58 protein-coding genes (2 of these 58 running past the window's edge) are annotated in these 55,035 nt (G+C 67.8%); 25 read left to right on the top strand and 33 right to left on the bottom strand.

The genetic code is table 11. The annotated features are described in order from the left end of the window. Both CFB47_RS17655 and argB read right to left on the bottom strand, forming a co-directional pair. Positions 1-365 carry the beginning of a pyrimidine 5'-nucleotidase gene (locus CFB47_RS17655; RefSeq protein ID WP_089461772.1) on the bottom strand. It extends 427 nt beyond the left edge of the window, so only the first 365 of its 792 coding nucleotides appear in the window; it begins with the start codon at positions 363-365; the stop codon falls past the left edge of the window. After that, complete coding sequence (gene argB, locus CFB47_RS17650; RefSeq protein ID WP_006490510.1) at positions 362-1,261, bottom strand: acetylglutamate kinase; 900 nt, start codon at positions 1,259-1,261, stop codon at positions 362-364. The genes CFB47_RS17655 and argB overlap by 4 nt, the downstream gene beginning before the upstream one ends. 303 nt (positions 1,262-1,564) lie before the next feature. On the opposite strand from argB, the gene CFB47_RS17640 reads away from it, so the two are divergent. The 3 genes from CFB47_RS17640 (at position 1,565) to CFB47_RS17630 (ending at position 3,854) form a co-directional block, all read left to right on the top strand. Then, positions 1,565-1,789 carry a cysteine-rich CWC family protein gene (locus CFB47_RS17640; protein ID WP_089426574.1) on the top strand — a complete coding sequence of 75 codons (225 nt, stop codon included), beginning with the start codon at positions 1,565-1,567 and terminating at the stop codon, positions 1,787-1,789. Between the two features lie 90 nt (positions 1,790-1,879). Next, a complete protein-coding gene (locus CFB47_RS17635) occupies positions 1,880-3,298 on the top strand; it encodes an ATP-binding protein (protein WP_089461771.1) in 1,419 nt (472 codons plus the stop codon). A 13-nt stretch (positions 3,299-3,311) separates the two neighbouring features. Next, a complete protein-coding gene (locus CFB47_RS17630) occupies positions 3,312-3,854 on the top strand; it encodes a response regulator transcription factor (RefSeq protein ID WP_021156278.1) in 543 nt (180 codons plus the stop codon). Positions 3,855-3,925: 71 nt separating this feature from the next. Here CFB47_RS17630 and hslU read toward each other — a convergent pair whose 3' ends face one another. From hslU to dapF, 8 genes are all read right to left on the bottom strand, one after another. After that, positions 3,926-5,269 (bottom strand): ATP-dependent protease ATPase subunit HslU, encoded by a 1,344-nt coding sequence (gene hslU / locus CFB47_RS17625; RefSeq protein WP_039353843.1) that lies wholly within the window; start codon positions 5,267-5,269, stop codon positions 3,926-3,928. A gap of 10 nt (positions 5,270-5,279) precedes the next feature. Next, on the bottom strand, positions 5,280-5,816 hold the full coding sequence (hslV, locus tag CFB47_RS17620; RefSeq protein ID WP_021156275.1) for an ATP-dependent protease subunit HslV: 537 nt from the start codon (positions 5,814-5,816) through the stop codon (positions 5,280-5,282). Positions 5,817-6,055: 239 nt separating this feature from the next. Further along, the gene (gene dksA / locus CFB47_RS17615; RefSeq protein WP_006477498.1) at positions 6,056-6,472 is read right to left on the bottom strand and encodes an RNA polymerase-binding protein DksA; all 417 of its coding nucleotides are present in this window, start codon (positions 6,470-6,472) and stop codon (positions 6,056-6,058) included. A 496-nt stretch (positions 6,473-6,968) separates the two neighbouring features. Continuing rightward, positions 6,969-8,048 (bottom strand): GTP-binding protein, encoded by a 1,080-nt coding sequence (locus tag CFB47_RS17605; protein WP_039353847.1) that lies wholly within the window; start codon positions 8,046-8,048, stop codon positions 6,969-6,971. A 200-nt stretch (positions 8,049-8,248) separates the two neighbouring features. Beyond that, complete coding sequence (locus tag CFB47_RS17600) at positions 8,249-9,463, bottom strand: class I SAM-dependent rRNA methyltransferase (protein ID WP_069249126.1); 1,215 nt, start codon at positions 9,461-9,463, stop codon at positions 8,249-8,251. Positions 9,464-9,539: 76 nt separating this feature from the next. Further along, the gene (gene xerC, locus CFB47_RS17595; protein ID WP_089441254.1) at positions 9,540-10,460 is read right to left on the bottom strand and encodes a tyrosine recombinase XerC; all 921 of its coding nucleotides are present in this window, start codon (positions 10,458-10,460) and stop codon (positions 9,540-9,542) included. Between the two features lie 14 nt (positions 10,461-10,474). After that, complete coding sequence (locus CFB47_RS17590; RefSeq protein ID WP_089441253.1) at positions 10,475-11,203, bottom strand: DUF484 family protein; 729 nt, start codon at positions 11,201-11,203, stop codon at positions 10,475-10,477. Between the two features lie 37 nt (positions 11,204-11,240). Beyond that, positions 11,241-12,110 (bottom strand): diaminopimelate epimerase, encoded by an 870-nt coding sequence (dapF, locus tag CFB47_RS17585; RefSeq protein ID WP_089457103.1) that lies wholly within the window; start codon positions 12,108-12,110, stop codon positions 11,241-11,243. A gap of 384 nt (positions 12,111-12,494) precedes the next feature. Here dapF and CFB47_RS17580 point away from each other — a divergent pair, with 384 nt between their 5' ends. Beyond that, a complete protein-coding gene (locus tag CFB47_RS17580; RefSeq protein ID WP_089461770.1) occupies positions 12,495-12,773 on the top strand; it encodes a type II toxin-antitoxin system RelE/ParE family toxin in 279 nt (92 codons plus the stop codon). Positions 12,774-12,786: 13 nt separating this feature from the next. Beyond that, positions 12,787-13,089, top strand: coding sequence for a HigA family addiction module antitoxin (locus tag CFB47_RS17575; protein WP_089461769.1), 303 nt, complete (start codon positions 12,787-12,789; stop codon positions 13,087-13,089). A gap of 21 nt (positions 13,090-13,110) precedes the next feature. Here the strand turns inward: CFB47_RS17575 and lpxL are convergent, their stop codons facing one another. Further along, on the bottom strand, positions 13,111-13,995 hold the full coding sequence (lpxL, locus tag CFB47_RS17570; protein ID WP_089426564.1) for a lauroyl acyltransferase LpxL: 885 nt from the start codon (positions 13,993-13,995) through the stop codon (positions 13,111-13,113). Between the two features lie 265 nt (positions 13,996-14,260). Here lpxL and metK point away from each other — a divergent pair, with 265 nt between their 5' ends. Next, positions 14,261-15,448: a methionine adenosyltransferase gene (gene metK, locus CFB47_RS17565; protein ID WP_039353866.1), complete on the top strand. Its 1,188-nt coding sequence runs from the start codon at positions 14,261-14,263 to the stop codon at positions 15,446-15,448. A gap of 133 nt (positions 15,449-15,581) precedes the next feature. On the opposite strand, the gene CFB47_RS17560 is transcribed toward metK, so the two are convergent. Next, positions 15,582-15,923, bottom strand: a complete 342-nt coding sequence (locus CFB47_RS17560) for a hypothetical protein (protein ID WP_089426563.1) — start codon at positions 15,921-15,923, stop codon at positions 15,582-15,584. A 352-nt stretch (positions 15,924-16,275) separates the two neighbouring features. On the opposite strand from CFB47_RS17560, the gene CFB47_RS17555 reads away from it, so the two are divergent. Further along, complete coding sequence (locus CFB47_RS17555; RefSeq protein WP_089461768.1) at positions 16,276-17,049, top strand: phytanoyl-CoA dioxygenase family protein; 774 nt, start codon at positions 16,276-16,278, stop codon at positions 17,047-17,049. Between the two features lie 148 nt (positions 17,050-17,197). On the opposite strand, the gene CFB47_RS17550 is transcribed toward CFB47_RS17555, so the two are convergent. Further along, positions 17,198-17,404 (bottom strand): DUF3185 family protein, encoded by a 207-nt coding sequence (locus CFB47_RS17550; RefSeq protein ID WP_011353528.1) that lies wholly within the window; start codon positions 17,402-17,404, stop codon positions 17,198-17,200. Positions 17,405-17,597: 193 nt separating this feature from the next. Between CFB47_RS17550 and mgrA the strand changes: the two genes are divergently transcribed. Beyond that, positions 17,598-18,641, top strand: a complete 1,044-nt coding sequence (mgrA, locus tag CFB47_RS17545; RefSeq protein WP_089457099.1) for an L-glyceraldehyde 3-phosphate reductase — start codon at positions 17,598-17,600, stop codon at positions 18,639-18,641. Between the two features lie 108 nt (positions 18,642-18,749). On the opposite strand, the gene CFB47_RS17540 is transcribed toward mgrA, so the two are convergent. The 3 genes from CFB47_RS17540 to CFB47_RS17530 form a co-directional block, all read right to left on the bottom strand. Next, positions 18,750-18,935: a hypothetical protein gene (locus tag CFB47_RS17540; RefSeq protein WP_011353526.1), complete on the bottom strand. Its 186-nt coding sequence runs from the start codon at positions 18,933-18,935 to the stop codon at positions 18,750-18,752. 65 nt (positions 18,936-19,000) lie between these two features. Beyond that, complete coding sequence (locus CFB47_RS17535; protein WP_089441248.1) at positions 19,001-19,240, bottom strand: hypothetical protein; 240 nt, start codon at positions 19,238-19,240, stop codon at positions 19,001-19,003. Continuing rightward, positions 19,237-20,118, bottom strand: a complete 882-nt coding sequence (locus tag CFB47_RS17530) for a DMT family transporter (protein WP_089461842.1) — start codon at positions 20,116-20,118, stop codon at positions 19,237-19,239. Before CFB47_RS17530 ends, CFB47_RS17535 begins: the two co-directional genes overlap by 4 nt. A gap of 794 nt (positions 20,119-20,912) precedes the next feature. On the opposite strand from CFB47_RS17530, the gene CFB47_RS17520 reads away from it, so the two are divergent. Continuing rightward, positions 20,913-21,125, top strand: a complete 213-nt coding sequence (locus CFB47_RS17520; RefSeq protein ID WP_011353523.1) for a hypothetical protein — start codon at positions 20,913-20,915, stop codon at positions 21,123-21,125. 43 nt (positions 21,126-21,168) lie between these two features. Next, positions 21,169-22,191, top strand: a complete 1,023-nt coding sequence (locus CFB47_RS17515; protein WP_373453143.1) for a serine/threonine protein kinase — start codon at positions 21,169-21,171, stop codon at positions 22,189-22,191. A gap of 79 nt (positions 22,192-22,270) precedes the next feature. Here the strand turns inward: CFB47_RS17515 and CFB47_RS17510 are convergent, their stop codons facing one another. Together CFB47_RS17510 and CFB47_RS41215 are read right to left on the bottom strand one after the other, a co-directional pair. Then, positions 22,271-23,713, bottom strand: a complete 1,443-nt coding sequence (locus tag CFB47_RS17510; RefSeq protein WP_089461767.1) for a coniferyl aldehyde dehydrogenase — start codon at positions 23,711-23,713, stop codon at positions 22,271-22,273. 39 nt (positions 23,714-23,752) lie between these two features. Then, positions 23,753-24,226: a hypothetical protein gene (locus tag CFB47_RS41215; RefSeq protein WP_179258956.1), complete on the bottom strand. Its 474-nt coding sequence runs from the start codon at positions 24,224-24,226 to the stop codon at positions 23,753-23,755. Positions 24,227-24,433: 207 nt separating this feature from the next. Here CFB47_RS41215 and CFB47_RS17500 point away from each other — a divergent pair, with 207 nt between their 5' ends. After that, positions 24,434-26,074 (top strand): GMC family oxidoreductase, encoded by a 1,641-nt coding sequence (locus CFB47_RS17500; RefSeq protein WP_089461766.1) that lies wholly within the window; start codon positions 24,434-24,436, stop codon positions 26,072-26,074. A 27-nt stretch (positions 26,075-26,101) separates the two neighbouring features. On the opposite strand, the gene CFB47_RS17495 is transcribed toward CFB47_RS17500, so the two are convergent. From CFB47_RS17495 to fliF, 6 genes are read right to left on the bottom strand one after another with little or no spacing between them, the layout of a single operon-like run. Then, the gene (locus CFB47_RS17495; protein ID WP_089461765.1) at positions 26,102-27,460 is read right to left on the bottom strand and encodes a flagellar hook-length control protein FliK; all 1,359 of its coding nucleotides are present in this window, start codon (positions 27,458-27,460) and stop codon (positions 26,102-26,104) included. A 31-nt stretch (positions 27,461-27,491) separates the two neighbouring features. Beyond that, positions 27,492-27,950, bottom strand: coding sequence for a flagellar export protein FliJ (gene fliJ, locus CFB47_RS17490; protein WP_089461764.1), 459 nt, complete (start codon positions 27,948-27,950; stop codon positions 27,492-27,494). A 5-nt stretch (positions 27,951-27,955) separates the two neighbouring features. After that, the gene (gene fliI, locus CFB47_RS17485) at positions 27,956-29,476 is read right to left on the bottom strand and encodes a flagellar protein export ATPase FliI (RefSeq protein ID WP_373453146.1); all 1,521 of its coding nucleotides are present in this window, start codon (positions 29,474-29,476) and stop codon (positions 27,956-27,958) included. A 32-nt stretch (positions 29,477-29,508) separates the two neighbouring features. Further along, positions 29,509-30,192, bottom strand: coding sequence for a flagellar assembly protein FliH (gene fliH / locus CFB47_RS17480; RefSeq protein WP_089441241.1), 684 nt, complete (start codon positions 30,190-30,192; stop codon positions 29,509-29,511). Further along, a complete protein-coding gene (fliG, locus tag CFB47_RS17475; RefSeq protein ID WP_089441240.1) occupies positions 30,185-31,180 on the bottom strand; it encodes a flagellar motor switch protein FliG in 996 nt (331 codons plus the stop codon). The genes fliH and fliG overlap by 8 nt, the downstream gene beginning before the upstream one ends. Beyond that, the gene (gene fliF / locus CFB47_RS17470; RefSeq protein ID WP_089457093.1) at positions 31,170-32,933 is read right to left on the bottom strand and encodes a flagellar basal-body MS-ring/collar protein FliF; all 1,764 of its coding nucleotides are present in this window, start codon (positions 32,931-32,933) and stop codon (positions 31,170-31,172) included. The genes fliG and fliF overlap by 11 nt, the downstream gene beginning before the upstream one ends. A 248-nt stretch (positions 32,934-33,181) precedes the next feature. Between fliF and fliE the strand changes: the two genes are divergently transcribed. The 5 genes from fliE to CFB47_RS17440 all read left to right on the top strand — a co-directional run bounded on the left by fliE (position 33,182) and on the right by CFB47_RS17440 (position 36,313). Then, positions 33,182-33,526, top strand: a complete 345-nt coding sequence (gene fliE, locus CFB47_RS17460; RefSeq protein WP_046544213.1) for a flagellar hook-basal body complex protein FliE — start codon at positions 33,182-33,184, stop codon at positions 33,524-33,526. 194 nt (positions 33,527-33,720) lie between these two features. After that, positions 33,721-34,155, top strand: a complete 435-nt coding sequence (fliS, locus tag CFB47_RS17455; protein ID WP_089457092.1) for a flagellar export chaperone FliS — start codon at positions 33,721-33,723, stop codon at positions 34,153-34,155. Then, positions 34,152-34,484, top strand: coding sequence for a flagellar protein FliT (locus tag CFB47_RS17450; RefSeq protein WP_089426550.1), 333 nt, complete (start codon positions 34,152-34,154; stop codon positions 34,482-34,484). Before fliS ends, CFB47_RS17450 begins: the two co-directional genes overlap by 4 nt. Positions 34,485-34,613: 129 nt before the next feature. Continuing rightward, on the top strand, positions 34,614-35,999 hold the full coding sequence (locus CFB47_RS17445) for a flagellar hook-length control protein FliK (protein ID WP_089461762.1): 1,386 nt from the start codon (positions 34,614-34,616) through the stop codon (positions 35,997-35,999). After that, positions 35,996-36,313: an EscU/YscU/HrcU family type III secretion system export apparatus switch protein gene (locus tag CFB47_RS17440; RefSeq protein ID WP_069249104.1), complete on the top strand. Its 318-nt coding sequence runs from the start codon at positions 35,996-35,998 to the stop codon at positions 36,311-36,313. Before CFB47_RS17445 ends, CFB47_RS17440 begins: the two co-directional genes overlap by 4 nt. Positions 36,314-36,365: 52 nt before the next feature. Here CFB47_RS17440 and CFB47_RS41210 read toward each other — a convergent pair whose 3' ends face one another. Further along, positions 36,366-36,506 carry a hypothetical protein gene (locus tag CFB47_RS41210; protein WP_179258955.1) on the bottom strand — a complete coding sequence of 47 codons (141 nt, stop codon included), beginning with the start codon at positions 36,504-36,506 and terminating at the stop codon, positions 36,366-36,368. Positions 36,507-36,582: 76 nt separating this feature from the next. Here CFB47_RS41210 and CFB47_RS17435 point away from each other — a divergent pair, with 76 nt between their 5' ends. Then, positions 36,583-37,317 carry a PepSY-associated TM helix domain-containing protein gene (locus CFB47_RS17435; protein ID WP_089457090.1) on the top strand — a complete coding sequence of 245 codons (735 nt, stop codon included), beginning with the start codon at positions 36,583-36,585 and terminating at the stop codon, positions 37,315-37,317. 109 nt (positions 37,318-37,426) lie between these two features. Here the strand turns inward: CFB47_RS17435 and CFB47_RS17430 are convergent, their stop codons facing one another. The 8 genes from CFB47_RS17430 to CFB47_RS17395 form a co-directional block, all read right to left on the bottom strand. After that, the gene (locus CFB47_RS17430) at positions 37,427-38,452 is read right to left on the bottom strand and encodes an XdhC family protein (protein WP_089441234.1); all 1,026 of its coding nucleotides are present in this window, start codon (positions 38,450-38,452) and stop codon (positions 37,427-37,429) included. Between the two features lie 259 nt (positions 38,453-38,711). Next, positions 38,712-40,118: an amino acid permease gene (locus tag CFB47_RS17425; protein WP_089457088.1), complete on the bottom strand. Its 1,407-nt coding sequence runs from the start codon at positions 40,116-40,118 to the stop codon at positions 38,712-38,714. A gap of 216 nt (positions 40,119-40,334) precedes the next feature. After that, the gene (gene rqpR / locus CFB47_RS17420) at positions 40,335-40,991 is read right to left on the bottom strand and encodes a response regulator transcription factor RqpR (protein ID WP_059232953.1); all 657 of its coding nucleotides are present in this window, start codon (positions 40,989-40,991) and stop codon (positions 40,335-40,337) included. 7 nt (positions 40,992-40,998) lie between these two features. Further along, on the bottom strand, positions 40,999-41,814 hold the full coding sequence (rqpS, locus tag CFB47_RS17415; protein WP_089441232.1) for a quorum system sensor histidine kinase RqpS: 816 nt from the start codon (positions 41,812-41,814) through the stop codon (positions 40,999-41,001). A gap of 730 nt (positions 41,815-42,544) precedes the next feature. Beyond that, a complete protein-coding gene (locus tag CFB47_RS17410) occupies positions 42,545-43,315 on the bottom strand; it encodes a ferredoxin--NADP reductase (RefSeq protein WP_089426542.1) in 771 nt (256 codons plus the stop codon). Positions 43,316-43,589: 274 nt separating this feature from the next. Next, the gene (locus CFB47_RS17405; RefSeq protein WP_039354781.1) at positions 43,590-44,405 is read right to left on the bottom strand and encodes an endonuclease/exonuclease/phosphatase family protein; all 816 of its coding nucleotides are present in this window, start codon (positions 44,403-44,405) and stop codon (positions 43,590-43,592) included. Positions 44,406-44,410: 5 nt separating this feature from the next. Next, the gene (locus CFB47_RS17400) at positions 44,411-44,899 is read right to left on the bottom strand and encodes a hypothetical protein (RefSeq protein ID WP_089457086.1); all 489 of its coding nucleotides are present in this window, start codon (positions 44,897-44,899) and stop codon (positions 44,411-44,413) included. 146 nt (positions 44,900-45,045) lie between these two features. Next, on the bottom strand, positions 45,046-45,765 hold the full coding sequence (locus tag CFB47_RS17395; RefSeq protein WP_089426672.1) for a nitroreductase: 720 nt from the start codon (positions 45,763-45,765) through the stop codon (positions 45,046-45,048). Positions 45,766-45,996: 231 nt separating this feature from the next. Between CFB47_RS17395 and CFB47_RS17390 the strand changes: the two genes are divergently transcribed. From CFB47_RS17390 to CFB47_RS17355, 8 genes are all read left to right on the top strand, one after another. Then, on the top strand, positions 45,997-46,977 hold the full coding sequence (locus CFB47_RS17390; protein WP_089441230.1) for an AAA family ATPase: 981 nt from the start codon (positions 45,997-45,999) through the stop codon (positions 46,975-46,977). Positions 46,978-47,161: 184 nt separating this feature from the next. Further along, positions 47,162-48,271, top strand: coding sequence for an NAD(P)/FAD-dependent oxidoreductase (locus tag CFB47_RS17385; RefSeq protein WP_089457084.1), 1,110 nt, complete (start codon positions 47,162-47,164; stop codon positions 48,269-48,271). Between the two features lie 137 nt (positions 48,272-48,408). Further along, positions 48,409-48,720: a high-potential iron-sulfur protein gene (locus CFB47_RS17380; RefSeq protein ID WP_039354792.1), complete on the top strand. Its 312-nt coding sequence runs from the start codon at positions 48,409-48,411 to the stop codon at positions 48,718-48,720. A 191-nt stretch (positions 48,721-48,911) separates the two neighbouring features. Beyond that, positions 48,912-50,219 carry an MFS transporter gene (locus tag CFB47_RS17375; RefSeq protein WP_089441228.1) on the top strand — a complete coding sequence of 436 codons (1,308 nt, stop codon included), beginning with the start codon at positions 48,912-48,914 and terminating at the stop codon, positions 50,217-50,219. A 343-nt stretch (positions 50,220-50,562) separates the two neighbouring features. After that, positions 50,563-52,191, top strand: coding sequence for an ABC transporter substrate-binding protein (locus CFB47_RS17370; RefSeq protein ID WP_046544223.1), 1,629 nt, complete (start codon positions 50,563-50,565; stop codon positions 52,189-52,191). Between the two features lie 117 nt (positions 52,192-52,308). Then, positions 52,309-53,319, top strand: coding sequence for an ABC transporter permease subunit (locus CFB47_RS17365; protein ID WP_089461761.1), 1,011 nt, complete (start codon positions 52,309-52,311; stop codon positions 53,317-53,319). A gap of 4 nt (positions 53,320-53,323) precedes the next feature. Then, positions 53,324-54,241, top strand: a complete 918-nt coding sequence (locus CFB47_RS17360; RefSeq protein ID WP_089461760.1) for an ABC transporter permease subunit — start codon at positions 53,324-53,326, stop codon at positions 54,239-54,241. 2 nt (positions 54,242-54,243) lie between these two features. Continuing rightward, positions 54,244-55,035, top strand: the 5' portion of a protein-coding gene (locus tag CFB47_RS17355) for an ABC transporter ATP-binding protein (protein ID WP_089441226.1). 204 nt of this gene lie beyond the right edge of the window; the window shows 792 of its 996 coding nt (coding positions 1-792); it begins with the start codon at positions 54,244-54,246; the stop codon falls past the right edge of the window.

The raw sequence follows: 55,035 nt of genomic DNA, 5'->3' as shown, positions 1-55,035 counted from the left end.
CGCGCGAGGCCGCGCTCGGCGCGCACCATCGCCGGCAGGTCGGAAAACGTGTGGACGACGCGCAGGAAGTCGTGCGGGTCGATCGGATGATGGCGCGTGAGGCCGAGGAGCGCGGCGCCGTAGCGCTCGGTGTAGCCGGTGCGCAGGCGGTCGGCTTCGGCGCGCTCGACCTGCAGCGCGTCGATGATGTACTGCGTCATCGCGCGGTTGATCTCGGGAAAGATCGCGTGCGATGCGTGGTGAAGGGTGTTGTCGAGATCGAACAGCCACACCGGCGCGCCGGCGCGGGGCCGGCTGCGCGACACGCGCCGGCGCCGCAGCGGGGCCGGCAAGTTGGGTGTGGCGGTCTTGCTGCGCTTGCTCAATGCGAGCGGATCATCGTGCCGAACGGCTGCTCGGTCAGGATTTCCAGCAGTACCGAGTGCTCGATCCGGCCGTCGACGATGTGCACCGACTTCACGCCGCTCTTCGCGGCGTCGAGCGCCGACGAGATCTTCGGCAGCATGCCGCCGGAGATCGTGCCGTCTTCGAACAGCGCATCGATCTCGCGTGCGGAGAGATCGGTCAGCAGGTTGCCGTCCTTGTCCATCACGCCCGGGATGTTCGTCATCATCAGCAGCTTCTCGGCGTTCAGCACGGTGGCGAGCTTGCCTGCGACGAGGTCGGCGTTGATGTTGTAGGAGAGGCCATCCTCACCGAAGCCGATCGGCGAGATCACCGGGATGAACGCGTCGTCCTGCAGCGCCTTCACGACCGCCGGGTTGATCGCCTCGACTTCGCCGACCTGGCCGATGTCGATGTACTGGCCCGGGTTGTCGCGGTCCGGCATCAGCAGCTTGCGCGCATGGATCAGGCCGCCGTCCTTGCCCGTCAGGCCCACCGCGTGGCCGCCGAAGTGGTTGATCAGCATCACGATGTCCTGCTGCACTTCGCCGCCCAGCACCCATTCGACGACTTCCATCGTCTCTTCGTCGGTGACGCGCATGCCCTGGATGAAGGTGCCGGCCTTGCCGATCTTCTTCAGTGCGTGATCGATCTGCGGACCGCCGCCGTGGACGATCACCGGATTGATGCCGACCAGTTTCAGCAGGATCACGTCGCGCGCGAAGCCTTGCTTGAGCCGCTCTTCCGTCATCGCGTTGCCGCCGTATTTGATGACCACGGTCTTGCCGTGGTAACGGCGAATGTACGGCAGTGCCTCGGCGAGGATTTCTGCTTTCAGCGTGGGGGCGATCTGCGAGAGGTCGATGGGCTCGGACATGGCGGCGGCTCTGGCTGGGAACGGTTGAAACACGGCGAATTGTACAGGAGTGGCGCAGCGCAGCATCGGGTTTTTGGACGGGCCGGAACACCGGTGGCGCGGCCCGGGCGCCGCGCGCGGCGGCCCGCCGGCTATGGCGCGGCGCGATGTGGGCCACGCTGCGGGCAGCGCTGTGCGGGCGGTGGCGGCGAGGGGGCGCGAGCATTGGAAATGGCCCTCGGCCGAACGGCCGGCGTGCAAAATCCGTTCGCCGCGCTATGCTTGTCGCGTAGGGCGGCTTCCCGCCCGCTCGAGCGCTCCGCCATGACCGATTCCGCCGCCGACGCCCGTTCCGCCCCGCGCCGCGCGCGCTGCCCGCACTGCGGGCGCAGCTTCGACTGCGGCGCCCGCACGCAGCCGTTCGAATGCTGGTGCGCGTCGATGCCGGTCTTGCCCGGCGGTACGCCGCCCGCGGCCGGCGCCCGCTGCCGCTGCCCCGAGTGCCTGGCCGACGAGATCGCGCAGCGGATGGCCGGCGCGGCCGGCTGACGGCATCGGCTGCACACGCGGCTTCCCGTTCAATGCGCCCCGATCCGGCCCCGCTAGAGGCGCCGCCCGCTAAACGGGTAAACTGCTCGGATGCAACGAATCACCACCACCGGGCGCGTCAACCTCAGTCACCTGTTCTGGCTCCGCAATCTCGCGATCATCGGCCAGCTCGTGACGATCGGCGTCGTGCAGACCTATTTCGGCGTGCATCTGCCGTTGCCGGCGATGCTGATGGTCATTGCGCTCGAAATCGTTTTCAACGCGCTGACCTGGGTGCGCGTGCTGCGCGCGCGGCCCGAGACCAACTTCGAGCTGCTCGGCCAATTGTGGGTCGACCTCGGTGCACTGTCCGCGCTGCTGTTCCTGTCGGGCGGCACGACCAATCCGTTCGTGTCGCTGTACCTGCCTTCGCTCGCGATCGCGGCGGCCGTGCTGCCGTGGCACCTGATGATCTGGCTCGCGGCGTTCGCGGTCGCGTGCTACGCGGCGCTCGGTTTCGACTCGGTGCCGCTCAACATGGACAATCCCGCGAACCTGTTCGACTACTACCGTACCGGGATGTGGGCGAACTTCATGGTCAGCGTCGGGCTGATCGCGTGGTTCGTCGCGCGCATGTCGAATGCGCTGCGCCAGCGCGATGCGGCGCTCGGCGAGGCGCAGCAGCACCTGCTGCGCGACGAGCGGGCGGTCGCGCTCGGCGTGCAGGCCGCCACCGTCGCGCACGAGATGGGCACGCCGCTGTCGACGATCGCGATGCTCGCCGAAGAGCTGCGCGACGCGGCCCGCGACGACCCGGGGCTGGCCCGCTACGAGGCCGACCTGAAGGTGCTCGAGGAACAGATGACGCTCTGCACGTCGGCGCTCGCGCGCCTGCGCAGCCGCGCGAGCGCGCCCGCGAGCCGCCAGCCGGTGGACGACTGGCTCGACACGTTCGTCGAGCACTGGCGCCTGCGGCATCCGCACGTGCAGTTCGAATTGCTCGGCGCGCGCCCGGCGGGCGTCGCGCTCGACGACACGGTCGCGGCCGGCCAGATCCTGACGATCCTGCTCGACAACGCCGCGCGCGCGAGCCCGCAGCGCGTGACGCTGGCCGCGAAGGTCGCGCACGCCGGCACGGCCGACCAGATCGAATTCGAGGTATGCGACGACGGGCCCGGCATTCCGGCCTCGCTGCGCGAGTCGCTTGGCGCGATGCCGGTCGACAGCACGCAGGGCGGGCACGGGGTCGGCCTGTATCTCGCGTTCAGCGCGGCCGCGCGGCTCGGCGGCGAGATCGAACTGTCCGATGTCGTGCCGCGCGCGGCGGGCGGCAACGGGCGGGCGGGCAGTGCGGCGAATGGTCACGCCGCAGCGGGATCGGCGCAGCGCGCGGGCCAGCGCGCCGCCGAGCGGACGACCGGCACGCCGGACAGCCGCCCGGCCGGTGCGGCCGCCGCGCGCGGCACGCGGGCCGTACTGCGGCTGCCGGTCGTGCGCGTCGCGGCATCGGCCGCCTCAACCAACACGTAGACGGAGAAACCACATGAGCGAGAACAATTTCCTGGTGATCGACGACAACGAGGTGTTCGCGGGCACGCTCGCGCGCGGCCTCGAGCGGCGCGGTTACGCGGTCCAGCAGGCCCACGACAAGGAGGCGGCGCTGCGGCTCGCCGCGGGCGGCAAGTTCCAGTTCATCACCGTCGACCTGCATCTCGGCGAGGATTCGGGCCTGAGCCTGATCGCGCCGCTGTGCGACCTGCAGCCCGACGCGCGGATCCTGGTGCTGACCGGCTACGCGAGCATCGCGACTGCCGTGCAGGCGGTGAAGGAAGGCGCCGACAACTATCTCGCGAAGCCCGCGAACGTCGAGTCGATCCTGGCCGCGTTGCAGACCAACGCGACCGAAGTGCAGGCCGACGAAGCGCTCGAGAATCCGGTCGTGCTGTCGGTCGACCGGCTCGAATGGGAGCACATCCAGCGCGTGCTGGCCGAGAACAACAACAATATTTCGGCGACCGCGCGTGCGCTGAACATGCACCGCCGCACGCTGCAGCGCAAGCTCGCGAAGAAGCCGGTGCGGCAGTAAGCGGCGCACCAACGAAAACGGGCGGCCCCCGACAAAAGGGGCCGCCCGTTTTTCGTCCGCCGCCGCGCGCGTTACAGCACGTAGCGCGACAGGTCTTCGTCCTGCGACACTTCGCCGAGTGCGCGGTCGACATACTTCGCGTCGATCGTCACGCGCTCGCCGGCGTGGTTGCCGGCCGAGAACGACACTTCCTCGAGCAGCTTCTCGATCACCGTATACAGCCGGCGCGCACCGATGTTCTCGGTCTTCTCGTTGACCGAATAGGCAATCTCCGCAAGGCGGCGGATGCCGTCGTCGGCGAATTCGAGCTGCACGTCTTCGGTCGCGAGCAGCGCCTGGTACTGCTTGACGAGGCTTGCGTCGGTCGCGACGAGGATCGCTTCGAAATCGTTCACCGACAGCGAGTCGAGCTCGACGCGGATCGGGAAGCGGCCCTGCAGTTCGGGAATCAGGTCGCTCGGCTTCGCGAGGTGGAACGCGCCGCTCGCGATGAACAGGATGTGATCGGTCTTCACCATCCCGTACTTCGTGTTGACCGTCGTGCCTTCGACGAGCGGCAGCAGGTCGCGCTGCACGCCCTGGCGCGACACTTCACCGCCGCTGCCTTCGTTGTTGCGCGACGTGATCTTGTCGATCTCGTCGAGGAACACGATGCCGTTCTGCTCGACGTTCTGCACGGCCTTCGTCTTCACTTCCTCGTCGTTGAGCATCTTCGCCGCTTCCTCGTCGGTCAGCAGCTTCAGCGCTTCCTTGATCTTCACCTTGCGGCGCTGCTTCTTGCCGCTGCCGAGGTTCGAGAACATCGAGCGGATCTGCTCGGTCATCTCTTCCATCCCCGGCGGCGCCATGATGTCCATGCCGGCCGACGGCTGCTCGAGGTCGAGCTCGACTTCCTTGTCGTCGAGCTGGCCTTCGCGCAGGCGCTTGCGGAACGTCTGGCGCGTCGCGTTGTTGTCGTCGTTCGCGTGTTCGGCGTTGCCGCCGAAGCCCACCGCGCGCGGTTGCGGCAGCAGGATGTCGAGGATGCGGTCTTCCGCCTGGTCGGTCGCCTTGCTGCGCACCTTGCGCATTTCGGATTCGCGCGTCTGCTTGACCGAGATCTCGATCAGGTCGCGCACGATGCTGTCGACGTCGCGGCCGACGTAGCCGACTTCGGTGAACTTGGTCGCTTCGATCTTGATGAACGGTGCATCCGCGAGCTTCGCGAGGCGGCGTGCGATTTCGGTCTTGCCGACACCCGTCGGCCCGATCATCAGGATGTTCTTCGGCGTGATTTCCTGGCGCAGCGGGTCGGCGACCTGCTGGCGGCGCCAGCGGTTGCGCAGCGCGACCGCGACGGCCTTCTTCGCCTTCGCCTGGCCGATGATGTGCTTGTCGAGTTCCGAGACGATCTCGGCAGGGGTCATGGTGCTCATGGTGCGGTCCTTACTCGATCGTTTCGATGATGCGGTTGTGGTTCGTGTAGATGCACATGTCGCCGGCGATCTTGAGCGACTTCTCGACGATCTCGCGCGGCGACAGCTCGGTGTTCTCCGCGAGCGCGCGGGCTGCCGCCTGCGCATACGCACCCCCCGAGCCGATCGCGCAGATGCCTTCCTCGGGGTCGAGCACGTCGCCGTTGCCGGTGATGACGAGCGTGGTGGTGGCGTCGGCCGTGATCAGCATCGCCTCGAGGCGGCGCAGCATCCGGTCGGTGCGCCAGTCCTTCGCGAGCTCGACGGCCGCACGGGTCAGGTTGCCCTGGTGCTTCTCGAGCTTCGCCTCGAAGCGGTCGAGCAGCGAGAACGCATCGGCGGTGCCGCCCGCGAATCCGACCAGTACCTGGTTGTTGTAGATCCGCCGCACTTTCCGCGCGCCACCCTTCATGACGATGTTGCCGAGGGTTACCTGGCCGTCGCCGCCGAGCGCGACCTTGTCGCCGCGCCGGACCGAAACGATGGTCGTGCCGTGAAATTGCTCCATCTGCGTTCCTTGAGAAAAACGGGGAAGAGTCGGGGGGCGCGAGGCGCCGCCGCGTAACTCGCAGTGCGCCGGGAAGCGGCCCGGCGCGCGTCCGTTTCATTTTAGGGCGGGCGCCGGGATATCAAGAGGCGGGGTGGGCAAATCGGCGGCCGGCGGGGAACCGGTGCCGGAAAAACAAAAAGCGCGCGGCAGGCCGCGCGCTTTCGGGAAGCAGCGTGTCTGAGCGGAACGCCGCTCGATCAGTCGCCGAACAGCTTCTGGCGCAGCTCGCGGCGCTCTTGCGCCTCGAGCGACAGCGTGGCGGTCGGGCGCGCGAGCAGGCGAGGAATGCCGATCGGCTCGCCGGTTTCCTCACACCAGCCGTAATCGCCGGAATCGATGCGGGCGAGCGACTGCTGAACCTTCTTGAGGAGCTTGCGTTCGCGATCGCGCGTACGCAGTTCGAGCGCGTGCTCTTCCTCGATCGTCGCGCGATCGGCGGGATCGGGCACGATCACCGTCTCGCGCAGGTTCTCGGTCGTCTGGCCTGCATTCTTGAGGATGTCCGCCTGCAACTGTTCGAGCCGATTTTTGAAGAAGGCGAGCTGATCCTCATTCATGTAATCCTTGTCGCTCATCTTCAGGATTTCGGCTTCGGTCAAGAGTTTCTTCGTCATCTGCTTGCTTCTTCAATGTGCGGCAAATCGATAGATATTGCCTGCACTTTGGGATTACCCGCAACCGCCCTTGCAATCATTTGCGATTTGCCGCCGCGGGGCCGAAAGCCTCTGGAAAACCGGTTCTCAAATACCAGGATAGGCCTGGCGCGGAGTTGCGCGCGCTGCGAACCGGTGTGCTGCGCGGCACATCGCATCGGCCGCGGCCGGGAGGCGGATTGGCGATCCGGCGCGGTTGCGATGCCCGGAAAACTGGTTCAGCAAGAACCGGGCCTGTTTGTTGCCGTACTCCAGCGGGCACGTATTGTAACTGAATCGCAAGCGGGCGCCGTATCGGGTCGATCCCCGTCGGCTGCGCCAATATCTAGAAAATATAACGCGCAAATCGCGAAAAAGCGATGACGGCGAAACCCTGCCCGGAAACGGCGCCCCGTGGCCGCCGCAGCCGCCTGCGAGGCGGCCTCGCGGCGGCGTGTGCGGCGGTTGCCCGCGCGCGTCAGGCGAGGCAGGCGTCGAGGCCGTCGGTGATCAGGTCCTGCGGCAGATCGACGCCGATGAACACCATCTTGTTCGTCTTCTTCTCGACCGGCAGCCACTTCGACGCGAGGTCGCTGCCCATCATCTGGTGCACGCCCTGGAACACGACCTTGCGGTCGACGCCCTTCATGTACAGCACGCCCTTGTAGCGCAGCATCCGCTCGCCGTAGATCTGCAGGATGCCGCCGAGGAAGTCTTCCAGCTTGTTCGGGTCGAACGGACGGTCGTTGCGGTACACGAACGACTTGATCTTGTCGTCGTGGTGCGCGTGGTGGTGATGGTGATGGCCATGGTCGTGATCGTGCGCGCATTGACCGTGATCATGGTCGCAACTGGCGTGATCGTGATCATGGTCGTGATCGTGGTGGTGATGCGCGTGATCGTCCTCGGCGAGGAAGTCGGGGTCGATCTCGAGCTTCGCGTTCAGGTTGAAGCCGCGCAGGTCGAAAATTTCCTTGATGTCCGCTTCACCGAAGTTCACGACCTTGATCGCGGCCTTCGGGTTCATGTGCATCAGGCGGTGCTTGAGGCCGGCCACCGTCTGGTCGTCGACCAGGTCCGACTTCGTGATGAACAGGCGATCGGCGAAGCCGACCTGGCGCTGCACGACTTCGTGCTCGTCGAGCTGCGCGTTCGCGTGCTTCGCGTCGACCAGCGTGATGACCGCGTCGAGCAGGAAATCGTCGGCGATTTCGCTGTCGATGAAGAAGGTTTGCGCGACCGGGCCCGGATTCGCGAGGCCGGTCGTTTCGATCACGATGCGGTCGAAGTCGAGCTTGCCTTCGCGCTTCTTCGCGGCGAGATCGCCGAGCGTGCGCGCGAGGTCGCCGCGGATCGTGCAGCAGATGCAGCCGTTGCTCATCTGGATGATCTGCTCGTTCGAATCCTGGATGAGGATTTCGTTGTCGATGTTCTCTTCGCCGAACTCGTTCTCGATCACGGCGATCTTCATGCCGTGCTGTTCGTTCAGGATGCGCTTGAGCAGCGTCGTCTTGCCGCTGCCGAGGAAGCCGGTGAGGATGGTGACGGGAGTGGCCATGTCAATCGCCTGTGGTTCGTGAATCGGGGTCAAAACCGGGATGTGGGTCGCGCCCGGGGCTTTGCCAGCCGGGGCGCACAACCATCCATTGAAACATACCTGTCAAGCCCTCGCCCGTCGTCCGAACGACAGGCGGGAGCGCGGATCCGCCGGGCGCCAGGGCGCGGCCGGCGGACGGTTACGCGCGTAGATCGGGGCGATCAGACGATTTGCAACAGCAGGCCCTTCAGATATTCCCCTTCCGGGAACGCCGCGAGCAGCGGGTGATCGACGCCCGCGCCGAGGCGCTTCAGGATGCGCGCGTCGACCTTCGCGTCGGCGGCCGCACCCGCGACGATCTTCTGGAACAGGTCCATGTCGATCGCGCCCGAGCACGAGTACGTGAACAGCAGGCCGCCCGGACGCAGCAGCTTGAAGCCGCTCAGGTTGATGTCCTTGTACGCGCGCGCCGCGCGATCGACGCTGTCGCGCGTCGGCGCGAACTTCGGCGGATCGAGCACGATCAGGTCGAAACGCTCGCCTTCGTCGACGAGGCGGCGCAGCGTCTTGAATGCGTCGGCGTCGAGCCAGGTCGCGCGTTCGGCGTCGAAACCGTTGGCGACGACGTTCTGCTGCGCGAGCGCGAGCGCATCGCCCGACGAGTCGATCGACACGACGCGCTTCGCGCCGCCCTTGAGCGCCGCGAGCGAGAAGCCGCCGGTGTAGCAGAAGCAGTTCAGCACGTCGCGATCGGCCGCGTACTGCGCGACCAGCGCGCGGTTGTCGCGCTGGTCGACGTAGAAGCCCGTCTTGTGGCCGTTCGGCACGTCGACGTGATAGCGCACGCCGTTTTCGTTCGAGATCAGTGTCGCGGGCGGCGCATCGCCGGCCAGCACGCCGGTCGTCTGTTCGAGCCCTTCCTTGTCGCGGATCGACACGTCCGAGCGCTCGTAGACGTTCGGGCAGTCCGTCGCGCCGACGAGCGCCTTCACGATCGCGTCCTTCCACGCCTCGACGCCCGCGGCCATGAACTGGCAGACGAGCTGGCCGCGCGGGGCGGCGCCGGCTTCGGCGGTGTCCGCGACGTAGTAGTCGACGATCAGCCCCGGCAGCCCGTCGGCCTCGCCGAACACGAGCCGCACCGCGCCCGTGCCGGACACCATCGTCGTGCGGTGCGCGACCGCGCGCTGCACGCGGCGCTTGAAGAACGCGTGGTCGATCGGCTCGTTCTCGTCGAAGCTCCACACGCGCACGCGGATCTGCGATTGCGGGCTGTACGCGCCGCGCGCGAGGAAGCGGCCGTCGTGCGCGCGCACGATCACGGTCGCGCCGGGCGCGGGCTTGCCGTCGACGCGGTCGATCGCATTGGCGTAGATCCACGGATGGCGGCGCAGCAGCGATTTTTCCTTGGACGGCTTGAGGGTGACGGTTTGCATGATGAGATCGAAATGGGCCGTGCGCGAAGCCGGCCGTGGCCGGTCGCCGCGCGCGGCGGGTAACACGGGACGCGCGTCAGTCGCGCTTCTTCGCGCGCGGGTGCGCGCTGTCGTAAATCTTCGCGAGATGCTGGAAGTCGAGCGACGTATAGACCTGCGTTGCGGAGACGCTCGCGTGGCCGAGCAGCTCCTGCACCGCGCGCAGGTCGCCGCTCGACTGCAGCACGTGCGTCGCGAACGAGTGGCGCAGCACGTGCGGATGGACGTTGGCGGGGATGCCCGCGGTGAGCGCCGCGCGCTTCACGCGCTCGCGCACGACGCCCGGCGACATCCGGTTGCCGCGCACGGACACGAACAGCGGATGCGGATCGTGCTTCACGAATTCGCTGCGTACCGCGAGCCACGCGTTCAGCGCATCGATCGCCTTGCGGCCGACCGGCACCTTGCGCTCCTTGTTGCCCTTGCCGCGCACGGTGACCTCGGCTTCGGCGAGGTCGAGCCAGCCGGTCGAGCGGTAGCCGTCGGCTTGCGTGTACATCACGTCGAGCCCGATCAGCTCGGCGAGGCGCAGCCCCGACGAATAGAACAGCTCGAGGATCGCGTGATCGCGGATGCCTTCGGTCGTGTTGGCGAGCGGCGCGTCCATCAACGCGGAAGCATCGTCGACCGACAGCGCCTTCGGCAAGGTCTTCGCGCGTTTCGGCGCGCGCACCGCGGCGACCGGGTTCGCGGGCATCTCGACGCGCTGCGCGAACCAGCGGTAGAACGCGCGCCACGCGGACAGCCGGTGCGAGATCGACCGGGCGGACAGCCCGCCCGAATGTGCACGTGCGACCGCGCCGCGCACGTCGGCGGCCGTCAGCGCTTCGAGCGGCCGGCCGTTCGCGAGCTTCTTCAGCTCGTCGAGTTCGTGCGTGTAGCCGCGCAGCGTGTGTTCCGACAGCTGCCTGACGTGCTTCAGGTTCGACAGGTAGGCGGCGATCGGATCGTCTGTCATCGCGTGCGGCAGGATCAGTGCGGCAGCAGGCGCGTGAGCGCGGCGCTCGCGAGCGTCGCGATCTGCGCGAGGAAGTCGGTGGCCATCCCGTCGTGGAAGCGGCGCGGGTCGGGCGAGCCGAGCACGAGCAGGCCGAACGCGGGCGCATCGTTGCCGGCGAGCGGCGCACGCAGCGCGAGCAGCGCGACCGATGCGGCCGAGCCGTCGCCGGCGGACGACGCGGCTTCCGCGCCTTCCGCCGCATGCGCGGCCGGGGCGGCGATCGCGGGCGCGAGCCACTGCGCGGCCTCGAAGCCCGTGTTCGCACCGCAGTACGGCGTCGACAGTCCGTTCGTGAACAGGCGCACTTCCTCGCCGACCTGGCGTGCGAAATCGGCCTGCGAGTAGGTGTCGGCGACATCCCACACGCGCAGCGCCGTCTGCGGCACGTCGAAGACTTCGGCGATGCCGTCGGCGATCGTGCGCGGCAGCGCGTACGGATCGCGTTCCGCGATCACGCGTGCCGTCCAGCGGCTGAACTTCGCGGACAGGCTGTCGTTCTCGTGGCCGTAGCGCACGAGCTCGGCGAGCCGGCGCTCGAGATGCTTGTTCTTGTCGCGCAGCATCTCCATCTGCCGCTCCTGCAGCGAGATCGCGGCCTTGCCGTGCGGGTTCGCGAGGCGGATCGTCGCGAGCAGTTCGGCGTGCTGCGCGAAGAATTCGGGGTTGGCGAGCAGGTAGTCGGCGACTTCGCGATCGTTCATGTGGCTGGGGCGTTCAGTTATCAAGGACGTTGCAGGGTCAGACGTTCAGGTCGATCTCGCCTTCGAACACGGTCGTAGCGGGGCCGGCCATCATCAGCGCGGCGGCTTCGTCGCGCGCGCCGTCCCAGCTGATCGTCAGCGTGCCGCCGTGCGTGTGCACGGTCACCGGCGAATCGAGCAGGCCGCGCCGGATGCCGGCCGCGACCGCCGCGCATGCGCCGGTGCCGCACGCGAGCGTCTCGCCCGCCGCGCGTTCGTACACGCGCAGCTTCACTTCGCTGCGCGACACGATCTGCATGAAACCGGCGTTCACGCGTTCAGGGAAGCGCGCGTGGTGCTCGATCAGCGGGCCTTCTTCGAGCACCGGATACGCTTCGGCATCGTCGACGACCTGCACCGCGTGCGGGTTGCCCATCGTCACCGTCGAGATCCAGCGTGTCGCACCGCCGACGTCGAGCGGCCACAACGTGTCGCGGCCCTCGGTGCGGCCGTCGAGGCCCGCTGCGTCGAACGGCACCTGCGCCGGCGTGAACACGGGCGCACCCATGTCGACGACGACTTCGCCGTTGTCCTGCATCGTGAGCGTGATCAGGCCCTTCATCACCTGCACGCGCACGCTGCGCTTGTCGGTCAGGCCGCGGTCGCTGACGAACTTCACGAAGCAGCGCGCGCCGTTGCCGCAGTGTTCGACCTCGCCGCCGTCGCAATTGAAGATCCGGTACTTGAAATCGACGCCGTCGACGGTCGGTTTTTCGACGAGCAGCAGCTGGTCGGCGCCGATGCCGAAGTGGCGGTTGGCGAGCGCACGCACCTGCGCTTCGGTGAGCGGCGGCAACGCGCGCGAATAGCCGTCGAGCACGACGAAGTCGTTGCCCGCGCCGTGCATCTTGGTGAACGAGAGTTTCACTGGGTCCGGATTTCCATGGCGAACAAGGCGGTCAGCGCGGCGCGCGTGACGCCGCGCCATGCCGGGCGGCCTCGTTCGTCGTGCTGATCTCAACCGCAAATGATACATGCAGCCGACAGGGGCGTCCCGCGCGGGCGGGGGGAGCGTGGGGGCGAAATGGGGTACATCTGCCGATCGGTCGACTGGTCGCGTGTGCGACAGGCGGGCAGATTGATGCGGTGTGACGGGCCTGTTGCGATGCCAGCAGGGTTCGGCGAAAACACGGGATGGCGCGGACGCGTGCTTTCGTACAGGTCAAATTGACGAGGCAATCAAGCGATTCGTATAGTGTGGCTATACGCATGGGCCATGCTGTCGGCATCGCGACTCGAATCTGGGAGATCCATGATCAAGTCGTGGCAGCACAAGGGGCTGGAAGCGTTTTTCACGAACGGGAACAAGGCGGGCATCCGGCCCGACCATGCGCCAAGGTTACGGCGCCAGCTTGCACGTCTCGACGTCGCGAGCCGGCCGCTCGACATGAACGTGCCGGGCTGGCGGTTTCACAGCCTTGCCCGTGGACTGGACGGCCATTTCGCGGTGAGCGTGAGCAGCAACTGGCGTCTGACGTTCAGTTTCGAGGGCGCCGACGCCGTCCTGGTCGATTACCAGGACTACCACTGAGGTGATTCAAGCGATGACTCGCATCTTCAATCCGCCGCACCCAGGCGAAGCGCTGCGCGACGACGTGTTGCCGGCATTCGGCCTGACCGTCACCGAGGCCGCGGCGCAACTCGGCGTCACGCGTGCGGCGTTGTCGCGCATTCTGCATGGTCATGCGGGGATTTCGCCGGAAATGGCGTTGCGCATCGAGGCGTGGCTTGGCGAGGAAAACGGCGGTCGCGCGGATCTGTGGCTCGCCCAGCAATCCGCTTACGACTTGTGGCAGGCGCGCGCGAAAGGCGTGCCCAAGGTGGCGAGAGCGCGGGCACGCAGGTGACCGCGCTCTCGTGAGCGTGGCTCAGTACAGGCTCGGCTCGCCGTTCGGGCGCGTCTTGAAGCGCTTGTGAACCCAATAGTATTGCTCGGGCAGCAGCGGGATCTGCTCCTCGAGGAATGCGTTCATCCGCCGCGCGTCGAGATCGTCGTCGCCGGTCGGGTAGTGATCCCACGGCTTGAATACCTTCAGACGATAGCCCTTGTAGTTCGGCAGCACCTCGCCGATGAACGGCACGACCTGCGCGCGGCCCGTCTTCGCGAGCCGGCCGACCGCCGTCAGCGTGCAGGCGGGCACGCCGAAGAACGGCACGAACGTCGAATTGCGCAGCCCGTAGTCCATGTCGGCGCCGAGCATCACCGGCTTGCGGTCGCGCAGCCAGCGCAGCACGACGCGCGCGCTGTCCGCGCGGCCGACCATCTCGGCGTCGAAACGCCCGCGCGCCTTCTTCGCCTCTTCCTCGAGCACCGCGTTCGAGAACGGCTGGTAGAGCGACCCGCAGCGGCGATGCAGCGAACGGTTCAGCCAGATCGAGCCGGCCTCGATGCCGACGAAATGCAGGCCGAGGAACAGCGTCGGCGGCAGGTCCGGATCGTCGAGGTCGACCGCGCTGTCGACCTGGATCAGCTTCGCGAGCTTTTTCTCCGAGCCGAACCACTGCACGCTGCGTTCGACGTAGCTGCGGATCGCATGGCGGAAATGCTGCCCGGCAATTTCCTCGCGGCGTTCGTCGCTCCAGTCAGGGAAGCAGAGTTTCAGATTGGTGTGTACGATGCGTTTTCGCCGGCTGGGGATCTTGTAGAGCAGCCAGCCGAGACCATCGCCGAACCGTGCGGTCAGGCCGTACGGCAACAGGGCGAGCAGTTTCAGCAAGCCAATGGCGAGGTGCGTGGCTAGACGACCTAGCATGCGAAACCTCCGTGGGACCGGCTGGCCGGCGCTTTGCGAACAGGGTGGTGAGACAGCGGAAGATGCAGCACGGGCGGCGCTCTGTGACAATTCAGGAAAGCCGCTATAATACGGGCTTCGCCGAGTTAACTGACAACTTGCGGGGCGAAGCCGGTTGGCGTCACACACGCTGCCCGGTCCTGGTAATCCGCTAAAGCGTCGCCGCTTCAGGCCCAACGAAGCTGGCTACGTGAAACCAACCGTAACCACACAGGAGCCTGAAAAAGTGGCAAACGATTATTTCTTCACGTCCGAATCCGTCTCTGAAGGCCATCCGGACAAAGTCGCGGACCAGATCTCGGACGCGATCCTCGATGCCATCCTCGAGCAGGACAAGTATTCCCGCGTTGCGGCGGAAACGCTGTGCAACACGGGTCTCGTCGTTCTGGCCGGTGAAATCACCACGACGGCCAACATCGACTACATCCAGATCGCGCGCGACACGATCAAGCGCATCGGCTACGACAACACCGACTACGGCATCGACTACAAGGGTTGCGCGGTGCTCGTCGCGTACGACAAGCAGTCGCCGGACATCGCCCAGGGCGTCGATCGCGCACACGACGACAACCTCGACCAGGGCGCGGGCGACCAGGGTCTGATGTTCGGTTACGCGTGCGACGAAACGCCGGAACTGATGCCGCTGCCGATCTACCTGTCGCACCGCCTCGTCGAGCGCCAGGCCAGCCTGCGCCGCGACGGCCGCCTGCAATGGCTGCGCCCGGACGCGAAGTCGCAGGTGACGGTTCGCTACGTCGACGGCAAGCCCGATTCGATCGACACCGTCGTGCTGTCGACGCAGCACGCACCGGACATCGAGCTGCCGGCGCTGCGCGAAGCCGTGATCGAGGAAATCATCAAGCCGACGCTGCCGGCCGACCTGATCAAGGGCGACATCAAGTTCCTGGTGAACCCGACCGGCCGGTTCGTGATCGGTGGCCCGCAGGGCGACTGCGGCCTGACCGGCCGCAAGATCATCGTCGACACCTACGGCGGTGCCGCACCGCACGGCGGCGGCGCGTTCTCGGGCAAGGATCCGTCGAAGGTCGACCGTTCGGCTGCATACGCAGGCCGCTACGTCGCGAAGAACATCGTCGCTGCCGGCCTCGCGTCGCGCGCGCTGATCCAGGTGTCGTACGCGATCGGCGTGGCCGAGCCGACCTCGGTGATGGTCAACACGTTCGGCACGGGCCGCGTGTCGGATGCGGTGATCACGAAGCTCGTGCGCGAGCATTTCGACCTGCGTCCGAAGGGCATCATCAAGATGCTCGACCTGCTGCGCCCGATCTACGAGAAGACCGCTGCTTACGGCCACTTCGGCCGCGAAGAGCCGGAGTTCTCGTGGGAAGCGACCGACAAGGCGCTCGCCCTGGCCGAAGCGGCCGGCGTCGAGCCGACGGCACGCGTCGCGTAAGCGTCGTTCGCCTCAAATGAAAAACCCCGGCAAAGCCGGGGTTTTTTTATGCGTTCCGATCGCCGCGGCAAGTGGGTAACGGCGCGGGCAGCGGGGCGACGGCGATCGTCGCGCGGTGCCCGCCGGCGTACGCTCAGCGCGCGCCGAACCCGAACCAGCCGTTGCTGGCCGCGAGGCGGCGCGGGCGGTTGACGCGGCGCTGCGGGCCGAGCGTGCGGCGCAGCGCGAGCGCGCGCAGCGACGACGGCTTCTGCAGCAGCGAGCGCAGGCCGGCACGGCGCGAGAACGCCTGCGTGCTCATCATCGAGAAAAATGCGTGGAACCACGCACGGATACCGTCCAGCCGGCTATGTGCGGGCGTACGCTCGGCCAGCGCCTGCGTGCGTGCGCGGTGATGGCGCAGCGAGCGGGCAGGAGCGGGCGGCACAACGCGCTTTGCAGCGCGGCTGAGACGGGAAGTCAGACGGAATGGCATGTGAACGATGCTTCGCTTGTATGGATGGCGCCCTTGGGAGCGCACTGGTATGAACGGCCTCGGAGTGCGCAACGGATCTTACCGAAACTCGTTGCGCGCCGCGCCCGCCAGAATTGACAGGCCGCGACAGGCTACAGGGGATTCATGACGGGCAAAAGTCGCGATAAACCCTTGTGCCACAACGCGTGTGCCGCATACCGCCTGTCGCTGAGGCTAGCGCCGCGCCGCACAGTTCCCTTGAGCCGGATCAAATTCGCGATTGGCATGCCCCTGCGTACGACAATGGTGCTGTTCGCGGCATCCGGCGCCGATTTACAATCGTCACATTCACACAATAAACGTCTGGCATCCCATGTCGTCTCCATTGCAGTCGGAATCGATCCGCGCGCAAGTCGCGGAATTGCGCGAGCGCGGCTTCGTCGTCGCGCGTGGCCTCGTCAGCGACGAGCAGTGCGCGGCGCTCAGGCAGGTTGCGGAGCGCCAGTTGCGGGAGGCGGCCGAGCCGATCGAGTTCGAGGCGGACCTGCGCTATCCGGGCGCGCCCGAGTCCAAGCATGCGCCGGGTGGGCATACGGTGCGGCGGCTGCTCGACGCGTACTCGCGTGATCCGGCCTTCGCGGAGCGCGCGATCGCCCCCGAAATCGGCGCGTGGATGCGCGAGTATTTCGGCGAAGAGCCGGTGCTGTCGCGCGCGCATCACAACTGCATGATGACCAAGCATCCCGCGTACGGCAGCCTGACCGGCTGGCATCGCGATTTCCGCTACTGGTCGTTCGAGCGTCCGGACATGGTGTCGGTGTGGCTCGCGCTCGGCCCGGAAACGAACGAGAACGGCGCATTGTGGCTCGTACCGGGGTCGCATACGGCCGAATTCGGGCCCGAAGCGTTCGACGATGCGAAGTTCTTCCGCAGCGACCTGCCGGAGAACCGGAAGATGATCGATGCGGCGACGTGCCCGTCGCTGCACACGGGCGACGTGGTGTTCTTCCACTGCAACACGCTGCATTCGGCCGGGCAGAACCGTTCCGACCAGGTGAAGTTCTCGCTCGTGTACACGTATCACGGCGCGAGCAACCGGCCGGTGCCCGGTACGCGCTCGGCATCGAAATCGGAAGTGCCGTTCTAGGCGCGCAGCGGGCGGCCTTCAAGGCCGCGGCGATGGCGCGATGCCGCGTATCGCGGGTGCATGGAACAACGGGCGGCCTGGCCGCCCGTTTCGTTTGGCGCGGCCCGAACGTATGACGCGGGCCGTGCGTGCATCGCGCGGCTGGCGCTCAGCGCTTGCCGCCCGGCATCGCGAGGCCGATCAGGCCGATGAACGATGCGACGGCGCCGCCCACGATCAGCAGGATCGTCTTCGTCGCGGGCGAACCGGTGAAGAAGCGCGACACGTTGTCGTTGATCGAATGGAACGACTGGCCGCCGAAATACAGCAGCACGACGCCGCCGACGAGCAGCGCAACCGAGATGACCCGGGACATACCAACCTCGCTGAAACGGTGATTCGAGACGCCGCAGTGTAGGCGACGGCCGCGGCCGCGTCCATCGTCGCGCCGTCGAGCGCGTTCCGGCCGCTTTCGCTACCATAGTCGTCGTATGACTCCTTCGCCGCCGCCGCGCCGCACGCGCGGCCGGCGCGCGTCCCTTCTCCCGATGTCCTGACGGAACCGACTCATGGCCTACGAAGCAGCTTCCGAACGTTATGCAGACATGCAATACCGCACCTGCGGCAAATCCGGGCTCAAACTGCCCGCGCTGTCGCTCGGCCTGTGGCACAACTTCGGCGACACGACGCCGATCTCGACGCAGCGCGACATCCTGCGCACCGCGTTCGACCTCGGCATCAACCACTTCGACCTCGCGAACAACTACGGGCCGCCGTACGGCAGCGCGGAGACCAACTTCGGCCGGCTGCTGAAGGAAGATTTCCGGCCGTATCGCGACGAGCTGCTGATTTCGACCAAGGCCGGCTGGGACATGTGGCCGGGGCCGTACGGCAGCGGCGGCGGGTCGCGCAAGTACGTGCTCGCGAGCCTCGATCAGAGCCTGCAGCGGATGGGGCTCGACTACGTCGACATCTTCTACTCGCACCGCTTCGACGCGCACACGCCGCTCGAGGAAACGGCGGGCGCGCTCGCGTCGGCCGTGCAGCAGGGCAAGGCGCTCTACATCGGCATTTCGTCGTACTCGGCGGCGAAGACGCGCGAGATGGCCGAGCTGCTCGCGCAGTACAAGGTGCCGCTGCTGATCCACCAGCCGTCGTACAACCTGCTGAACCGCTGGGTCGAAACCGAACTGCTCGGCACGCTCGACGAGATCGGCACGGGCAGCATTGCGTTCACGCCGCTCGCACAGGGGCTGCTCACGTCGAAGTACCTGAATGGCGTGCCGGCCGACGCGCGCGTGAACAAGCCGGGCGGCGGCTCGCTGAAGCAGGATCACCTGAGCGAGGACAACCTCGACCATGTGCGCAAGCTCAACGCGATCGCCGAACGGCGCGGGCAGAGCCTCGCGCAGATGGCGCTCGCCTGGGTGTTGCGCAACGGCCGCGTGACGTCCGCGCTGATCGGCGCGAGCCGCGCGGAGCAGGTGCGTGAAAACGTCGGTGCGCTGAAGAACCTCGACTTCTCGGCGGAAGAGCTCGCGGAGATCGATCGTTACGCGACGGAAGGCGGCATCAATCTGTGGGAAAAGCCGTCCACCGATCAGGCGATCTGACCGGCAGTCGATACGGCATGCGAAACATCGCGTGCCGTATCAATGGCTTGCGCAGCACGTCGCATCGCTGCAGTGCAGCGATGCACGTCACGCACGGGTGGTGCGCCGCTAGATCAGCGCAGGCAGGCCTTCGACGAGCAATACCGCGACGCCGACGCCGAGGATGACGCCCAGCACGCGCAGCAGGTTGTGGCGGAATTCGGTTGCGCACGGCACCGCGCCGAGAAATAGCGCTCCGGCCAGCGCCATCGGGATCAACAGGATGAAGTCGCCGATCGTGAAGTAGGTCGTCATGCGTGTCTCCAAGGTCGACCGGAGCGGGCGCGTGCGCGCTGGCTCCGGCCCCATGCCGGGTGTTTCTAGTCTTGGTCCGGCCCGATTGCGAGCGGGGCGGTCAATTCGAGTATAGGCAACCGGCAGCGCTTTTCGCTATCCGAACCATTAAAAATCAGCGGAAAGCCCCGCGAATCGCGCATATTTCCCGCAAGTTCGACGAACGCCTTGCGCGTATCTTTCTCGCGCCTTTCGATTGTTGCGGATTCTTCGTATGTTCCGGTGCGTGCCGCCGCATTCGCGAGCGCGGCGGCACGCCCGCTCATGCGCGGTCGGGCTGCACGCGGGCGGCCGGCGCGCGGAACACGAGCGCGAGCCCCGCGATGATCGCGCCCATGCCGGCGAGCGCGAGCGGCTCGGGCCGGTTGCCGAGCCACGCGGCATCCATCAGCGTGGTGACGACGGGCACGAGATAGAACAGGCTCGTCACGTTGACGAGATCGCCGCGCTGCATCAACCGGTAGAACAGCAGCTGCGCGATCACCGAAATCACGATACCGAGCCACAGCAGCGGGATCACGAAGGCCCAGCTCACGTCGAACGACACCGGCCGGAACGGCACGATCGCCACGCACAGCACGAGGCCGATCGCATTCTGCAGCGGCAGCACGTCGGCGGGCGCCGCACGTACGCGTTTTTGCAGCAGCGAGCCGGCGGTCAGCGCGACGAGCGCGGTGAGCGCGCACGCGATGCCTGCGAGTGACAGGCTGCCGTCTCCGGTGCCGCGGAACACGACGAGCGCGAGGCCGGCCAGCGACAGCGCGAGCCCCGCGATGCGCACGGGTTGCCAGCGCCGCTCGACGATCGCGAGCGTGAGGATCGGCTGCACGCCGAGGATCGTCGCGAGCACGCCCGGCGCGATCCCGCGTTCAAGCGCGAGCAGGTAGAAGATCGAATAGCCGCCCATCATCAGCAAGCCGGTCAGCGCGGCCATGCGCCGCTCGCCGCGCGGCGGCAGCCAGCGCTTGCGCAGGAACGCCAGCCCGAGCAGCACGAGCGATGCCAGTGCGAATCGTGCGGTGAGAAAGACGAACGCGGACGCGTGACGCAGCCCGAGTTCAGCGAAGATCGCGCCGCTGCTCCACAGCAGCACGAAGAGCGACGTCGCGCCATGCGCGGCGAGCGCGCGTTTGAACGAAACCATGTGAATCCACCTGTCGAACGGATCGGAATGTTCCATCCGCGCGCGCAGCAGCACGCCGTGCGTCACGACGCACGAATGCGAGCCCGCGGGCGAATGGAAGACGAAACGAAAAGCCGGCTGGTCAGCCGGCGCGTGCCGCCGGAGGGGGCGGCGCGGCGCCGACGAGCGGCGGTGCGACAGGAGGAGGAAGGACCGACGGATGCGCGCACGCCTGCGGCCGCGAGTCGAACTGCGGCCGGGATTTTGCGAGGGCGGACGTGAACGGGTGCATCGTGTCGGAATGCGCTTGAACGCGAATGAGCATCAAAGGTAACGCAACGACGGCATCGGATGCAACACATGTCGGTGACGCATCGCATGGCGAAGGTCGGCGGGCGATGCGTGAGCAGCCGTTGCCGTGCGGGCTGCGTTCGAGGCAGGGGGAAGGTGATGACGGCGTCGCGTGATTCGGCAACCTCAGTCACGCGAAATTGCCGGGTGACCCGACACCGGATTCACGGCGCACGCGGGGCGTCGGTCACGTACGCGCCGCGGTGATGCCGGGGATTCGGCGGGCAGTCACATTCGACAGGGTATGATGGGGGTAACCGGGCGGGCAAGCGTCTACCCCGGCGCAGTGGTTGATTGGAGACATTCGACGAATTCGCGGCACTTCGCCTGCTTCTTCTTCTTTTCGTGCTTCGATAAACCGTGAACAATGGGATCACGCGCAACGCTCCGACGAGAGCGCGCGGATCGTGCATTTGCCGGCCCCCAGCGGGCCGGGTTTCAAGATTCAAGAGTGGGGAACCATCATGCATGTCGGGTCGATTGTCTGCACTACCCATATCGCGGTGCCGAAGGGCGCGCGCGGCATCGTCCAACGCGTCCTGGGCGACATGGCCATGGTGACCTGGTACGCGGGCGTACCGGGCGAGTCCAAGGAACTCAACACCGAGCCGTTCTTTCTCGAGGACCTGATCGATACCGGCGAATCGGTACTGCCGGCCGGCGCAGCGCTTCACTAACGGGCGCTCGTCTTTCAGTCCGGCTGACGGCACAATGCGGGGCATGAAAGACGTCACTTCCGCTCCCGCTTCTCCCGCCGGCCCGCCGTTTGCCGGACTCACGCCCGAGTGCGTGCTCGACGCGCTCGACAGCGTGCTGATACCGGCCGGCCTGCGCACCGACGGGCGCCTGCTCGCGCTCAACAGCTACGAAAACCGCGTCTATCAGGTCGGTATCGAAGACGGCCCGCCGGTCGTCGCGAAGTTCTACCGTCCGGCGCGCTGGTCGGACGAAGCGATCCTCGAAGAGCATGCGTTCGTCGCCGAACTCGCCGCGCGCGAGATTCCGGCGGTGCCCGCGCGCACCTTCGACGGCCGCACGCTGCACGCGTTCGACGGCTTCCGCTTCTCGATCTTCGAGCGGCGCGGCGGCCGCGCGCCCGATCTCGATCGCAGCGACACGCTCGAATGGCTCGGCCGCTTCATCGGCCGGATCCATGCGGTCGGCGCGACGCAGCCGTATGTCGCGCGCCCCGTGCTCGACATCACGACGTTCGGCTATGAGCCGCGCGACTACCTGCTCGCACACGATTTCATTCCGGACGACGTGCGGCCCGCTTACGAGACGGCCGTGAACCTCGCGCTCGAAGGCGTCGAGGCCGCGTTCGAGCGGGCGGGCGAGATCCGCCTGCTGCGCACGCACGGCGACTGTCATCCGAGCAACGTGCTGTGGACCGATGCCGGCCCGCACTTCGTCGACTTCGACGACAGCCGGATGGCGCCCGCGATCCAGGATCTGTGGCTGCTGCTGCCGGGCGATCGCGAAGGCGCGTCGCGTGCGCTGGCGGACCTGCTGGCCGGCTATGAGGACTTCTGCGAATTCGAGCCGCGCGAGCTGCATCTCGTCGAAGCGCTGCGTACGCTGCGGCTGATCCACTACGCCGCATGGCTCGCGCGGCGCTGGGACGATCCCGCGTTTCCGGCCGCGTTCCCGTGGTTCAACACGCATCGTTACTGGGAAGCGCGCGTGCTCGAGTTGCGCGAGCAGATCGGCGCGATGCAGGAAGGGCCGCTCTGGCCCGTGTGACGGCGCGCGCGGCACCCTCGCCGCGCGGCAGGCCTGCGCGGGCCGCGGCGCGATGCGCGCGGCCCGTTTTCCGTTTCGCCTAGAACTTCAGCATCAGCTTGATCAGTGCGGCGAAGCGCTTGCCGTACGGCGGCGCGAGCAGGTTGCGCGCGTTCAGGCGCGCCTGCGTGAGCACCGGCTTCATCTTCGAGAACGTCACGAAGCCGTCGTAGCCGTGATAGGCGCCCATGCCGCTCGCCCCGACCCCACCGAACGGCAAACTGCCGCACGCGATGTGCATCAGCGTTTCGTTGACCGTGACGCCGCCCGAGATCGTTTCGCGCATCACGCGGTCGATCGTGCCGCCGTCCTCGTCGAACAGGTAGAGCGCGAGCGGACGCGGGCGTGCATTCACGTAGGCAATCGCTTCGTCGAGCCGTTCGTACGGCACGAGCGGCAGCAGCGGCCCGAAGATTTCCTCCTGCATCAGTTGCGACGCGGCCGGCACCTGCGTGACCGCGCACGGCACGAAGCGGCGCGAGGCGGGATCGGATTGCGCGTCGGACAGTGGATGCAGTTGCGCGCCGGCCGCCTGCGCGTCGCTCGCGAGCTGCTGCAGCCGCGCGTAGTGGCGCGGCGACACGATCGTCGTGTAGTCGCCGTTGGCGGACAGGTCGGGATACATCTTCGCGAACCGGGCGCGCGCGCGCTCGATGAACGCGGCTTCCATCCCGCGCGGCAGCAGCACGTAGTCGGGCGCGATGCAGGTCTGGCCCGCGTTCAGCGTCTTGCCCGCGACGATCGCGTCGACGGCCGCATCGAAGCGCGCGTTCGGGCCGACGATCGCCGGCGACTTGCCGCCGAGTTCGAGCGTGACGGGCGTGAGGTTGTCGGCGGCCGCGCGCATCACGTGGCGGCCGACGTGCGTCGAGCCGGTGAACAGCAGGTGATCGAACGGCAGCCCGCTGAACGCGGCGCCGACTTCCGCATCGCCGTTCACGACCGCGACGTGGTCGCGCGTGAAGGTCTTCGCAATGAGCTGCTCGAACAGCGCCGACGTGCGCGGCGTCAATTCGGACATCTTGATGATCGCGCGGTTGCCGGCCGCGAGCGCGCAGATCAGCGGGCCGGCCGCGAGCAGCACCGGGTAGTTCCACGGCGCGATGATGCCGACCACGCCGAGCGGCTGCGGAATCACCTTCGCGCGCGCCGGGCGCAGCCACTTGTTCATCGGCTTGCGGATCGGTTTCATCCAGCGCTTGCCGTGCTTGAGCGCGTCGTCGATCTCTTCCTTCGCCATCCAGATTTCCGACAGCAGCACCTCCTGCTTCGCGCGATGACCGAAATCGGCGCTGATCGCTTCGGCGAGGGCATCCGCATGGTCGATCAGCATCGTGCGCAGCGCGCGCAGGTGCTGCACGCGCGTTTCCCATGCCGGATACGGCGCGCGCAGGTAGGCTGCGCGCTGGTCGCGCAGCAGCGCCGTCAGCGCATCCACCGACGGCAGGGCTTGCGGGGCCAGTTCGGGCAGGTCGTTCTTCATGTCGTCTCCTCCAGTTGGGCCAGGCGGGTCGGCCGGCCGTCACGCCGCATGCGCACGCTCGGCGAGCGCGGCGACGCGGATCGGGGTGGTGCGGGTCGCGCGGCGCGGGGCCGGATGCGACGTGTGCTCGAAAACCGGTTGAAGCGTGCAGCGGGCGTCGCATCCGCGCGACGGTGTGTGCATCCGGAACCTGCTTTGTGGCGCATGCGTGTGCGGCGCGATGTGACTGCCGACAGGCACGCGTCGCGGCGCCGTGAGCGTCTGCCGGCGCACCGAAGCGGGGCAGCACGACAGGTCAGTCAAATCGTGCCGCCGCGCATCGTGCCGCTGCGGCCAGCAACCATCCAAACGGTCGGCGACGACGCATGCCGTTCGATTTCGATCGACCGCGCGCATGACGCCGAGCCTCGCCGCGCGAGCTGCCGTTTGAAATGAAATGCGGGCTGCGCGCATCGCATCCGGGCCACCCGGTCGACACGCGGCCTGCAGAACCTGGCGCTGCATCGTCGTCACTCCCGTTTCGCGACGGATCGGCGTCTCGTGGCCGGCGCGTCGCGCCAAGCGAATCGATACATCTTAAATTTAGTTCACGCGAGCGTTTAGAGGAATCGCTCTTGAATACGCGTGCCGCGCGCGCGACGGCCATTCCTACAATGCCCGAACATTACAAGAGGGGACGCGGTCGCCTGGCGGCCTTCCATGACACGACGGAGACGTGACATGCAATACGACTACATCATCGTCGGCGGCGGTTCGGGCGGCTCGAGCCTGGCAGGCCGTCTCGCCGATGCCTGCCCCGATGCGACGATCGCGCTGATCGAGGCCGGCTCGCATACGGAGCGCAACCCGCTCGTCAACATGCCCGTCGGCATCGCGGCGCTGGTGCCGTTCAAGCTCGGCACGAACTACGGCTACGAGACGGTGCCGCAGCCGGGCCTCGGCGGGCGGCGCGGCTACCAGCCGCGCGGGCGCGGGATGGGCGGCTCGAGCGCGATCAACGCGATGATCTACACGCGCGGCCATCCGGGCGACTACGACGAATGGGCGCAGCTCGGCGCGACCGGCTGGGGCTGGCAGGACGTGCTGCCGTATTTTCGCCGCGCGGAGGGCAACCAACGCGGCGCCGATGCGTGGCACGGCGCGGACGGCCCGCTCACGGTGTCGGACCTGCGCTTTCGCAATCCGTTCTCCGAACGATTCATCCAGGCCGCGCACGCGGCCGGCTATCCGCTGAACGACGACTTCAACGGCGCGACGCAGGAAGGCGTCGGCTTCTACCAGGTCACGCACCGCGACGGCTCGCGCTGCAGCGTCGCCCGCGCGTATATCTACGGCCGCAACCGGCCGAACCTGCATGTGATCACCGATGCGACGGTGCTGCGCGTCACGTTCGACGGCAAGCGTGCGGCCGGCGTCGCGGTCGCACGCAACGGGCGCGTCGAGACGCTCGACGCGCGCGCGGAAGTGATCCTGTCGGCCGGCGCGTTCAATTCGCCGCAACTGCTGATGTGCTCGGGGATCGGCCCGGCGGAGCAGTTGCGCCGGCACGGGATCGCGGTCGTGCAGGATGCGCCGGACGTCGGCACGAACCTGATCGACCATATCGATTTCATCATCAATACGCGCGTGAATTCATCGGAACTGGTCGGCGTGTGCCTGCGCGGGATCGCGAAGATGACACCCGCGCTCGCGCGCTATTTCTCGAGCCGCACCGGGATGATGACGAGCAACGTCGCGGAGGCCGGCGGCTTCATCAAGAGCGACCCGTCGCTCGAGCGTCCCGACCTGCAGCTGCATTTCTGCACGGCGCTCGTGGACGACCACAACCGCAAGATGCACTGGGGTTTCGGCTATTCGCTGCACGTGTGTGCGCTGCGGCCGTTCAGCCGCGGCACGGTGGCGCTCGCGAGCGGCGATGCGCGCGACGCACCACTGATCGATCCGCGCTTCTTCAGCGATACGCGCGATCTCGACCTGCTCGTGCGCGGCACGCAGGCGATGCGCAAGATCCTGTCGCAGGCACCGCTCGCGTCGCAGGGCGGGCGCGAGCTGTACACGCGGGCCGACCAGAGCGAAGCGGAACTGCGCAAGACGATCGTCGAGCATGCCGACACGATCTATCACCCGGTCGGGACCTGCCGGATGGGCTCGGATGCGCGCGCGGTCGTCGATCCGCAACTGCGCGTGCGCGGCGTCGACGGGTTGCGCGTGGTGGATGCATCGGTGATGCCGACGCTGGTCGGCGGGAATACGAATGCGCCGTCGGTGATGATCGGCGAACGCGCGGCGGATTTCATCGTCGCCACGCGCAAGGGCGCGGTGCCGCGCGGCGAGGCGGCCGCGGCGGTGCACGGCCGCTGAGCGGCGCGCGCACGGCGGCGGCCATGCTCAGGCAAACGTATCGACGAGGCCGGCGCGGCTCACGCTCGCGGCGGCCGGTGCGGATTGCGCAGCGCCGACCGGTGCCTCGCCGGCTGACGATCCGCCGCTCCCGCGCCGCGACGACTGGCCGCCGGCGAAGGATTGTTGCGGGTTCTGCTGCTGCGAGGCGAAGCCGCCGTCGCTGACGGTCGCGCTGCCGAGCCCGAGCCCGCCCGCTTCCATCGCTTCGCGCAGCTTCGGCAGCGCGGCTTCGACCGCTTCGCGCACCTGCGCGTGCTGCGACACGAACAACGCGTGCGCGTTGTTGTCGGCGACGCGCAGTACGACCTGCAGCGGCCCGAGATCGGCCGGATTGAGCGTCAGTTCGGCGCTCTGCTGGTGTGCATTCGACAGGAACACGACCTTCTGGCTCAGCGCGTCCGTCCAGTCCGGCGTGCTGATGTGCGGCGCGAGCACGTGCGCGTTCGCGGCGGCGATCGCCCCTGCGGCCGGCGACAGCTGCAGGTTTGCCTGGGCCGCGGCCGCAGCCGTGGCGCCGGCCGCGAGTGTCGCGCTGGCGGCCGGGTCCGCTGCGTCGCTGGCTGCCGCGAGCGCGTGCTGCTCGCCCGACTGCGCGTTCGCGTTGGCCTGCAGCGCCTGCGCGGTGGCTTGCGCCGGCGTTTGCTGGGTGGCGAGCGCGCCCTTCGCGTCGGCGAGCGTGCGGTCGAAGGTCGGCACCTTCGGTGTCAGCGGCGCGGTGGCGCCGGTCGATGCGGTCGCGGCGGGTGCGGCGGGTGCGGACGCCGTCGTACCGGCTGCGGGCATCGCGATCGCGCCCGCGCCGCCCGTCAGCTTGGCGAGGGCCTCCTGCAGCACGTCGCGGCTCGTCGCCGGTGCGGCCTGGGTGGCCGCGGTAACGTCCTTGGCCGCGTGATCCGTCAGCGTGGCCGTGGCATCGGGTTGGCCGGACACGGCCGTCTTTTGCGCAGCGGCCGCGGCGGCAGCCGCGTCGGCCGGCATCGCGTTGTCCGTGCGCGCCTGCAGTTGCGCCTGCACGGCCGCAGCCGCCGCGAGCGCGGCGGCGTCGGGGTTCGTGGCGGCGTTCGTGGTCGTATCGTCGGTCGTGTCGTCGTCTGCGGCGGCGGACGGCTTCGTGCCGGCGGCCGGCTTCGACGAAGCTTGTTGCGTCGACGCGTCCGGGACGCCGGCATTCGACGCATCGCGACGCGTGGCGACGCTTTGCTTCAGCGTCTGCGCGAACGGCACGGCGGTCGTCGCGGTCGCGGCATCGTTGCCGGCGGCGCTGGACGCACCCGCGCCGCGGGCGGCCTTGAGTGCGGTGCCGGCGGTGTCGAGCAGCGCGCCGAGCAGGGGCAGGGGAGGCATGTCGGTTCTCTCGTTCGAATGCGGTGGTCGGTTACGACGAACGGGCCGCGTCGGCCCGCATGCGCAGGATCTTCGCGGCGTGTTCGTCGGCGTCGCGCTGTTCGCGCCGGGCGTCCCGCTTCGCTTCCTGCGCGACGCCGCGCGCCTGCAGGATTTCGAACGAGCCGACGGTGCGTTTCTTGTTTTGCCAGTTCGGGCGGGCTTCGTCGATACGGACTTCGGCCGCGGCCAGCACGTTGCGCTGCTGCGCGATCGCGGCGTCGAGCGTATCGATGAACGCCTGGAAATTGCGCCAGTTGCCGGCCGGCATCCCGTGCTGCGCGGATTGCGAGAAGCGCGCGTGGTATTCGTCGCGATAGCGCAGCAGCGCGTCGAGCTGCTCGGCGGCCGCGGTGCGGTCGCGCTGCGCGGTGCCGAGCTGCTTCGTCGCGGAGTCGAGATCTTCCTGCGCGCGGTCGAGCAGCAACTGAAGGGGAAAGCCGTGTGCCATCGGGATCAGCCTCCGTAAGCGTCGAACAGTGCATCGAGCCCGGCAAGGCTCGACGCGAACGGCGCGCACTCGCGAAAGCCCTGCTGCAGGAACGCCTCGATGCGCGGATAGAGCGCGATCGCGCGGTCGAGCTGCGCGTCGCGGCCGGGCGCGTACGCGCCGACGGCGATCAGGTCGCGATTGCGCTGGTAGCGCGACAGCATCTGCTTGAACTGCCGGACATGGTCGAGGTGCGTTTCGTCGATCAGCGCGGTCATCGCGCGGCTGATCGACGCCTCGATGTCGATCGCCGGATAGTGGCCGGCCTCGGCGAGCGCGCGTGACAGCACGACGTGACCGTCGAGGATCGCGCGCGCCGAATCGGCGATCGGGTCCTGCTGGTCGTCGCCTTCGGTCAGCACCGTGTAGAACGCGGTGATCGAGCCGCCGCCCTCCGGCCCGTTGCCGGTGCGCTCGACGAGCGCGGGCAGCTTCGCGAACACCGACGGCGGGTAGCCCTTCGTCGCGGGCGGCTCGCCGATCGCCAGCGCGATCTCGCGCTGCGCCATCGCATAGCGCGTGAGCGAATCCATCAGCAGCAGCACGTGCTTGCCCTGGTCGCGGAAATACTCGGCGAGCGACGTCGCGTAGGCCGCGCCCTGCATCCGCAGCAACGGCGACACGTCGGCCGGCGCCGCGACGACGACCGAGCGCGCGAGCCCGTCCTCGCCGAGGATCTGTTCGATGAATTCCTTCACTTCGCGGCCGCGTTCGCCGATCAGCCCGATCACGATCACTTCCGCGCTCGTGTAGCGCGCCATCGTGCCGAGCAGCACCGACTTGCCGACACCGGAGCCCGCGAACAGGCCCATCCGCTGCCCGCGGCCGACGGTGAGCAGCGCGTTGATCGCGCGCACGCCGACGTCGAGCACGTGGTGGATCGGTTCGCGCTCGAGCGGGTTGATCGACGGCGCTGACAGCGGCGCGTCGACCTTCGACGCGAGCGGGCCGAGGCCGTCGAGCGGGCGGCCCGACGCGTCGACGACGCGCCCGAGCATTTCCCAGCCGACCGGCAGCCGCTTCGCGCCCGCGAGCGGATCGGCGACGGGCGCGCTTTCGCGCGGCCACACGCGTGCGCCGGGCAGCACGCCCGCGACGTCGGTGGTCGACATCAGGAACAGGCGATCGCCGGCGAAGCCGACGACTTCCGCTTCCGCGTGCGGCAGCGTGCTGCCGGGCGGCAGTTCGATCGTGCATTCGGCGCCGACCGACAGGCGCAGCCCGATCGCTTCCAGCACGAGGCCGGCCGCGCGCGTCAGGCGCCCGCAGGGCCGCAGCGGCAGCGCGCGCTGGCTGCGCGCGGCGAGCCCGTTCAAATGGGTGCGCCAGTGCGCGAGATGCGGGTTGTGCGGGGCGCGCGGCGCGGCGTCGGACGTATCGGCCGCTGCAGCGGCGGCGTGCGGGGTGGTGGGGGCGGTGTCCAGCGCGGCGTTGTGCGCGTCCGGGCCGAACGACGCGAGCGCGAGTTCGCGCTCCAGCGGCGTCATGCCGTCGTGCGCGAGCGCCTCGGGCGGCCGCGTCACCACGTGCTCACCTTGCCGATCGCGGCGGCGACGCGCTGCCAGCGCGTGGGCAGCGTCGCGTCGACCTCACCGGTCGCGGCGTGCGCACGGCAGCCGCCGCGCTCGATCGACGCGTCGGTGCGCACGTTCCAGCCGAGCGCATCGAGATCGTCCTGCAGATAGGCTTCGACGACGGGCAGGTCGGCCGGATTCACCGCGAGATGCGGCGCACCGGACAGCGCGGGCTCGGCCGCGAGCACGTCGCGCACGGCGGCCACCAGCGCGGCCGGATCGTGCTTCACGTGCTGGCGCACGACCTGCTGCGCGATGTCGAGCGCGAGCTGCGCGATGTCGGCGGCCAGATCGTGCTCGACGGTCGACACGGCCTCGCGGAACGACGCGGCGAGCGCCGCGAGTTGCGCGGCCTGTTCACGCGCGTCGGCCTGGCCGGCCTCGAAACCCTGTTCGCGGCCCTGCTCGAAACCGGCCTGGTAGCCGAGCGCCTGGCCTTCGACGTGGCCGGCCGCATGGCCTTCGGCGTGCGCGGCGTCGCGCACGCGCTGCAGTTCCTCGGCGAGCGCGGCGGCGGCCGCTGCCGCGTCGTCGGGCGGCGGCGGGGGCGGCGGCGGGTCGAACGACGCCATCTCCCACCGCTGGTAGGCGGTGAGGGTGCCCGCGCGATCGCTCGCCGAATCAGACATACGCGTCTTCCGCCTTGCCGCCGATCGCGATCGCGCCGCTCTCGGCCAGGTTGCGCACGATCTGCAGGATGCGGCGCTGCTGCGTCTCGACGTCGGACACGCGCACCGGGCCGCGCGCGTCGAGATCCTCGGCGAGCAGTTCGGCCGCGCGCTGCGACATGTTCGCGAGGAACTTCTGGCGCAGTGCCGGCGGCGCGCCCTTCAGCGCGATGATCAGCGTTTCCGACTCGACTTCCTTGAGCACCATCTGGATCGCGCGATCTTCGAGGTCGAGCAGGTTCTCGAACACGAACATCTGGTCGATGATCTTCTGCGCGAGTTCGGCGTCGTACTGGCGCACGCTCTCGAGCACGCCTTCCTCATGCACGCTCGTCATGAAGTTCAGGATCTCGGCCGCGGTGCGGATGCCGCCCATCGGGCTGCGCTTCAGGTTGTCGCTGCCGGACAGCAGGCCCGTCAGCACGTCGTCGAGCTCGCGCAGCGCGGCCGGCTGGATGCCGTCGAGCGTCGCGATCCGCAGGATCACGTCGTTACGCAGCCGCTCGGTGAAGCACGACGCGATTTCCGACGCCTGGTCGCGGTCGAGGTGCACGAGGATCGTCGCGATGATCTGCGGATGCTCGTTCTTGATCAGTTCCGCCACCGCGGCCGAATCCATCCACTTCAGGCCCTCGATGCCGCTCGTGTCGCTGCCCTGCAGGATGCGGTCGATCAGCACGCCGGCCTTGTCCTCGCCGAGCGCCTTGGTCAGCACCGAGCGGATGTAGTCGCTCGAATCGAGCGACAGCGCGGTGTGCTGCTCCGCTTCCTTCGCGAAATCGTGCAGCACGTCCTCGACCTGCTCGCGCGTGACGTTCTTCAGCGCGGCCATCGCGGCGCCGATCTTCTGGACCTCGCGCGGCGCGAGGAACTTGAATACCTGCGCGGCCTCTTCCTCGCCGATCGACATCAGCAGGAGCGCGCTCTTGGTCAAGCCTTCAGCGTTCATCGGACACCCAGTTCTTCACGACGGTGGCGACGATCTTGGGATCCTGGCGGGCGATCGTGCGCGCGTAGTCGAGGTTGCGTTCGTAACGGTTCTTCTCGCTCTCGAACCCGAGCAGCAGCGAATCGGGTTCCTCGGCCTTCTCCGGCGCCGGCAGGCCGTCGAGCGCGACCGGATCCTCAGGTGCCGCGAGCGCCGGCGCGACCGGCTCGGGCGGCGGGAACGCGCGGCGCATCGCCGGGCGCACGAACATGAAGTAGAGCGCCGCGGCGGCGGCTGCGATGCCGAGCCACTTCGCCGCTTCCTTCGCCATCTCGATCATGTCCGGCTGGCGCCACCACGGCAGGTCGGCGTACGGGTCGCTCGCGGTCGAGAACGCGCTGTTCACGACGTTCACCGAGTCGCCGCGCTTCGCGTCGTAGCCCATCGCATCCTTCACGAGCTGTTCGACCTGCGCGAGCTTCGCGGGCGGCAGCGGCTGCATCGTCACGTGGCCCTTTGCATCGGCGACCGGCTGGTAGTTGACGACGACCGCGACCGACAGCCGCTTCACGCTGCCCATCGGCTGTTCGAGGTGGCGGATCGTCTTGTCGAGCTCGTAGTTGGTCGTCTGGTCCTTGCGGTCGCTCACCGGCGTCGTCTGCGGCGCGTTCGCGCCGTTGCCGGCGACGATCGGCGCGGACGCCGGCTGCGGCGGCGTGTTCGACAGCGCGCCCGGCACGCCCGATGCGCCACCCTGCGCGAGTTCGGTCGAGCTGCTGGTCTGCTGGCTGCGGATCGCGGATTGCTGCGGATTGCCGTTCGGGCCGTAGCTTTCCGACGTCTGCTCGAGCTTCGAGAAATCGAGGTCCGCGCTGACCTGCGAGCGCGCGTTGCCCGCGCCGAAGATCGGCGCGAGGATCGCGTCGATGCGCTTCTGCGTGTTGTGCTCGACCTGCTGCACGTACTTGAGCTGGCTCGCGTCGAGGCCCGATGCCGACGCGGTCTGGGTCAGCAGGTTGCCGTCCTGGTCGACGATCGTCACGTTCTTCGCGGGCATGTCGGGCACGCCGGACGACACCATCCGCGTGATGGCCTGGACCTGGCCCTCGTCGAGCACGCGGCCCGGGTAGAGGTCGACGAATACCGACGCGCTCGGCGCTTCCTTGTCGCGCACGAACACCGACGGCTTCGGGATCGCGAGATGCACGCGTGCGCCACGCACGGCGTTGATCGATTCGATGGTGCGCTGCAGCTCGCCTTCGAGCGCGCGCTGGTAGTTGATCTGCTCGGCGAACTGGCTGATGCCGAATTTCTGGTTGTCCATCAGCTCGAAGCCGACCGAGCCGCCCTTCGGCAGCCCCATCGCGGCGAGCTTCAGGCGCGTTTCATGCACCTGGTTCGACGGCACGAGGATCGCGCCGCCGGCATCGGCGAACTTGTAGGGAACGTTTGCCTGCTGGAGCGCGGCAATGATCGCGCCGCCGTCGCGATCCGACAGGTTGCTGTACAGCACGCGGTAGTCGGGCGCGCGGCTCCACAGCACGAGCGCGGTGATGACGGCGACCGCGAATGCGACGGCGATCAGGAACGGCAGCTTCGGGTTGCCCTTCATCCGCGAGATGCCGGGGATGCGTTCCGCGAAGCCGCCAAGCCCGAAGTCCGCGCCTGTGCCACCCACGCCCGGCAACGCGGCGGCCGCGGCGGCGCCTGGCGCCGGGCTGGCGAGGCCCGCGCGGGCGTCTGGGTTGATCAGCGAGTTGGCCTGCGAATCCATGCGTCGAGTTTCTCCGGAGCGGGACGACTGAGCTCGCTCGGACGAGCGGGCGGACAATGACACGATGCGATTATCGTGACCCGGGCGGCACTCCGATCGACCGAAAAGAGCGGGGTTTCCCCCGTACTTTCGCGGCTTTGACGCGCGGCGCGCTGCTATCCTTTTTCGGAATCCGGCATGGCGCGCGTGGTGCGGCGCCGGCGGATCTCCCGGTGCGTCCGGGTCTCTCTCTCAGTTTTGGGGACAGCATGACTGCGAACGTCAGCGGAATCGGTTCGGTGTTGCAACAGATGCAGTCGATGGCCGCACAGGCGTCGGGCGGCGTCGCGAGCCCGACGGCGGCACTGGCCGGCTCGGGCGCGGCGACGGCCAGCACGTTCGCCAGCGCGATGAAGGCGTCGCTCGACAAGATCAGCGGCGACCAGCAGCACGCGCTCGGCGAGGCGCAGGCGTTCGAGGTCGGCGCGCCGAACGTGTCGCTGAACGACGTGATGGTCGACATGCAGAAAGCCAACATCGGCTTCCAGTTCGGGCTCCAGGTCCGCAACAAGCTAGTGAGCGCTTACAACGACATCATGCAGATGGCGGTTTGACAAGGCGGCTATTCGGGGAAAGCGATCCGTGGACGGCCATCCGGCCGGGTCCGCGGGCCGGCCTTGCTGCGCCAGGCGGCCCGCGCCGCTTGCCTAAAGCTTTCCAAATCCCTTCCGATAACTCCGGTGAAGGCCGCGTCGTGCGATGCACGGCGGCGGTTCCCGTATAGCCAAGGCACAACAAGGAGAAGCGCATGTTTTCCCCAGGACACGCTGGAGCCAGTGCATACGCGCGTGTCGGCGTCGAGACCGGGGTGATGGGCGCTTCCCCGCACCGGTTGATCGCGATGCTGTACCAGGGTGCGCGGCAGGCGGTTGCGCTGGCGCGCATGCATTTGCAGCAAGGCAATGTGTCCGCGCGCGGCGAAGCGATCGGCAAGGCGATCCGGATCGTCGACAGCGGGCTGAAGGCATCGCTGAACCTCGATGCGGGCGGCGAGATCGCGGCGCGGCTGGATGCGCTGTATGCGTATATCACCCGGCGTCTGCTCGACGCCAATGCGCAGGCGAGCGATGCGATGCTGGTCGAAGTCGACGGGCTGCTCGCGACGCTCGAGGAAGCATGGACGGGGATCGGCCCGGAAGTCGCGCGGATGGCCGCACAACAGGCAGTGGAAGCATCACGATGAATCGCAAGGCCGAATACTTCGAACGTTACGAGGCGCTCGCCGCCGTGTCGGGCCGGATGCTGGGCGCTGCCCGCAGCGCCGACTGGAGCGCGTTGCCGGAGTTGCAGGCCGAATTCATGCAGCTGGTCGACGGGTTGAAGGAGGCCGATCCGGGCGTCGTGCTCGACGAATCGGATCTCGGCCGCAAGCTCGACCTGATCCGTCGCATCCTGGCCGACGACGCCGCGATTCGCGATCTCGCGAGCCCGGACCTCGCGCGGCTGTCCGCGCTGTTCGAGGCGCGGCGCTCGACCAAGGTATTGACCGATCTCTACCGCGCGCGCGGGTAGGGCCCGTTTCCGGGGAAACGGGCGCGGGGCGCACGCGTCCGCCGTGGCACGCGCGCAGTTCCCGCAGGCGGCACCGGCGTGCCGTTACCGGATTCGCAACGATGTGGCTGAGATGAGCAGGCTCCGATCATGACCGGTATCGACTCCGTTGCGGCTGCCCTGCTGGCGAGCCGCCTCGACAGCCTGCTGACCGGCACCGTGTCGGCGCCTGCCAGCGGCGGCGCGACCTCGCAGGTCGGCACGCCGGGCAACGGCGCGTCGTCCACGCCATCGGCCGGCAGTCCGCCTGCCGCGCCGCCGGCTTCCACCCAGACCGCCCTGTCCGATGTCGGGCGCGTGCTCGACGCGATCTCGCGCGCGGGCGGCGACGCGACGCCGGCCATTGTCGGGCGTGCGCCGCTGCTGGCCGACCCCACCGTGCTGCTGACCGACACGGCTGCGCCGGCCCGCGCGCCGGCCGCCGCCGATCCGGCTGTGTCCTCCACGCCGGCTTCAGCCGCTGCATCGTCGGCTGCGTCTGCGGCTGCGGCGGTGCGCGACGCGGCTGCGACGTTGCCGGTCGCGGCGCTGCGCGCGGCGCTCGCGCAGGCCGTGAGCGAAAGCGGCCTTTTCTACGAATCTCATCTCGCGCAGTGGCTGGCCGGCCAGCGTCCGCTCGCGGCACTGATGCGCGAGCCGCAGGCGCGCCTCGCGGCCGCGCTCGCGCCGGCCGATCCGGATGCCGCCCAGCATGGCTCGACCGATCCGCTCGACGAACTGCTCGCGCAGCGCCCGCCATTGCCTGCGTCCGCGCGCGCCGCCGCGCAGCCGGGCGCGCCGGCCCAGGGCGGTGCGCCGGCGCGGGACCCCGCACAGGCGTTGCCGGCAGGCGCGCGGCAAGGGGCGCCGCTGCCGCACGATACGGCCGATCTGCTCGGCGACCCGCCCGATGTGCGCTGGACGCCCGCGCGGGCCGAACTGGCCGCGGCGTCGTCCGATTCGCAGGCGCAGACGCTCGCGACCGTGCATCCGGCCGCCGTGCCGCTCGTCAGGCAGCAGCTCGACGCGCTCGCGACCGACCAGTTTCGCTGGGCGGGTGAGGCGTGGCCCGGCGCGCGGCTCGACTGGACGATCGAGCCCGACGATCCGGGCAACCGTGCGCCGCACGGCGACGGCGACACGGGTGACGGCATCGCCTGGCGCACGCGCCTCACGCTGACGTTGCCGTCGCTCGGCACGGTCGACGCGGAGCTGGTGCTGAACGGCACGCAGCTCGTCGCGCGGCTGCGTGCGAACCAGACGGGTGCCGACCGTCTCACGCGGCACGAGGCGGCGCTGCGGCAACGGCTCGAAGTGTCGGGGCTCAAGGTGGGCGGGCTGTCGATCCGCGCGGTCGACGACGGCCCGGACGGCTTCGACCTGTTTGCGGCGCAGGCGGCGGCCGCCGCGTACGCACGCGGTTCGGCGTCGACGTCGATCCTGGCCAGCGGCCCGGCGACGCGTGCGCCGGATACCGACGACGAGGTGCTGTCATGAGCATGACGTCCCGCAAGCGCGCGGCCGCGCTCGTCTACGATCCGAAGGGCGGCGATGCCGCACCGCGCGTGGTCGCGAAGGGCTACGGCGCGCTCGCCGAAATGATCGTCGCGCGCGCGCATGACGCCGGGCTGTACGTGCATACGGCGCCGGAGATGGTGTCGCTGCTGATGCAGGTCGATCTCGACGACCGGATTCCGCCGCAGCTCTACCAGGCGGTCGCCGATCTGCTCGCGTGGCTGTACTCGCTCGACCGTACCGATCCCGCGCCGGACGCCGCCGCATCGCGCTTTCCGCTGCCGCCGCTGCGCTGAACGGCGCGGCGCCGCGCGATTTCTTACGAAATGCCGCCTTGACCTTGCAAGGTCATTCTGTCGGTATTTGTCGCTTAACGACCGGCATCGTGCCGCAACGGTCGTGCTTCGCCGGTATTTCCTCGCTCGGCGGGCTTGCCGCGCCATAGCCGCGCGCATTGAGCGTGCAATAGATTTGTGTAATGATATCCATTCTCATTTTCATGCTGCACGGGCGGCGCGCACGCTTTGCGTGCCGCCCGTTGTTTTGAACGAATGGAATCTCTCGCGTGAACGCGCCCGAAACGATCAATCCGCCCAAGACGGGGACTTCCCGCGCCGGCGTCACCATGCTGCACCCGGCGGCCCGCCCGCTGAGCGACGACGAACTGGCCGCGCGCCGCCAGCGTTCGCGCCGCGCGACCTTCATCAAATGGCTGCGCAAGGTGCATGGCTGGGTCGGGCTGTGGGGCGCGGTGCTCGGGCTGCTGTTCGGCGTGACGGGCGTGCTGCTCAACCACCGCGCGCCGCCGCTGAAGATTTCGACCGGCGAGCCGCAGGTCGAGGAGATGCAGATCGCGCTGCCGGATCCGGCGCCGAAGACGCCCGCCGCGATGACGAAGTGGCTGCAGCACGAACTGCATTTCGACGGCAAGCCGGGCCGCATGCGCAAGGATCCGGCGCAGCCCGTCGCGTGGGGCGACAAGCGCGTGATGCAGCCGGAGCACTGGCAGATGGGCCTGTTCGGCCCGCACCAGAACGTGCAGGCCGAATACTGGGTCGGCAACGGCTACGTCGCGGTGAAACGCACGGGCAACACGTTCCTGACGACGCTGAACAACCTGCATCGCGGCGTCGGGATGAATCTCGGCTGGGTGCTGTTGATGGACACGATCGCGGGTTCGCTGATCCTGCTGTCGCTGACCGGCGTGCTGCTGTGGACCGAGCTGAACAAGCGCCGCACGGTCGGCGTCGTGCTGGTGGTCGGTTCGGTCGCAGCGGCGCTGGCCGCCGGCCTGACCTGATCGGCGGCACGCGCGGCCTGGCGCCGGCGCGTGCGCTTTCGTCGATTTCGTCCGCTTCGCCCGCCGCGGACGCCCACCTGGCGCGACCGCGCGCCGGCGTCGCCAGCGATCAGAGGCCGCAGGCTGCGCCGCTGTTCGCGGCGATCTCGCGCGCGGCCTTCGCGCCCTCGACCTGCAGGATCGTCGGCAGCGACACGTTGTTCTTCGCGGCGGTGATCTCGGCGAGGATCGAGATCGCGATTTCCGGCGGCGTCCGGCTGCCGATGTAGATGCCGGCCGGCCCGTGCAGCCGGGCCAGTTCCGCTTCGCTCAGGTCGAATTCGCGCAGCCGCTCGCGCCGTGCCGCATTGTTGCGCCGCGAGCCGAGCGCGCCCACGTAGAACGCGGGCGTCTTCAGCGCCTCCATCAGCGCGAGATCGTCGAGCTTCGGGTCGTGCGTGAGCGCGATCACCGCCGAACGCGCATCGAGGTTCATGTCGAGCACCGTATCGTCGGGCATCGTGTGCACGACGCGCGTACCCGGCACGTCCCACGCATCCGTGTATTCCTCGCGCGGATCGCACACCGTCACCTGGTAGTCGAGCCCGACCGCGATCTGGCACAGATAGCGCGACAACTGGCCGGCGCCGATCACGAGCATCCGGTAGCGCGGCCCGTGGATCGTCACGAGTCGCTCGCCGTCGAACGCGAGCCCGTCGGCCGCCTGCGCGGGCGACAGCGATGCGCGGCCGGTCGCGAGCGTCATCGTGCGCGTGACGAGGCGGCCGGCCTCGACTTCCGCGCACAGCGCGGCAATCCCGCTGTCGCGCGTGAGCGGCTCGAGCACGAGCTGGATCGTGCCGCCGCACGGCAGCCCGAAGCGGTGCGCTTCCTCGGCCGTCACGCCGTACTTGAGCGCTTCCGGACGCGCGTCGGCCGCGATCCCGCTCGCGTGCACGCGGGCGATCAGGTCGTCCTCGATACATCCGCCGGACACGGAGCCGACCACGAGCCCGTCCTCGCGCACCGCGAGCATCGCGCCTTCGGGGCGGGGCGACGAACCCCATGTCTTCACGACCGTCACGAGCAGCACGCGGCGCCCTTCTTCGAGCCAGCGCGCGCTGGATTTCAATACATCGAGATCGACGCTTTCCATCATCTTCTTCCTGTTGCCGGGCGACGCCGCCGATGCGGGCCGCCGTTCGATGGCGCGATTATGAACCGCACGGCGCGCACGTGCAGGCGGCGCGCTGGCTCGTGCGGGCAAATCCGGAGAATCGGGCAAGATATCGCGACGATCGGACAGCGGTCGATCGGGGGAGTGGCGCGCGGCCGGTTCGGAAACGCGCGGGGCACCAGTGATGGGCCCGCGCGGTGTTCGTCCGACGCGCGGCCTGCGCGCGCCGATACGTCGCTCAGTGCGCGTCGTGGTGACCGTGCGCGAGCTTCGAGTGGTGACGCGAGTACAGGAAGTAGATCACGAGGCCGATCACGAGCCAGATGCCGAACGCGGCCCACGTGACGGGCTGCAGGTTCAGCATCAGGAACAGGCACGCCGCGACCGCGAGGATCGGCACCACCGGCACGCCGGGGCAGCGGAACGCACGCGGCAGCTCGGGGTGCGTGCGGCGCAGCACGAGCACGGCGATCGACACCATCGAGAACGCGGCGAGCGTGCCGATGTTGATCAGCTCGGCGAGCACGTTGAGCGGCACGAGCGCGGCGATCAGCCCGAAGAACAGGCCGACGAGCCAGGTCGTCAGGAACGGCGTCGCGTAGCGCGGGTGCACGCGCGACAGCGCTGCCGGCAGCAGCCCGTCGCGCGACATCGCGAAGATCACGCGCGTCTGGCCGTAGCTCATCACGAGGATCACGGTGAGCATGCCGAGCACGGCGCCGAGATCGATGAAGCCTGCGACCCACGTCTCGCCGGCCTTCTGCAGCGCGTACGAGATCGGGTGCGAGATGTTCGCGTACTCGGCCGACGGCACGATGCCGGTCGCGACCGCGGCGACCGTCACGTACAGCACCGCGCACACCGCGAGCGACGCGATGATGCCGATCGGCAAGTCGCGTTTCGGGTTCTTCACTTCCTCGGCCGCCGACGACACCGCGTCGAAGCCGATGAACGCGAAGAACATCACGGCCGCCGCGCCGAACACGCCGTTCCAGCCGTGCGGCATGAACGGCTTCCAGTTCGCGGGCGTCACGTGGAACACGCCGACCGCGATCACGAGCAGCACCACCGACACCTTGATGAACACCATGATGTTGTTGATGCGGGTCGACTCGCGGATGCCGATCGACAGCAGCGTCGTGATCACGATCATCACGAGGAACGCGGGCAGGTTGAACCACGTGACGACGCCCGGCACCGCACCGGGCGCGGCCGTCAGCACGGTGGGCAGCGTGAGCCCGAAGCCCTGCAGCAGCGACTGCAGGTAGCCCGACCAGCCGACCGACACGGCCGACGACGCGAGGCCGTATTCGAGCATCAGGTCCCAGCCGATGATCCATGCGACGAGCTCGCCGAGCGTGGCGTACGAGTACGTGTAGATCGAGCCGGCGACGGGGATCGTCGACGCGAACTCCGCGTACGACAGCGCGGCGAGGCCGCACGCGATCGCGGCGATCACGAACGACAGCATCAGGGCGGGGCCGGCCTGCACGGCGCCGGTACCGGTCAGCACGAAGATGCCGGTGCCGATGATCGCGCCGATGCCGAGGAAGGTGAGGTCGATCGCGCCGAGCGCTTTCTTGAGCCCGGCGGCATGCGCGCCGGCGATCATGCGATCGACGTTTTTCTTGCGGAAGAGAGACATTGCGGATGAATCGCCAGCGCGCGCGGGCGCGGTAGCGCTGACTGAGTGAAAACCCGTAATTTTAGCCGATTTGGCGCGCAAGACCCGCTGCAGCGCAGCGCTGCGTCACAAAATCGTCCGATAAAACAAGCGCTTGCGCTTCCGGCGGGCGACAGCGGGCGGCGGCGCGGCATGTGCCGCGTCGCTGGGCCGGACGAATCGGGTGAAGCGGGGGAATCAGGCGCCGGCCGTGGGCGCCATGTCGACGAGCCGGTTGCTCATCACGTAGAACGTGAGCTCCGCGTTGTTCGACAGCCGCATCTTCTCGAGCAGCCGCGAGCGGTACACGCTCACCGTCTTCACGGACAGCGACAGCGTGTTCGCGATGTCGGTGAGCCGCTTGCCCGATGCGAGCATGCAAAGCGTCTGGTATTCGCGGTCGGACAGCTTCTCGTGCGGCAGCGGTTCGTTCTCGAACGACACGTATTCGGCGAGCGCCTCGGCCATCGCGGGGCTCACGTACTTGCGGCCGGCCGCGACCTGCTGGATCGCGCCGATCATCTGCGCGGCGTTGACCGTCTTCGACAGGTAGCCGGCCGCGCCGGCCTTCAGCGCGCGCACCGCGTACTGGTCCTCGCGATACATCGAGAACATCAGCACCGGCGTGCGCGACAGCTTGCGCTTGAGGCGCTTGAGCACCTCGATGCCGTTCGTGTCCGGCAGCGAGATGTCGAGCAGGATCACGTCGAATTCCTGTTTGTCGACGGCCGCCATCGCGTCGCCGCCGGTTTCGGCCTCGGTGACGTCGCGCGCGACGCCGCGGTCGATCAGCAACTGGCGGATCCCTTGCCGGACGATCGCGTGATCGTCCACGAGCAGGATGTTCAGGCTCATGACGACCTCACGAAAGCGACGCGCGGCGCGCCGCGACGGGCACCGCGAGCAGCGAATCCCAAGCGAAGCGCGCGGTGACGCGCGTGCCGTGGCCGGTTGCCGGCGTGGCCGTCTCGAAGCTGCCGCAGAACGCCTCGCAACGGGCGCGCATGCCGGCCAGACCGTAGCCGGCGCGGCGGCGCCGGGAGAAACCGGTCCCATCGTCGGAGACAATCAGTGACAGGTGCGTGTCGTCAGTGGCGATCCGCACGTCGACCGACGTCGCGCGTGCGTGCTTCGCGACGTTCGACAACGCTTCCTGGGCGACGCGGAACACCGCCAGCGCGCTGGCGCCGGCGAGCTGCGTCAGGCGTGCGTCGGCCGCACAGACGAAGCTGGTGCGCAGGCCGGTGCGGGCCGCATGGGTGTCGGCCCACGACGACAACGCGCCGACCAGGCCCGCGTCGAGCGCCGGCGTTTCGCGCTCGTCGATCAGCCGGCGATTCGCGGCGGTCGCGGCGTCGAGCGCCTGCTGCGCCAGCTCCAGCGCGCGCAGGCAACCGTCCGGCGCATCGGCCGGCAGCCACGTTTGAACGTTTGCGAGCGCGAATCGCGCAGCGGTGAGTTCGGCGCCGAGCCCGTCATGCAACTCGCCGGCCAGGTGGCGGCGGGCCGCTTCATCGGCGGCGAGCAACTGGGCAGACAGCACTGCGATCCGCGCGGCGGAGGCGCCACGTTTGGACGCGGCGTCGGCAATGGGCGGAGTCGCGGCGCAGCCCGGCACGAGCTGTTGCGACGGGAACGGGGCGTGGGCGCCCAAAGGCGCGTTAAGCGACGTATCCATGACTCTCCCTGCTGTCAGAAAGCGGTTCAGACACCGGCTGGCTGCGTGGATCGGCTGCCGTTCCGATGACGGTCGCCGCCAGAGAATCGCCCCCTGCCGAGGTAACAAAAGTTACGTCTTGTAACACTTGCATCCGACCCTTCCACTCTCATCCGAACGGCAACCACGCGCGGCGAATAATATCTCAAAATTTTCGAAAAAGTCATGACAGGCGGACATTTAAGGGTAAATGTGAATGATTGGGATGAACGTGTTGTAGGAAAAACACTGACACCCAAGCGCCGGACGATGACGTATCCAAATGTAACTATTTGAGATGGGATGATCCCAATTTGTTACGAATTCGCCAAGTAGGGACGAAAAAAAACCGGAGCTTTCGCTCCGGTTCTTGATGACGCGCAATTAGGGCCTGTTCCCGCCAATAACGGGCTTGCGAACGTGCCTTGCCGGCTGTAGTGCAAGGAGCGAGGAGCGCCGTTTGGCCATGCCAAACGCCCCGAAGGAAGTCCCCTTGGGGGACAAGCGACGATCGACGCCGCAATACGGCCGGCAAGGCGCGTTCCCCTGTTTGGAAAAATGCATTCGTGGGGCTGGCCGCCAGAAGGGCCGATCGCTGCGTCATGCTCCTCGCGAATACGTAGAGTATTCGCTTCGTCGCGATCCTTGCGCTCGGCCCTTCTGGCGGCCAGCGCAAGCCCGTTATTGGCGGGAACAGGCCCTAAGGGATCGATCAGTCGACGAACGCGCGCTCGATCACGTAGTGGCCCGGTGCGCTGTTCTTGCCTTCGACGAGGCCGGCCTGCTTCAGCAGCTCGGTCGTGTCCTTCAGCATCGCGGTGCTGCCGCACAGCATCACGCGGTCGTTTTCCGGCGAGAACGGCGGAACGTCGAGATCCGTGAACAGCTTGCCCGTGGCGATCAGGTCGGTGATCCGGCCTTCGTTGTCGAACGCTTCGCGCGTGACCGTCGGGTAGTAGACGAGCTTTTCCTTGATGATGTCGCCCAGGTACTCGTGGCCCGGCAGGTCGTGCTTGATGTAGTCCATATACGCGAGCTCGCCCTTCAGGCGGCACGTGTGCGTCAGGATCACCTTGTCGAAGCGGTCGTAGATGTCCGGGTCGCGGATGATCGACATGAACGGCGCGAGGCCCGTGCCCGTCGACAGCATCCACAGCGTCTTGCCCGGCAGCAGGTTGTCGGCGACCAGCGTGCCCGTCGGCTTCTTGCCGATCAGCACCGTGTCGCCCACCTTCAGGTGTTGCAGGCGCGACGTCAGCGGGCCGTTCTGCACCTTGATGCTGAAGAATTCGAGATGCTCTTCGTAGTTCGGGCTGACGATCGAGTAGGCGCGCGCGAGGGGCTTGCCGTCGACCTCGAGGCCGACCATCGTGAATTCGCCGTTGTTGAAGCGCAGGCTCGCCTCACGGGTGCAGGTGAAGCTGAACAGCGTGTCGGTCCAGTGATGGACGGATTGGACGGTGGCGGTGTCGTATTTGCTCATGGCTTTGAAAACGGACGCGCGTAGCGAACGCGAGTAACGGGCCCAAAAACGGGCAAAAAACCGAGTGCGACGGCCCGATCACGGATCGGCCGGCCGGCGCGTCGGACACGCGCCTTCTCGATGACAGACGATTGAGGAACTCGTTATTTTACCCTGTTGACGCGGATCGCGGGCTTGACCCCCGCGGCCGCGCGGATTTGGCGCAACGAATTATTTCAATCGCCTTTCAGTTTTTCGGCGCTCGGCCGCGAGTTTCGCGCCGAGGTCGGGAAGGCTATTGCGGATCGAGGCGCAGGCGCGCGATGTACGGCAGGTGATCCGACAGCCACGCGGCCTCGCCGGACGGCGCGCGCCATTCGAGCGGCGTCAGCCCGCGCACGAACATCTTGTCGAGCGCGAGCGCCGGCGAGAACGCGGGGAACGTGCGGCCCGATTCGCCGAGCAGCGTCGCGACCTCGGACAGCCCGATCTCGCCGAACAGCGCGACCGAATCGTTGCGCCAGTCGTTGAAGTCGCCGGCGAGCATCAGCGGGCCGTCGCCCGCGTTGCGCACGATCCAGTGCGCGATCCAGTGCATCTGGCGCAGCCGCGCGGCGCGCGTGAGCGCGAGGTGCGCGCACAGCAGCGTGACCGGCCGGGCGCCCGCGAGCGTCGCGCGCGCGACCAGCAGGCCGCGCCGCTCGAAACGGTGCGCGGAGATGTCCCAGCGGCCGCCGAGGTCCAGCGGATGCGGTGACAGGATCGCATTGCCGTGCCGCCACGACGGCTTGAACACGTTCGGCCCGAGCGCGATCTGCCAGTCGAGCGCATGCGCGATCTCGGTGGCCTGGCAGTGCCAGACGTCGTCGACAGCGTCGTCCATCGGGGCGCCGAAGCCGGGCGCGAGCACGGGGCGCGGCATGCGGCGCGCCATCGCTTCCTGCAGGAAATACACGTCGGCGTGCGTCGACTGCATCCAGTTACGCATCGCGTTCCACGCGGTGAAGCCGAGCGGCGAGCGGCCCTTGTGCAGGTTCCAGCTCACCGCGGTGATTTCGTCGGGGGCGGCGTGCGGTTCGGCGAACGGCAGGGACAGGGCGTCGGCGGACATGACGCTCAATCCTTCGCGACGTGCGCGCGCACGCGATACAGGAGGTGCGGATGTTGCTCGACGAGCGTCCAGTCGGTCCACGCGTCGGCGCCGACCGTCAGGCCGGGGTGACTCGCGACGATTTGCCGCGGTGACGCGGGCACGCACGGATCGGCCGGCTTCGCGCCTTCGTCGTCGATCGTTTCCTGCACGTCGAGCGCGAGCGACACCGTGTTCGCGCCGGCATCGACGGTGAGCGGGGCGACCGTCACCGTGCGCGAGCGCTCGGTCGGCACGACGCGCGCGGCATTGCCGCAGCCGACCGGCACGGCGGACGGATAGCGATGGGTATCGGTACGGGTCTGACCTACGGTGGTGCGCTGCTGGAACGTGTCGATGGTCTGACCGTCGCGTACCACCTGGATCTCCCACGCGACGGAGGCCGGTGCGGGGCTCTGCGCATGGGCGGCGAGCGCGACGCTCGCGAGCAGGACGGCCAGGCCGTGTTTCAGCATGAAACGTCTCCGGAAACGCGCAATAGCGGGGAACGGACGCACATCTTACGCCCGATCGATTTCGGTCGCGATGTGACGGGACGCGCCGCGGCAGGTTTGCCGCACGATGCGTTCCTGCTCGAAAGGTAGGGCCGCGTCATGCGTTTTCAAGCGAAAAAGCGCGTGAACTCGGCGACGGGCGCGCGCTCGGTGACGAGGCGGTTCTCGATCGCGTCGGGGTCCGCATGGCCGAGCGACATCCCGCAGACGAGCTGTTCGTTGGCGGGAATGCCGAGGTGTTCGGTGACGATCCGGTGAAACGGCACGAACGCGGCCTGCGGGCAGGTATCGAGCCCGCGTGCACGCGCGGCCGTCATCACGCCCTGCAGGAACATCCCGCAGTCGAGCCAGGCACCATAGGTCATCACGCGGTCGAGCGTGAAGAACAGCGCGACCGGCGCGTCGAAGAAACGGAAGTTGCGGGCGTGCTGCGCATGCATGCGCGCCTTCTCGTCGCGGCCGATGTTCAACAGGCCGTACAGGTCCCAGCCGACCTTGCGGCGCCGGTCGATATACGGCGACACCCATTCGCGCGGGTAGTAGTCGTACTCGGCGACGTATTTCTCGTCGCGCGCGGGGTCGTCGTGGGCCGCGGTGAGCGCGGCGGCGAGCGCATCGCGCGTGGCGCCCGTCGCGACGTACACGCGCCACGGCTGGATGTTGGTGCCCGACGGCGCGCGGCTCGCGGCTTCGAGGATCGCCTCGAGCGTGTCGCGCGGCACCGGCGTCGGCAGGAACGCGCGAACCGCACGGCGCGACGTGAGCGCCGCGTCGACGGCACCGATCGTATCGGCATCGACGCGCGGAAATGCAGGGGGGACGGACATCGGCATACCTTCGGGGGGCGGGGGCCGACGCGCCGCGCGGGCGCGGTCGGCCAGGCCGGTGTGGCGGGTGGGTGAACTGACGATCATACGCCGCGGCGCGCCGGCGTGCAGCGCGCGCGGGTGTTAGCAGCAGACGCGCTCGGCTGCTTGCTTGCGCGGGATGGCGGGATCGCTACACTGAAATCGTAAGGGTCTGATGATCGTGTGACGGCAAGCGGGAGCGAGGTTGGTATGACGACGGCGATGGTGAAACAGGAACTGGCGGTGGCGTCCTTCAGCACGGTGTACGACCTCGAGCAGGTCGAGACGGCGCTGAGTGACCTGAACGAGAGCGCGAGCGACGCACTGCGCGCCACCTACGAGAAGATGCTCAAGACGGGCAATCTGCGCTTCTGCGTGAAGCCGAACCGGATGCCGTCGTTCGACGCGCTCGGCGAGGCATTGCCCAATTTCGCCGAGCCGCTCGAAGACGTGCGCAAGCAGGTCGCGCTGTGCCTCGAAACGGAGGACCGGCTCGAACTGATGCCGATCCTGTTGCTCGGGCCCCCGGGCATCGGCAAGACGCACTTCGCGAAGGCGCTCGCGCAATTGCTCGGCACCGCATACCACTACGTGCCGATGAGTTCGCTGACGGCCGGCTGGATCCTGTCGGGTGCGTCGTCGCAATGGAAGAACGCGAAGCCCGGCAAGGTGTTCGATGCGCTCGTGAACGGCAGCTACGCGAACCCGGTGATCGCGGTCGACGAGATCGACAAGGCCGGCAGCGATGCGCAATACGATCCGCTCGGCGCGCTGTATGCGTTGCTCGAGCACGACACCGCGCGCGCATTCATCGACGAATTCGCGGAAGTGCCGATCGATGCGGGCAACGTGATCTGGATCGCGACCGCGAACGAGGCGCACGCGATTCCGGAGCCGCTGCTCAACCGGATGAACGTGTACGAGATCGCGCCGCCCGATGCGGCCGGCGCGCGCCGGATCGCGCAGACGATCTACGACGAGATCCGCTCGTCGCACGCGTGGGGGCGGCGCTTCCCGGACACGCTCGGCGACGACGCGCTCGACGTGCTGGCCGCGACTCCGCCGCGCACGATGCGCCGCGCGCTGCTGCACGCGTTCGGCGCCGCGCGGCTCGACGGGCGCGACGCGATCGGGCCGCGCGACATCCGGGCCGACGAAGGCGCGGCGAAGCGCCGGCCGATCGGCTTCTGAACGAGCGGTGCGCGCACGCCACCAAGGCCGGGGCCGTGCGCGCCGCGCAGAGCCGCGTGTCGTGTCGTGCGTCGCGCGTCACGCACGGCGTCGTCGCGCAACGCTGCACGACCTTCGGCAAGCGGATGAACCGGGACGTACAATTCCCTTCTCTCCCCTCGACGCGCTAGCGGCGCGAAACGTCATGGAGCAGATGGATTGTGTCGTGATCGGCGCGGGCGTCGTCGGTCTGGCGATTGCGCGCGAACTGGCCGCGCGCGGGCGTGAAACGCTCGTGCTCGAGGCGGCCGATGCGATCGGCACGGGTACGAGTTCGCGCAACAGCGAAGTGATCCACGCGGGGCTCTACTATCCGCGCGGGTCGCTGAAGGCGACGTCGTGCGTGCACGGGCGCGACCTGCTGTACGAATTCTGCGAGACCCATCACGTGCCGCACCGGCGCGCCGGCAAGTTGCTCGTCGCCACGAGCGCCGCGCAGGTGAAGCAGTTGAGGGCGATCGCCGCACGCGCGACCGAAAACGGCGTGCTCGACCTGATGCCGCTCACGCGCGCCGAGGCGCAGACGCTCGAGCCCGCGCTCGAATGCGTCGAGGCGCTGTTCTCGCCGTCCACCGGCATCGTCGACAGCCACCAGCTGATGCTCGCGCTGCTCGGCGACGCGGAGCGCGACGGCGCCGTGTGCGCGCTGAAATCCCCGGTCGAATCGATCGACGTGCTGCGCGGCGGACGCTTCGTCGTGCGCACGGGCGGCGACGCGCCGACCGAGATCGAGGCCGCCTGCGTGATCAACAGCGCGGGCCTCGGCGCGCAGGCGCTGGCGCGCCGCACGCGCGGCCTCGACCCGCGCTGGGTGCCGCCGCTCTATCTCGCGCGCGGCAACTACTTCAGCCTGTCGGGGCGCGCACCGTTTTCCCACCTGATCTACCCGATGCCCGACCGCGCGGGGCTCGGCGTGCACCTGACGCTCGACCTCGGCGGGCAGGCGCGCTTCGGCCCGGACGTCGAATGGATCGATGCGCTGCGCTACGAAGTCGATCCGGCGCGCGCGACCGCGTTCTACGTGTCGATCCGCGCGTTCTGGCCGGGCTTGCCGGATGACGCGCTGCAGCCGGCGTATGCAGGCATTCGGCCGAAGGTCGCGGGCCCGGGCGAGCCGCCGGCGGACTTCATCGTGCAGGGCGCCGCGCAGCACGGCGTGCGCGGGCTCGTGAACCTGTTCGGCATCGAGTCGCCTGGGCTCACCGCGTCGCTCGCGCTTGCGCAGCGGGTGGGCGACATGACGGCTTACCGCTGACGCGGCGCACTCGCCCGGTGTGTCGAATTTCTTATCTATGACATTTCGACGCGCACAACTATTTGCTTGAGCGTTATTCTGTCGAACGGCTGTCGCCAGAACAGCTTTCAAACCGATAACGTTGGAGCGAGTCCCCCATGAAAACATCCCGTCGGAGTTTCCTGATTACGAGCATTGGTGCCGTGTCCGCGCTGGCGCTGTCGCGTGAAGCGCTGGCCGATGCGCCGATGCTCGCGGAAAGCGACCCGACCGCGACGGCACTCGGCTACAAGGCCGATGCGACGAAGGTCGACAAGACGAAGTACCCGAAATACGCAGCGGGCCAGGATTGCGCGGCCTGCATGCTGTACCAGGGCAAGAAGGGCTCGGCCTCGGGCCCGTGCGGCGCCTTCCCCGGCAAGCAGGTGTCGGCGAAGGGCTGGTGCAGCGCCTTCTCGAAGATGGGTTGAGGCCCGTGCGGCATCGTGCGATGCCGCATTGTGGCGAAAACCGCACAACGCCCGCCGTCGAAAGATGGCGGGCGTTTTTTATTGCTTGAAAACGGTTCCGTCGCTTTCTACACTCGCTGCACACCGGCGCGCCGCGGGCACTTTGCGCGCCGCGCAGCCCGACACGGCGAACCGACGAGGACGAGGCACGCATGGCGACGATTGCGAATTCAACGAAAACGATCCGGCCCGAGCGTGCGCTGAACCGGCGTGCGGTCGCGGCCGCCGTGATCGGCAATGCGCTCGAGTGGTACGACTTCACGGTGTTCGGCTTCATGACGGTCGTGATCGCCGAACTGTTCTTCCCGACCTCCAGCGAATACTCGTCGCTGCTGCTGACCACCGCGACGTTCGGCGTCGCGTTCTTCATGCGTCCGATCGGCGGCATCGTGTTCGGGCTGTACGCGGATCGCGCAGGCCGCAAGGCCGCGCTGTCGCTCGTGATCCTCCTGATGACGGCCGGCATCTTCCTGCTCGCGGTCGCGCCGCCGTATGCGGCGATCGGCATCGGCGGCCCGCTCCTGATCGTGCTCGGCCGTCTGCTGCAGGGCTTCTCCGCGGGCGGCGAATTCGGCAGCGCGACGGCGCTGCTGATCGAGGCCGCGCCGTTCTCGAAACGCGGCTTCTACGGCAGCTGGCAGATGGCGAGCCAGGCGGCCGCGCTGCTGATCGGCGCGCTCGTCGGCGCGGCCGTCACACGCGGGCTGTCGCACGAGGCGCTGCGCAGCTGGGGCTGGCGCGTGCCGTTCATCCTCGGGCTCGTGATCGGCCCGATCGGTTTCTACATCCGCCGCCATCTCGCCGATTCCGAGGCGTTCCTGCATGCGCAGCAAAGCGCGCGCCGCGTGACGCTCGGCGAAGTGTTCACGCGCTATCCGCGCGAGGTGCTGTGCGGGCTCGGCTCGGTGATCGCGCTGACGGTGACGATCTACGTACTGATCAGCTATCTGCCGACCTTCGCGGTGAAGCAGCTGAAGCTGCCGTACGCGGAATCGTTCTATGCGGTGATCGTCGGCAACCTGCTGCTGATGGTGCTGTCGCCGATCGCGGGCGCATGGTCGGATCGCATCGGCCGCAAGGGGCTGTCGCTGTGGTCGCTCGTGCTCACGCTCGTGCTGATGTATCCGCTGTTCGCGTGGCTCGACGCAGCGCCGAGCATCGCGCGGCTGATCGCGGTGCAGGCCGTGCTGTCGGTCACGCTCGCGGGCTACTACGGGCCGTTCGGCGCGATGATCGCCGAGCTGTTCCCGGCCAACGTGCGCTCGACCGGGCTGTCGATCGCGTACAACGTCGCGGTGATGCTGTTCGGCGGCTTCGGGCAGTTCATCGTCACGTGGCTGATCAAGGTCACGGGCACGCCGCTCGCGCCGACCTACTACGTGATGGCCGGGATCGCGCTGTCGATCGTCGCGGTCGCGTTCGTGCCCGCGCGCAGCGCCGACCTCGACGCGCCGGCGTGACGACGCGGCGACGCAGCGACGCGACAACATGACGATTTGAAGACGGTCACCCGATCGTTTCGCAAAACGCAATGATGTGCTGCAGAACACGGGAACGCGGTGGGTCGATCCTTCGTGGTCGCGCCCGAATTGTTTAGTCGTCGAACGAAACTTGCGCCAAATGAACGAAATGGGCGCTCGCGCGCGTTGTCGCATTTTTTACTCCCACTAAACATCGGCAAAAACCCGGCGGGACATCTAGAAGAGTTTTTTCTCCAGCTTGTTGCCACATCGTTAGCTCAAGTAATATCCGCGTACGCCGGCCCCTGGCGGGCCGGTTCCGATCTGGAGACCTGGAGGAAACATGGAATACAACCGTCTGTTGCACACCCTGCGTGTTACCGCCATTGCAGGCGTGGCAGCGGCATCGCTCGGCGTCGCGGGCTCTGCATTCGCACAGATCCCGAACAAGACGCTCGTCTACTGCTCAGAAGGCAGCCCGGCGGGTTTCGATTCCGCGCAATTCACGACCGGCGTCGATTTCACCGCCGCCACGTTCACCGTCTACAACCGTCTCGTCGAATTCGAGCGCGGCGGCACGAAGGTCGAGCCGGGCCTCGCCGAGAAGTGGGACGTGTCGCCGGACGGCAAGGTGTACACGTTCCATCTGCGCCACGGCGTGAAGTTCCACACGACCGACTTCTTCAAGCCGACGCGTGAATTCAACGCGGACGACGTGCTGTTCACGTTCCAGCGCATGCTCGACCCGAACCAGGCGTTCCGCAAGGCGTACCCGGTGTCGTTCCCGTACTTCACCGACATGGGCCTCGACAAGCTGATCACGAAGGTCGAGAAGGTCGATCCGTACACCGTGAAGTTCACGCTCGCCGAGCCGAATGCGCCGTTCATCCAGAACATGGCGATGGAATTCGCGTCGATCCTGTCGGCCGAATACGGCGACCAGCTGATGAAGGCCGGCAAGGCCGCCGACATCAACCAGAAGCCGGTCGGCACGGGCCCGTTCATCTTCCGCAGCTACACGAAGGACGCGACGATCCGATTCGACGGCAATCCTGATTACTGGAAGAAGGGCGAAGTGAAGATCTCGAAGCTGATCTTCTCGATCACGCCGGATCCGGGCGTGCGCGTGCAGAAGATCAAGCGCAACGAATGCCAGGTGATGAGCTATCCGCGTCCGGCCGACATCGCGACGCTGAAGGCCGATTCGAACGTCGACATGCCGTCGCAGGCCGGCTTCAACCTCGGCTATCTCGCGTACAACGTCGAGCACAAGCCGGTCGACAAGCTCGAGGTGCGTCAGGCGCTCGACATGGCGATCAACAAGAAGGCGATCCTCGAGTCCGTCTACCAGGGCGCAGGCCAGGCCGCCAACGCGCCGATGCCGCCGACCCAATGGTCGTACGACAAGAACCTGAAGATGGCGCCGAACGACACCGCGAAGGCGAAGGCGCTGCTCGCGAAGGCCGGCTTCCCGAACGGTTTCGAGATCACGCTGTGGGCGATGCCGGTGCAGCGCGCGTACAACCCGAACGCCCGCCTGATGGCCGAGATGATCCAGGCCGACTGGGCGAAGATCGGCGTGAAGGCGAAGATCGTCACGTACGAGTGGGGCGAGTACATCAAGCGCGCGCACTCGGGTGAGCAGGACACGATGCTGATCGGCTGGACGGGCGACAACGGCGATCCGGACAACTGGCTCGGCACGCTGCTCGGCTGCGAAGCGATCAAGGGCAACAACTTCTCGCACTGGTGCTACAAGCCGTTCGACGAGCTGGTCCAGAAGGGCCGCACGACGACGGGCCAGGACGCGCGGACGAAGCTCTACATGCAGGCTCAGCAGATCTTCGCGCAACAGCTGCCGTTCTCGCCGATCGCGAACTCGACGGTCTACCAGCCGGTGCGCAAGACCGTGGTCGACATGCGTATCGAGCCGCTCGGCTATGCCCGCTTCGACGGTGTTAGCGTGAAGTAACGCGCCCGGCGTAAGCTGTCTACGAAGACCGAGACCGGCTAATTCATCCGGCGGCGGGAGGCCAAAAGCTTCCCGTCGCCGGTCGCACATTTCCCACAAGAAAATCCGAGACGCATCATGTTCACATTCGTGTTGCGCCGCGTGGGCATGGTGATCCCGACTTTCATCGGCATCACCATCCTGGCGTTTGCGCTGATTCACCTGATACCGGGCGACCCCATCGAAGTGATGATGGGCGAGCGCGGCGTCGATCCCGCGATGCATGCGGAGGCGATGAAACGCCTCGGGCTCGACCAGCCGCTGCCCATGCAGTACATCCACTACATCGGCCGGGCGCTGCATGGCGACCTCGGCACGTCGATCATCACGAACACGAGCGTCGCGGGCGAGTTCTTCGCGCGCTTCCCGGCGACCGTCGAGCTGTCGCTGTGCGCACTCGTGTTCGCGCTCGCGGTCGGGCTGCCGGCCGGCGTGATCGCTGCGCTGCGGCGCGGCTCGGTCGTCGACCATGGCGTGATGGGCACCGCGCTCACCGGCTATTCGATGCCGATCTTCTGGTGGGGGCTGATCCTCATCATGGTGTTTTCGTCATACCTCGGCTGGACGCCCGTGTCGGGGCGCATCGCCGTCGAATACGACTTCCCGCACCCGACGGGCTTCATGCTGATCGACGCGCTGCTCGCGCCGGATGAAGGCGCGTTCAAGTCGGCGGTCAGCCACCTGATCCTGCCCGCGATCGTGCTCGGCACGATCCCGCTCGCGGTGATCGCGCGGATGACGCGCTCGTCGATGCTCGAAGTGCTGCGCGAGGATTACATCCGCACCGCCCGCGCGAAGGGGTTGTCGCCCGCGCGCGTGGTCGTCGTGCATGCGCTGCGCAATGCGCTGATCCCGGTCGTCACCGTGATCGGCCTGCAGATCGGCACGCTGCTTGCTGGCGCCGTGCTGACCGAGACGCTCTTTTCGTGGCCCGGTGTCGGCAAGTGGCTGATCGATGCGATCGGGCGCCGCGACTATCCGGTCGTCCAGGGCGGCATCCTGCTGATCGCGACGCTCGTGATCGTCGTGAACCTGGTCGTCGACCTGCTGTACGGCGTGCTGAATCCGCGCATCCGCCACACGAGGTAATCCCATGAGCAATCTGCAAAATACCCTGCCGACCGAATCCGCGCCGGCCGGCGGCCGTGCGCTCGCGCTGCGCGAGTTCTGGGCCAACTTCTCGCGCAACCGGGGCGCCGTCGGCGCCGGCATCGTCGTGATCATGCTGATCCTGGTCGCGCTGCTCGCGCCGCTGCTCGCGCCGCACAGCCCGGTCGAGCAATACCGCGACTTCGTGAAGATCCCGCCCGCGTGGCTTGAAGGCGGCAACTGGAAATTCATCCTCGGCACCGACGAAGCGGGCCGCGACATTCTTTCGCGCCTGATGTACGGCGCGCGGATGTCGTTCTGGATCGGCTTCGTGTCGGTCGTGCTCGCGCTGATCCCCGGCATCGTGCTCGGGCTCGTCGCCGCGTTCTTCCAGAAGTGGGCGGACACGCCCGTGATGCGCATCATGGACGTGCTGCTCGCGCTGCCGTCGCTGCTGCTCGCGGTCGCGGTCGTCGCGATCATCGGCCCGGGCCTCACCAACACGATGTTCGCGATCGCGATCGTCGCGCTGCCGGCCTATGTGCGTCTCACGCGCGCATCGGCGCTCGGCGAGCTGCAGAAGGAGTACGTGACGGCGTCGCGCGTGGCCGGTGCCGGCACGCTGCGCCTGATGTTTTCGCAGGTGCTGCCGAACTGCACGGCGCCGCTGATCGTGCAGGCGACGCTCGGCTTCTCGTCGGCGATTCTCGACGCGGCCGCGCTCGGCTTCCTCGGCCTCGGCGTGCAACCGCCGACCGCCGAATGGGGCGCGATGCTGGCCTCCGCGCGCGACTACATCGACAACGCATGGTGGATCGTGACGATGCCGGGCCTGTCGATCCTGATTTCGGTGCTCGCGATCAACCTGCTCGGCGACGGGCTGCGCGACGCGTTGGATCCCAAACTGAAACGGATGGCGTGACCATGAGTAATCTTCTGACCATCCGCAATCTCGCGGTGAACTTCAACGGCTTGCCCGCCGTCGACCGGATCAACCTGTCGATCGCGCCGGGCGAGGTGGTGGGCGTCGTCGGCGAATCGGGCTCGGGCAAGAGCGTGACGATGATGGCGCTGATGGGCCTGATCGACGCGCCGGGCAAGGTGACGGCGGATGAAGTCACGTTCAACGGCGTCGACCTGCTGAAGGCGTCGCCGAAGGCGCGCCGCAAGATCGTCGGCAAGGACATCGCGATGGTGTTCCAGGATGCGCTGACGAGCCTGAACCCGAGCTATACGGTCGGCTACCAGATCAAGGAAGTGCTGAAGCTGCACGAGGGCTTGCGCGGCGACGCGTTGCACCGGCGTGCGCTCGAACTGCTCGACCAGGTCGGCATTCCCGACGCGAAGAACCGCATCGCGTCGTTCCCGCACCAGATGTCGGGCGGGATGAACCAGCGCGTGATGATCGCGATGGCGGTGGCGTGCAACCCGAAGCTGCTGATCGCCGACGAGCCGACCACCGCGCTCGACGTGACGATCCAGGCGCAGATCATGGACCTGCTCGTGAAGCTGCAGAAGGAGCGCGGCATGGCGCTCGTGCTGATCTCGCACGACCTGGCCGTGGTGTCGGAAGTCGCGCAGCGCGTGGCGGTGATGTACGCGGGCGAGGTGATCGAGACCAACCGCGTGCCCGACATCTTCCGTGCGCCGCATCATCCGTACACCGAAGCGCTGCTCGCGGCGATTCCCGAGCACAATCAGGGGGCGCGTCGCCTT

Origin of the sequence: Burkholderia sp. AU27893 (assembly GCF_002223205.1) — a bacterium.
In the GTDB taxonomy this organism is placed as follows: domain Bacteria; phylum Pseudomonadota; class Gammaproteobacteria; order Burkholderiales; family Burkholderiaceae; genus Burkholderia.
This window is presented reverse-complemented; position numbering and strand designations above follow the sequence as displayed.

Bases quoted from the DNA above. Each gene is read 5' to 3' on its own strand.
- fliF (WP_089457093.1), bottom strand. From the start codon at position 32,933: ATGGATTCGCAGGCCAACTCGCTGATCAACCCAGACGCCCGCGCGGGC.
- CFB47_RS41210 (WP_179258955.1), bottom strand. From the start codon at position 36,506: ATGGATATCATTACACAAATCTATTGCACGCTCAATGCGCGCGGCTAT.
- CFB47_RS17600 (WP_069249126.1), bottom strand. From the start codon at position 9,463: ATGCAAACCGTCACCCTCAAGCCGTCCAAGGAAAAATCGCTGCTGCGC.
- rqpR (WP_059232953.1), bottom strand. From the start codon at position 40,991: ATGAGCCTGAACATCCTGCTCGTGGACGATCACGCGATCGTCCGGCAA.
- CFB47_RS17540 (WP_011353526.1), bottom strand. From the start codon at position 18,935: ATGACGACCTACTTCACGATCGGCGACTTCATCCTGTTGATCCCGATG.
- hslV (WP_021156275.1), bottom strand. From the start codon at position 5,816: ATGGAGCAATTTCACGGCACGACCATCGTTTCGGTCCGGCGCGGCGAC.
- fliS (WP_089457092.1), top strand. From the start codon at position 33,721: ATGTTTTCCCCAGGACACGCTGGAGCCAGTGCATACGCGCGTGTCGGC.
- CFB47_RS17640 (WP_089426574.1), top strand. From the start codon at position 1,565: ATGACCGATTCCGCCGCCGACGCCCGTTCCGCCCCGCGCCGCGCGCGC.
- CFB47_RS17605 (WP_039353847.1), bottom strand. From the start codon at position 8,048: ATGGCCACTCCCGTCACCATCCTCACCGGCTTCCTCGGCAGCGGCAAG.
- CFB47_RS17500 (WP_089461766.1), top strand. From the start codon at position 24,434: ATGCAATACGACTACATCATCGTCGGCGGCGGTTCGGGCGGCTCGAGC.
- xerC (WP_089441254.1), bottom strand. From the start codon at position 10,460: ATGACAGACGATCCGATCGCCGCCTACCTGTCGAACCTGAAGCACGTC.
- dksA (WP_006477498.1), bottom strand. From the start codon at position 6,472: ATGACGAAGAAACTCTTGACCGAAGCCGAAATCCTGAAGATGAGCGAC.
- CFB47_RS17440 (WP_069249104.1), top strand. From the start codon at position 35,996: ATGAGCATGACGTCCCGCAAGCGCGCGGCCGCGCTCGTCTACGATCCG.
- fliH (WP_089441241.1), bottom strand. From the start codon at position 30,192: ATGTCTGATTCGGCGAGCGATCGCGCGGGCACCCTCACCGCCTACCAG.
- CFB47_RS17575 (WP_089461769.1), top strand. From the start codon at position 12,787: ATGACTCGCATCTTCAATCCGCCGCACCCAGGCGAAGCGCTGCGCGAC.
- CFB47_RS17370 (WP_046544223.1), top strand. From the start codon at position 50,563: ATGGAATACAACCGTCTGTTGCACACCCTGCGTGTTACCGCCATTGCA.
- CFB47_RS17495 (WP_089461765.1), bottom strand. From the start codon at position 27,460: ATGCCTCCCCTGCCCCTGCTCGGCGCGCTGCTCGACACCGCCGGCACC.
- CFB47_RS17395 (WP_089426672.1), bottom strand. From the start codon at position 45,765: ATGTCCGTCCCCCCTGCATTTCCGCGCGTCGATGCCGATACGATCGGT.
- CFB47_RS17520 (WP_011353523.1), top strand. From the start codon at position 20,913: ATGCATGTCGGGTCGATTGTCTGCACTACCCATATCGCGGTGCCGAAG.
- fliG (WP_089441240.1), bottom strand. From the start codon at position 31,180: ATGAACGCTGAAGGCTTGACCAAGAGCGCGCTCCTGCTGATGTCGATC.
- mgrA (WP_089457099.1), top strand. From the start codon at position 17,598: ATGGCCTACGAAGCAGCTTCCGAACGTTATGCAGACATGCAATACCGC.
- fliI (WP_373453146.1), bottom strand. From the start codon at position 29,476: ATGACGCCGCTGGAGCGCGAACTCGCGCTCGCGTCGTTCGGCCCGGAC.
- CFB47_RS17380 (WP_039354792.1), top strand. From the start codon at position 48,409: ATGAAAACATCCCGTCGGAGTTTCCTGATTACGAGCATTGGTGCCGTG.
- CFB47_RS17445 (WP_089461762.1), top strand. From the start codon at position 34,614: ATGACCGGTATCGACTCCGTTGCGGCTGCCCTGCTGGCGAGCCGCCTC.
- CFB47_RS17385 (WP_089457084.1), top strand. From the start codon at position 47,162: ATGGAGCAGATGGATTGTGTCGTGATCGGCGCGGGCGTCGTCGGTCTG.
- fliE (WP_046544213.1), top strand. From the start codon at position 33,182: ATGACTGCGAACGTCAGCGGAATCGGTTCGGTGTTGCAACAGATGCAG.
- CFB47_RS17450 (WP_089426550.1), top strand. From the start codon at position 34,152: ATGAATCGCAAGGCCGAATACTTCGAACGTTACGAGGCGCTCGCCGCC.
- CFB47_RS17425 (WP_089457088.1), bottom strand. From the start codon at position 40,118: ATGTCTCTCTTCCGCAAGAAAAACGTCGATCGCATGATCGCCGGCGCG.
- lpxL (WP_089426564.1), bottom strand. From the start codon at position 13,995: ATGCTAGGTCGTCTAGCCACGCACCTCGCCATTGGCTTGCTGAAACTG.
- rqpS (WP_089441232.1), bottom strand. From the start codon at position 41,814: ATGGATACGTCGCTTAACGCGCCTTTGGGCGCCCACGCCCCGTTCCCG.
- CFB47_RS17515 (WP_373453143.1), top strand. From the start codon at position 21,169: ATGAAAGACGTCACTTCCGCTCCCGCTTCTCCCGCCGGCCCGCCGTTT.
- CFB47_RS17530 (WP_089461842.1), bottom strand. From the start codon at position 20,118: ATGGTTTCGTTCAAACGCGCGCTCGCCGCGCATGGCGCGACGTCGCTC.
- CFB47_RS17360 (WP_089461760.1), top strand. From the start codon at position 53,324: ATGAGCAATCTGCAAAATACCCTGCCGACCGAATCCGCGCCGGCCGGC.
- CFB47_RS17590 (WP_089441253.1), bottom strand. From the start codon at position 11,203: ATGAACGATCGCGAAGTCGCCGACTACCTGCTCGCCAACCCCGAATTC.
- CFB47_RS17560 (WP_089426563.1), bottom strand. From the start codon at position 15,923: ATGCCATTCCGTCTGACTTCCCGTCTCAGCCGCGCTGCAAAGCGCGTT.
- CFB47_RS17510 (WP_089461767.1), bottom strand. From the start codon at position 23,713: ATGAAGAACGACCTGCCCGAACTGGCCCCGCAAGCCCTGCCGTCGGTG.
- fliJ (WP_089461764.1), bottom strand. From the start codon at position 27,950: ATGGCACACGGCTTTCCCCTTCAGTTGCTGCTCGACCGCGCGCAGGAA.
- CFB47_RS17555 (WP_089461768.1), top strand. From the start codon at position 16,276: ATGTCGTCTCCATTGCAGTCGGAATCGATCCGCGCGCAAGTCGCGGAA.
- hslU (WP_039353843.1), bottom strand. From the start codon at position 5,269: ATGAGCACCATGACCCCTGCCGAGATCGTCTCGGAACTCGACAAGCAC.
- CFB47_RS17550 (WP_011353528.1), bottom strand. From the start codon at position 17,404: ATGTCCCGGGTCATCTCGGTTGCGCTGCTCGTCGGCGGCGTCGTGCTG.
- CFB47_RS17430 (WP_089441234.1), bottom strand. From the start codon at position 38,452: ATGGAAAGCGTCGATCTCGATGTATTGAAATCCAGCGCGCGCTGGCTC.
- CFB47_RS17400 (WP_089457086.1), bottom strand. From the start codon at position 44,899: ATGCTGAAACACGGCCTGGCCGTCCTGCTCGCGAGCGTCGCGCTCGCC.
- CFB47_RS17390 (WP_089441230.1), top strand. From the start codon at position 45,997: ATGACGACGGCGATGGTGAAACAGGAACTGGCGGTGGCGTCCTTCAGC.
- CFB47_RS17365 (WP_089461761.1), top strand. From the start codon at position 52,309: ATGTTCACATTCGTGTTGCGCCGCGTGGGCATGGTGATCCCGACTTTC.
- CFB47_RS17630 (WP_021156278.1), top strand. From the start codon at position 3,312: ATGAGCGAGAACAATTTCCTGGTGATCGACGACAACGAGGTGTTCGCG.
- CFB47_RS17580 (WP_089461770.1), top strand. From the start codon at position 12,495: ATGATCAAGTCGTGGCAGCACAAGGGGCTGGAAGCGTTTTTCACGAAC.
- CFB47_RS17410 (WP_089426542.1), bottom strand. From the start codon at position 43,315: ATGAGCAAATACGACACCGCCACCGTCCAATCCGTCCATCACTGGACC.
- CFB47_RS17375 (WP_089441228.1), top strand. From the start codon at position 48,912: ATGGCGACGATTGCGAATTCAACGAAAACGATCCGGCCCGAGCGTGCG.
- CFB47_RS17405 (WP_039354781.1), bottom strand. From the start codon at position 44,405: ATGTCCGCCGACGCCCTGTCCCTGCCGTTCGCCGAACCGCACGCCGCC.
- argB (WP_006490510.1), bottom strand. From the start codon at position 1,261: ATGTCCGAGCCCATCGACCTCTCGCAGATCGCCCCCACGCTGAAAGCA.
- CFB47_RS17635 (WP_089461771.1), top strand. From the start codon at position 1,880: ATGCAACGAATCACCACCACCGGGCGCGTCAACCTCAGTCACCTGTTC.
- CFB47_RS17535 (WP_089441248.1), bottom strand. From the start codon at position 19,240: ATGAGCGGGCGTGCCGCCGCGCTCGCGAATGCGGCGGCACGCACCGGA.